Source organism: Pseudomonas sp. E45-MNA-CIBAN-0222 (assembly GCF_040310405.1).
Classification (GTDB): Bacteria; Pseudomonadota; Gammaproteobacteria; order Pseudomonadales; family Pseudomonadaceae; genus Stutzerimonas; species Stutzerimonas stutzeri_AC.
This window is the reverse complement of sequence record NZ_JBEOPU010000008.1, coordinates 1-56,790: the sequence shown is the minus strand read 5'-3', so window position 1 is coordinate 56,790 and position 56,790 is coordinate 1. Positions and strand designations below refer to the sequence as shown.

The window sequence follows — 56,790 nt, the reverse complement described above, 5'->3', positions numbered from 1 at the left end:
ACAGCCGATCACGAGTTCTGATCGTTGCTGATACGGACGCGGTGCCTACCGCGCCCGTATCAGACTCGCTGCATCCCCCGGCAGATTCATCGAACCTGCCGCCTTTGCGCAAATGCAAATCCCTCTTATTCAATTTCAATCAGCCTGCTAAGATTGCGCGGCTTAATTCACCGCCCCCTCACAGGTAATCTCGATGCGCCCGTTGTTTCGCCGCCTCTTCCCGTTGCTGGCCCTGATACTGGCCGCCTGTGGTAATGACGAAACACCTCGCTTCGAGCAACCCGAACCCGGCGAAGCGTTGTCGGGCGGCAGCACGACGGTGATGAAGTTCGATCACAACGCCTTCTCCATGCCCTCCGCGAACCTGCCGCCCACGCGCCGCCTCGATTTCAGCGTCGGCAACAGCTTTTTCCGCAATCCCTGGGTTATCGCCCCCTCCTCGACGATCGCCCGTGACGGCCTCGGCCCTCTGCTCAACACCAACGCCTGTCAGAACTGCCATATCAAGGACGGCCGCGGTCATCCGCCTGCTCCAGATGCGGCAAGCGCCGTATCGATGCTGGTGCGGCTGTCCATTCCGGCCCGTCCGGAGCATGCGGACGTCGTCCGTGAGCGAGGCATCGCCCCGGAGCCGACCTACGGCGGCCAGTTGCAGGACATGGCCATTCCCGGCGTAGCGCCCGAGGGCAAGGTACGACTTCGTTATTCGACCGAACGTGTGCAGTTTGCCGACGGCATGGAAGTGGAACTTCGCAAGCCCCGGATCGAGCTCAGCAACCTGGCCTACGGCGACATGCACCCGGACACCCAGATGTCGCTGCGCATCGCTCCCCAGATGATTGGCCTGGGCCTGCTCGAAGCCATTCCCGAGGAGGCGCTGTTGGCCAATGCCGACCCAGACGACCGCAACGGCGACGGCATTTCCGGCCGCCCGAACCGGGTTTTCGACCAGATCAGCCGACAAACCGTTATCGGTCGCTTCGGCTGGAAAGCTGGCCAGCCAAGCCTTAATCAGCAGAATGCCGATGCGTTCTTCAATGACATGGGCTTGTCCACCAGTCTGTTTACCGGCAGCAGCTGCACCGAACGCCAGACCGACTGTCTGGCGATGCCCAACGGGGGCGAGCCGGAAGTGAGCGACAACATCCTTGCCCAGGTGCTGTTCTACACCCGCAATCTCGGCGTGCCGGCACGGCGCAATGTCGGTGACCCGCAGGTGCTTGCCGGTAAGACGCTCTTCCACCGTGCCGGCTGTCAGAGCTGCCATGTGCCGCAATTCACCACTGCCGCGAACGCGGCAGAACCGGAGTTGGCCAATCAGGTCATTCGCCCCTACACCGACCTGCTGCTACATGACATGGGCGAGGGCCTGGCGGACCACCGATCAGAGTTCGAAGCCAGCGGTCGCGAGTGGCGCACCGCGCCCCTATGGGGCATCGGCCTGACCCAGACGGTCAGCGGGCACAGCCAGTTCCTACACGACGGCCGCGCCCGCAACCTGCTCGAAGCCATACTCTGGCATGGCGGCGAAGCTGAAAAGGCACGTCAGATCGTGCTGGGCTTCAATCAGGAAGAACGCGACGCGCTACTGAGCTTCCTCGAGTCGCTCTGAACGGCCACGCCATCCATCCATGCTTCCCGCTGGGGAAGTACTGCAAACCGACATTGCCGACGAGGACACCATGATCCGTTCGAACACCCTGCGCATCGCCAGCGGCAGTCTACTGACCGCGCTGCTGCTGAGCGCCTGCACTCCAGCCGATCCGCAAGCCGATACCAGCAAGGCCCTGGTCGACGGGGTACTGCTGCCAACCTACGTCCAGTGGGCGGAAACCGACCGCCGTCTGGCTGCAAGCGCCATTGGCTTCTGCGCGGACAATCAGACGCTGCCAGAAGCACGAGAAGCGTTCATCGATGCCCAGACCGCCTGGGCGGGCCTGCAGCCGCTGCTGATCGGGCCCATGGGCGAAGGCAATCTGGCTTGGCAGGTGCAATTCTGGCCGGACAAGAAGAACCTCGTGGCGCGCCAGGTGACTGCGCTGCTCAACGCGAAACCCGAGCTTACCCAGGCCGATCTGGACGGCGCCAGCGTCGTGGTGCAGGGCCTGAGCGCCTACGAGTACATTCTTTTCGACGGCAGCATCGACCTCAGCAAAGGCGCCACCAAGGAGCGCTATTGCCCGCTACTGACCGCCATCGGCGAGCACCAGCAAAAACTGTCAGCCAGCGTGCTGCAGCAGTGGCAGGACAAGGATGGCATGGCCGATCAACTGCGCAGTTTCCCCAACGAGCGTTACGCCGAACCAAGCGAGGCGATCGCCGAAGTGCTGCGCGTTCAGGTCACCGCCCTGGATGGTTTGAAGAAAAAACTTGGCGCACCGCTCGGCCGTCAGACCAAGGGGCACCCTCAGCCTTACCAGGCCGAAGGCTGGCGCAGCGACACGACCCTGGCCAGCATCGAAGCCGCAGTCAAAGGTGCTGAACACCTCTGGCTAGGTGCCGACAAGGACGGTCTGCGCAAGCTGCTCAGCACCGAGCAGGCCGATCTGGCCAAACGCATCGACGCCAGCTATGCCGAACTACTGCAACAGCTGGCAGGCATGAGCCAGCCGTTCGGCGAGATGCTCGCCAGTGTCGAGGGGCGCAAACAACTCGATGCGCTGTATCAGCGCATCGACCGCCTGCATCGCTTGCATCAACTGGATCTGTCCCGCGCGCTTGGCGTGCAGATCGGCTTTAACGCGCACGACGGAGACTGAGCATGAAGCGCCGCACCCTGCTAGGCCTGAGCGGCGCCATGCTCGCCGCAAGTGGCATCGCGGGCTGGACGTTGGCGCGGCACGGCGAGCAGCAGGTATTGCTGTCGGCGCGCAACGACAAAGACGGGCAGCACTACGCCGTCGGCTACCGGCTGGATGGCAGTCAGGTTTTCGCCACACCCGTCGCCGAGCGTTGCCATGATGTCTACCCGCACCCGTACCTGCCGCTGGCGGTGTTCGTCGGTCGTCGCCCGAGTCGCGAAAGCTATCTGGTCGACTCGCGCGACGGTCGCCTGCTGCAAGTCATGGCATCGCCGGCCGATCGCCACTTCTATGGCCACGGCGTCTTCCACAAGGATGGCGAGTGGTTCTACACCACCGAAAACGACACCGCCCATGCGGGCCGTGGCGTGCTCGGCGTCTATCGACTGGAAGACCGCCAGCTGGTGCGGGTTGGCGAGCATGCGACCCACGGTATCGGTCCGCACCAGCTGCTGTGGATGCCCGACAATGAAACCCTGGTGATCGCTAACGGCGGTATTCGCACCGAGGCTGACAGTCGCGAGATGATGAATCTCTCGGCCATGGAGCCAAGCCTGGTACTGCTGCGCCGCGACGGTTCGCTGGTCAGCAAGGAGCAGTTGCCCGAGCAGATGAACAGCGTCCGCCACCTCGCTGTAGGCGCCGACGGCACGATCGTCAGCGGCCAGCAGTATGAAGGTGACCCCATGGACCGCGTTCCGCTGCTGGCAATCAAGCGCCCGGGGCAGGCCTTCCAGCACTTTCCGGTAGGCGAGCCGCAGCGGCAGATCATGAACCAGTACACAGCGAGCCTCGCCATTCACGACGAATTGCGTCTACTCGCGGTGACGGCGCCGCGTGGAAACAAGGTGTTCTTCTGGGATCTGGACAGCACCGAACTACGCCAGGAGGCCCACCTGCCCGATTGTGCGGGTGTCGCCGCGGTCGCCGAAGGCTTCGTCGTCAGTTCCGGGCAAGGTCGCTGTCGATTGTTCGACTGCCGCGCAGAGCGCATTGCCAGCACACCGCTGGCGCTACCCGCGGGGCTCTGGGACAACCATTTGCGCATCGTCTAGCTAAAGAAAACCGTCACGCCGCCGATGCATCCAAAGCAACGGCAGGGATGCTCATTGACGTTTTTCTCACACGACGAGACCTCGCCATGCTCCAGAAATCCCTGCGCGCCCAGATTCTCGCGCTGATCGGTGGCAGCCTGCTGCTTACACTGCTCATCGCCCTCGCCTGCATTCGCATGCTCAGCGGCAACATTGATCACGTCCAGAAGCTGCTCGATGGCCCACTGGCCGAACTGCAACTGATCGACGAGGCCAACCTCGAGTTCAAGGTGCAGGTTCAGGAATGGAAGAACGTACTGCTGCGCGGCAAGCAACTCGATACTCGCGCCCGTTTCTGGGGCCAGTTCGAAGCTCAGGAAGCCAAGGTACAGAAGATCCTCGGCGACCTGCTCGTGCTGAGCGCGGACGATCCCACGCTGGCGGCTCAAATCGAACGTCTGCGTAACGAGCACCGCACCCTTGGGGTTGCCTACCGCAAGGGCCTGGACGACTACATCGCCTCCGGCGCCGACCCACTGGCCGGAGATGCCGCCGTAGCCGGGATAGACCGGGCGACCAGCGCGCAACTCAGCGAGCTGGTCAAACAGCTGCATGACGCCGCCGAGCAGCGCTCGGAGACCATTCGTACCGACGCCGAAACCACCGCGATGCTGGGCCCGATCATCATGATTCTGGCCGCAGTGCTGGTCGCATTGCTGAGCCTATGGCTGGTCAACCGACAGATCATCGAGCCGATCCGCAGCCTGATCGAGCACATTGCGCGCCTCAGCCAAGGCAAGTTTGCCGACCGTGTGGATGCCAATCGCGCGGACGAGCTGGGCCGCTTGGCCGTCGCCGCCAACGTGCTGCGCGATTTCCTCGCCGACACTTTCACCCGTCTGCAGCAGAGCACGTCCAATCTGGACAGCGCCAGCGGCGAACTGAATGCCATCGCCAGGCTGATGGCCGAAGGTACCCGTGAGCAGTTCTCGCGTACCGATCAGGTCGCCACCGCCATGCACGAGATGTCAGCGACCGCCCAGGAGGTCTCCCGCCATGCCGCCGAAGCGGCACAGGCCGCCGATGCTGCCGACCATTCAGCACAACAGGGCGAGGCCGTCATGCGGGCGACCATCGCCACCATCACTGACATGAGCGGTGAAATCGCCAACACGGCAGCCGTCATTCGCCGCCTTGAGGGCGACAGCGGGCGTATCGGCAAGGTTCTGGAAGTGATCCGCGGGATCGCCGACCAGACCAATCTGCTGGCGCTCAACGCGGCCATCGAAGCTGCACGCGCTGGCGATGCCGGCCGTGGCTTCGCCGTGGTGGCGGATGAAGTGCGCACGCTGGCGCAACGCACCGCAGAGTCCACAGCCGAGATTCACCAAATCATCGACACCGTGCAGACCGGCGCGAGCAATGCCGTACGTGCGATCGAGAACGGCCAGACGCGCAGCGAGCAAGGCGTCGGCCAGGTGACAGAGGCCGGTCAGATGCTGCAGCGCATCACCGAAGCGGTCGAGGCGATCCGCGATATGAACCGCCAGATCGCCACGGCCGCCGAAGAGCAGACCGCGGTCGCCGAAGACATCTCGCGCAATATCACCGAGATCACGTCGATTGCCACCGCCAACCAGCAGAACGTCGAGCGAACCGAGACCGCCAGCCAGAATCTTCACGACCTCTCGGCACAGCTCAGCGAGGTCACGCAGCGTTTGGCCGGCTGACGGTCAGCGGGGGCGGGCCGGCAAACTGCCGCCCGCCCCTGTGCTTCAGCGTTTTCTCCCCTCTCTGCCTCTTTACTTGCCGCCGATTCGGGGCTAAGTTCCTCGCTCTCCGGCTGCTCGCCAGGCGCCAGCAGGTTGCCGACTCCGGCAATGACCGGACCGTTCGAACGGCTGCCTCGATCATGGCAGTAGACAGCCGGCTCACATCTCCAAGGAAATCGGAAAATGTTGCGCCGCATGCTGTTCATGCTGGGCGCGGTGGTCGTCGTCGTTGCGATTCTTGCCGCGCTCAAATTCAACTCGATCTACCAGCAGATTCAGCAGTTCCAGGCACCCAAGCCTGCGATCGACGTCGAAACGGAGGTCGCCCGACGCTTGGACTGGCAAAGCCGCCTGCCGGCAATCGGCACGCTCAAGGCGTCGCAAGGTATCGACCTCAGTGTCGAGATCGCCGGGACGATCACCGACGTGCAGTTCCAGTCGGGCGAAAAGGTCAGCAAGGGCCAGGCCATCGTATTGCTGGACAGCGAGATGGAGCAGGCCAGCCTGGCCAGCGCCGAAGCCGATCTCAACCTGTCCCGGCTGGAGTTCCAGCGCGCACGGAGCCTGCTCGATCGCCAAGCCATTTCTCGCAGCGAGTACGACCGGCTCAACGCCGAATCGCAAAAGGCCGCGGCCAGTGTCGCTCAACTGCGAGCCAGCCTGGCTAAAAAGCGCGTGCTGGCGCCCTTCTCCGGCACCATCGGCATCCGTCAGGTGGATGTGGGCGACTACATCGCCGCCGGCACACCGATCGCCACGCTGCAGGACCTTTCCACCCTGTTCGTCGACTTCTACCTGGCAGAACAGCATGTCCCACTGCTAAAGCTCGGCCAGCGCGTGCAGCTGCGAGTTGCTGCGTACCCAGGCGAGCGCTTCGAAGGTGTGATCACTGCGTTGAATCCGAAGGTGGAAACCACCACCCGCAACGTGCAGGTACGCGCGGAGCTGGCCAACTCAGACGGGCGTTTACTGCCTGGCATGTTTGCTGACCTGCAGGTGTTGCTGCCGACCAAAACCGCGCAGGTGGTGGTGCCGGAAACCGCCATCACCTACACGCTGTATGGCAATTCGGTACTGCTGGTGACCGAAGGCACACCGCCCGAAGGCGTCAGCAGCGACGAGCCCTACCTGGTGGTCGAGCGCCGCTTCGTCACCACTGGCGAGCGCCGCGATGGCCTGACGGTTGTACTCGAAGGTCTCGAGGGCGGCGAACAGGTGATTACCGCCGGCCAGCTCAAGCTGGACAGCGGCACCCATGTCGCCATCGCCGACAGCCGTACGCTCCAGCTTGAAAGCGCTCAACAGCCGGCGACTGATTAAGAAGAGCCTACTACCCACGCAGCAGGCCCGACGCACCGCAGACTTCGACAAGGTTCCAGGGAATTCCCATGGCGTTCACCGATCCCTTCATCCGCCGGCCAGTGCTAGCCAGCGTCATCAGCCTGCTGATCGTGCTGCTCGGCATACAAGCCTTTTACAGCCTCGCCATTCGCCAGTACCCGCAGATGGAAAGCGCGCTGATCACGGTGACTACGGCATATCCAGGTGCCAACGCCGAAACCATCCAGGGCTACATCACCCAACCGCTGCAACAGAGTCTGGCGAGTGCCGAAGGCATGGACTACATGACCTCGGTGAGCCAGCAGAACGCCTCGGTGATATCCGTTTACGCGCGCATCGGGGCCGACACCGACCGCCTCTACACCGAGTTGCTCAGCCAGGCCAATTCGGTGAAGAACCAGCTGCCGCAGGATGCCGAAGACCCGGTGCTGAACAAGCAGGCCGCCGACTCCACCGCGCTGATGTACATCAGTTTCTACAGCGACCAGTTGAACAATCCGCAGATTACCGACTACCTGTCACGGGTAATCCAGCCCAAGCTGGCGACGCTCCCGGGAATGGCCGAAGCGGAAATCCTCGGCAATCAGGTGTTCGCCATGCGCCTCTGGCTGGACCCGGTGAAGCTGGCTGCGTACGGGGTTTCCGCCAGTGACGTGAACGAAGCGGTGCGCAAGTACAACTTTCTCTCCGCCGCGGGCGAAGTGAAGGGCCAGTACGTGGTCACCAGCATCAATGCTGACACCGAACTGAAGACGCCAGAGTCATTCGCCGCCATCCCGCTGCGCACGCAGGGCGACAGTCGCGTGCTGCTGGGCGATGTCGCTCGGGTGGAGATGGGCGCTGAAAGCTACAACTCGATCAGCTCGTTCGACGGTATTCCCTCGGTCTACATCGGCATCAAGGGCACGCCTAGTGCAAACCCGCTGGACGTGATCCGCGAAGTACGGGCGATCATGCCGCAGATCGAAGCTCAGCTGCCGCCGGGGCTCAAGGCGAGCATCGCCTACGACGCCACCGAGTTCATCCAGGCCTCCATCGACGAGGTGGTGAAAACACTGGCCGAGGCGGCCGTGATCGTCATCATCGTGGTGTTCCTCTTCCTCGGCTCGTTACGCACCGTGCTGATCCCGGTGGTGACCATTCCGCTGTCGATGATTGGCGTGCTGTTCTTCATGCAGGCGATGGGCTACTCGATCAATCTGCTGACGCTACTGGCCATGGTGCTGGCGATCGGCCTGGTGGTGGACGACGCCATCGTCGTGGTGGAAAACATCCACCGGCATATCGAGCAAGGCAAGTCACCGTTCCAGGCGGCCATCGACGGCGCACGGGAAATCGCCATGCCGGTGGTAACGATGACCATCACGCTCGCAGCTGTCTATGCGCCCATCGGCTTCCTGCAAGGGCTGACCGGGGCACTGTTTCAGGAGTTCGCCCTGACCCTGGCCGGGGCGGTACTGATCTCAGGCGTGGTGGCGCTGACGCTATCGCCGATGATGTGTTCGAAACTCTTGCGTCACGAAGAAAATCCGAGTGGCTTCGCCCATCGCCTGGACGAGCTGTTCGAGCGGCTCAAGCAGCGCTATCAACGTTCATTGCACGGCACGCTGAATACCCGGCCGGTGGTGCTGGTGTTCGCCGTGCTCGTGCTGGCGCTGATTCCCGCCCTGCTGATGTTCACCGAGAGCGAGCTGGCGCCAGAAGAGGACCAAGGCATCGTCTTCATGATGGCCAGCGCACCGAAAACCGCCAACCTGGACTACCTGAACGCCTACACCGATCAGTTTCTGGAAATCTTCCAGAGTTTCCCAGAGTACTACTCCTGGTTCCAGATCAACGGCTTCGATGGCGTACAGAGTGGCATCGGCGGCTTCCTGCTCAAACCCTGGGACGAACGCGACCGCTCGCAGATGGAGATCCTTCCAGAGGTCCAGGCCAAGCTCGATCGCCTGCCTGGCCTGCAGATCTTCGGCTTCAACCTGCCCTCCCTGCCGGGCACCGGTGAAGGTCTGCCGTTCCAGTTCGTCATCAACACCGCCAACGACTACGAGACGCTGCTGCAGGTGACCGAGCGCATCCGCAAGCGCGCCGAGGAATCAGGCAAGTTCGCCTTCCTCGACGTGGACCTGGCCTTCGACAAGCCGGAAATCGTGGTCGAGATCGACCGCGAAAAGGCCGCGCAGATGGGTGTGTCCATGGAAGATCTCGGCCTTACCCTGAGCACCCTGCTCGGCGAGGGCGAGATCAACCGCTTCACCATCGAAGGCCGCAGCTACAAGGTCATCGCCCAGGTCGAGCGCGCCTACCGCGACAACCCTGACTGGCTGAGCAACTATTACGTACGCAACGGACAAGGCGAGATGCTGCCGCTGTCGACACTGATCAAGGTACGCGACCGCGCGCGCCCCACCCAGCTCAAACAGTTTCAGCAGCTCAACGCCGCGACGATTCAGGGCTTCCCGATCGTCAGCATGGGCGAAGCCATCGAGACCATGCAGACCATAGCCCGCGAAGAGGCACCCGACGGTTTCAGCTTCGACTACGCCGGCGCTTCGCGGCAGTTCATCCAGGAAGGTAACGCGCTGTATCTGACCTTCGCCTTGGCACTGGCGGTGATCTTCCTGGTCCTGGCGGCGCAGTTCGAGAGCTTCCGCGATCCGCTGGTGATCCTGGTCACTGTGCCTCTTTCGGTGTGCGGTGCACTGGTGCCGCTATTCCTCGGCCTGTCGAGCATGAACATCTATACGCAGGTGGGATTGGTGACACTGATTGGGTTGATCAGCAAGCACGGCATCATGATCGTCGAGTTCGCCAATCAGCTGCGCCGCGAACAGGGCCTGAGTCGACGGGAAGCGGTGGAAGAAGCCGCGGCGATTCGCCTGCGGCCGGTACTGATGACAACTGCTGCCACGGTGTTCGGCATGGTGCCGCTGATCATTGCCAGCGGTGCCGGCGCAGTCAGCCGCTTCGACATTGGCCTGGTGATCGCGACCGGGATGTCGGTTGGGACCTTATTCACCCTGTTCGTGCTGCCGGCAGTCTACGACGTCCTGGCCCAGCCGGACCGGCCGGTTACCGACGCGGTCCCGGCAAGCGCAAGCTGACAGCTGCTCGAGCCGGGCAGCTCCCGGCTCAGCGGGCCGCTACACCTTGGGACAGGCCGTAAAGGAAGAGCAGCAGGTCCTGATCGGGGCGCACCACTTCATACCTGTTCCTGGCATTCGGCGGCAGCGCGCATAGCTCACGGATTTCACCGCCCTGCACCAGCCTAGCGTTAGGCTCATTCCAGGCCGCCACGCACAACGTGGTTACTCCGAGCGCACCTACCAGAAACAATCCTCGAGCAATTTCCAGCTTCATGGCGTAAGCCCTTGATTAAGCGAGTAGTTAACTGACCGTAGCCTAGTAAATTATTTCCTGTGGGCTTTTCGACGAACGGCGGCGCTATCACCCGCAGCTAAGCTGGTTGCCCTATCGGCAAAGCAAAAAAAACCCCGCACAAGGCGGGGTCTTTTTTTGCAGCTCGGGGGCCGGTAGGCTTACATCATGCCGCCCATGCCACCCATACCGCCCATGCCGCCCATATCCGGCATGCCGCCGGCAGCCTTGTCTTCAACCACTTCAGCGATCATCGCTTCGGTGGTGATCATCAGGCTGGCGATGGATGCTGCGGCCTGCAGAGCAGAACGAGTCACCTTGGCCGGATCGAGGATACCCATCTCGATCATGTCGCCGTACTCGTCGGTCGCAGCGTTGAAGCCGTAGTTGCCCGAACCCTGCTTGACCTTGTCGACCACGACGCTCGGCTCGCCACCGGCGTTGGAAACGATCTGACGCAGCGGAGCTTCGACTGCACGACGCAGCAGAGTGATACCGACGTTCTGGTCTTCGTTGTCGCCTTTGAGCTCGGAGATCGCCTGCAGAGCGCGTACCAGGGCAACGCCGCCGCCAGGAACCACGCCTTCTTCAACGGCTGCACGAGTAGCATGCAAGGCGTCTTCAACGCGGGCTTTCTTCTCTTTCATCTCGACTTCGGTGCCAGCGCCGACCTTGATCACCGCAACACCGCCAGCCAGCTTGGCCAGACGCTCTTGCAGCTTCTCTTTGTCGTAGTCGGACGTGGTGTCTTCGACCTGCTTGCGGATCTGCGCAACGCGGGCTTCGATGTCGGCTTGCTGACCAGCACCATCGATGATGGTGGTATTTTCCTTGTTCAGCACGACGCGCTTGGCGTTACCCAGGTGTTCCAGGGTAGCGGTTTCCAGGCTCAGGCCGACTTCTTCGGAAATCACGGTGCCGCCAGTAAGGATCGCGATGTCCTGCAGCATGGCCTTGCGGCGATCGCCGAAGCCAGGCGCCTTGACGGCCGCAACCTTGACGATACCGCGCATGTTGTTCACAACCAGGGTGGCCAGCGCTTCGCCTTCGACGTCTTCAGCCACGATCAGCAGCGGACGACCAGCCTTGGCGACAGCTTCCAGCACCGGCAGCATTTCACGGATGTTGGAGATTTTCTTGTCGACCAGCAGAATCAGCGGGCTGTCCAGCTCGGCGACCATGGTGTCCGGCTTGTTGATGAAGTAAGGGGACAGGTAGCCGCGGTCGAACTGCATGCCTTCTACGACGGACAGTTCGTTTTCCAGGCCCGAGCCCTCCTCAACGGTGATTACGCCTTCTTTACCGACCTTTTCCATGGCCTCGGCGATGATGGCGCCGATGGAGCTGTCGGAGTTGGCGGAGATGGTGCCTACCTGTGCGATGGCCTTGAAGTCAGCGCATGGCTTGGACTGGTTCTTCAGCTCTGCAACGATGGCGATGGTCGCCTTGTCGATGCCGCGCTTCAGATCCATCGGGTTCATACCGGCAGCGACGGCCTTCAGGCCTTCGTTGACGATCGACTGAGCCAGAACGGTGGCTGTGGTGGTGCCGTCACCTGCGTCGTCGTTGGCACGGGAGGCAACGTCCTTGACCAGCTGCGCGCCCATGTTCTCGAAACGATCTTTCAGCTCGATTTCCTTGGCAACGGAAACGCCATCCTTGGTGATGGTCGGAGCGCCAAAGCTCTTCTCGATGACGACGTTACGGCCTTTCGGGCCGAGGGTCGCTTTTACCGCGTCAGCCAGGACGTTGACGCCAACCAGCATCTTCTTGCGAGCGGAGTCGCCGAACTTAACTTCTTTAGCAGCCATGTTGAATCTTCCTCAAATTCTGTTGATGGAACGCGGTTCGCTCTTGAGCGAACGCAGATCAGGCTTCGACGACAGCGAGAATTTCGTTCTCGCTCATCACCAGCAGGTCTTCACCGTCAACCTTGACGGTATTGCTGCCGGAGTAAGGGCCGAATACGACTTTGTCACCGACCTTAACGGCCAGGGCGCGTACTTCGCCGTTGTCCAGAACGCGACCAGTGCCTACAGCGACGATTTCGCCACGGTTGGGTTTCTCGGCAGCGGAACCCGGCAGAACGATGCCGCCTGCGGTCTTGGTTTCTTCTTCGCTGCGACGAATCACGACGCGGTCATGCAGAGGACGAAGCTTCATTGTCGATCTCTCCTAGTAGAGTGGTTCCATGCCGATGACCTTTCATCGGCGGGTTGGCAAATCCGGCGGTGCCGGTTGCGGCCCGCAACGCGAGCCGCAGAAAACGGACTGTCGAGTACGACAGCGACCTTGCGGTGTCCGCTACATGCGGGCGTTCAAGAGCATTTCAAGGGGCGCGCATGAAATTTTCATGGCTGAAAACGAAAAACGGCATGCCGGATGGCATGCCGAAATCTCGGTTGGCGGCTTAGCGGTCGCGGTCATTACGCTCCCACTCGCCCTCTATAACGTTCGGTCGCTGCGGGTTGGAGCGAGCCTGCAGATCATCTGCGAATGCCCGCTGGCGGCGCACCCGCGCTTCGATCCGGCGATTGATCTGGCGGAACAGGAAGTTGCGCGTCGGCGGGAAGAGCACGATCAGCGCCAGCACATCGCTGATGAAGCCGGGAAGGAACAGCAAGCCGCCACCGATGGCCATCATCAGCCCCTGCAGCATTTCACGTTCGGGCAGCTCACCGCGGGCCAGACGCTCGCGTGCGCGCCAGGCGGTAGCGAAACCGGCTAGCCGCAGCAGCAGTATGCCGGCGATGCCACTTAGTACCAGCAGCATGATGGTCGCCAATGCGCCGATGGAGCCACCGACCTTGATCAGCACATAAAGCTCGGCCAGCGGGAACAACAGGAATAGCACAAAGAAGATTCGCATCGATGGTCCTTGACGGAAGATCAGCTTCCAGTCCTCTGTAGATGGCGGCGTAACGGTTGTAATTCAACCCGGATGGAAAACAGCCTGTAACCGAATTATGCGCAACGCGGCTGAAGCGAAGCTGAATCAGCCGCGCGCCATGGCAACCAGCGCCTGGCGCACTGCCATAGGTGTTGCGCATGGCTGTGGGAAAACCAGCCAATACAACGCCTGACCGATACGCAAATGGAAACCCTCGCTGTCGATGCCGGCCATCTGCGCTGGCGTACTCTGCGGCAGCCCGGCTTGTTCAACATAACGAGCCATAGCGGCGGCATGGTCATCATTCATATGTTCGACCATGCCCTCCTCCGCTTCCCCACTTTCGACCGCGAACGGATTGGCCAGTGCGACGTGGTCCAACCAGTGAATCGCGCCGAAGCCGCCGATATAGCGCCAGCGCACCGGCTCCAGCACCCAGAAGTGGAAGTCATGCGCGCGGTGGTAATCGCGCGACTCGGGGAAATAGCGGTAATAGCGTCGTGCCGCCGACTCGATTGAAGCGGGCTCGTCGAGCTGGCGGGCTTTGGCAAGCAGCGTGAGTCGACCGGCCGCCTGCACGTCCTCGGCGGCGCGTTCGCCGACCAGCAGCGAGCAGTGCCCATCGGCCTTGAGATTACGCGTGTGCTGGGCGATGCGGCTGATCAGGATCAGCGGCCAGCCGTTGGCGTCCAGGCAGTAAGGGACTACCGAGCCGAACGGAAAACCGGGCATGGCCAGGGAATGGGTGGAGAGCACGCCGCGGTATTCCTTGAGCAGGAGTTGTCGGGCATGCTTGCTGGCTTCGGCGCTCACCTGAGGCTCCTCGAGACGGGTCCGGGTCGATGGGCGCTCAGCATAACGGTTTCCCCGGCGGGCGTCGTTCCCGCAGCAGCACGACCACATGGAGATAGGCATGCAGCTTCAAGACAAAGTCATCATCGTCACTGGCGGCGGTCAGGGCCTTGGCCGGGCCATGGGCGAATACCTGGCGAGCAAGGGCGCGCGGCTGGCACTGGTGGACCTGAACCAGGAGCGGCTGGATGAAGCGGTAACGGCCTGCAAGGCGGCCGGCGGCGACGCCCGCGCCTACTTGTGCAATGTCGCCAACGAGGAACAGGTGAGCGACATGGTTGCGCGCGTCGCCGAGGACTTCGGCGGCCTGCATGGTCTGGTGAACAACGCCGGCATCCTGCGCGACGGCCTGCTGCTCAAGGTCAAGGACGGAGAGATCAGCAAGATGAGCCTGGCGCAGTGGCAGGCGGTGATCGATGTCAACCTGACCGGCGTGTTCCTGTGCACCCGCGAGGTCGCGGCGAAGATGGTCGAGCTGAAGAGCGAGGGCGCGATCATCAACATCTCCTCGATCTCCCGCGCCGGCAACATGGGCCAGACCAACTACTCGGCCGCCAAGGCCGGCGTGGCCTCCGCCACGGTGGTCTGGGCTAAGGAACTGGCGCGTTACGGCATCCGCGTCGCCGGCGTGGCCCCGGGGTTCATCGAAACGGAGATGGTTGCCAGCATGAAACCCGAAGCGCTGGAGAAAATGACTTCAGGCATTCCGCTCAAGCGTATGGGCAAGCCGGCCGAGATCGCCCATTCGGTGGCGTACATCTTCGAGAATGACTACTACACCGGGCGCATTCTCGAACTCGATGGCGGCCTGCGCCTCTGATCGCATCCCACGCGCAAAAAGAAAGGCAGCCATCGGCTGCCTTTCTTTATATGCACGCAGGCGGGAATTGCTTACCAACCCACCCCGAAACCGATGCTGTAGCGGGTTTCGTCGAGGTCATTGTCTGCGCCGCTGATGATGTCCTTCTGGGCTTTCATATTCAATGAGGCCCAGTCGGTCACCTTGTAGCGCAGGCCGATCTCGGCATCGAGCGCGTAGTCGGCAACATTTTCCAGCGGCTTACCGAGCTCTCCGGTGCTGAACAACTCGAACGTCTTACCCACAAGGTAGCGGTTGTAGTCCCACTTCATCGCGGCCAGGTAGAAGTTCTCCTTGTCACCATCGGCGAATTCATAGTCGCTGCGGTTGATCAACGCGGCCAGCGAGAACGCGCCCAGTTCGTTATCCCAGAACTGATAACCCGGACCGGTACCGATGGTGCGCTGGCGACGAACGTCCTCGATCTGGTCACGCTTGTAGCTGAGGCGCCCCTGCCAGAACCAGTGCTCGTCGAGGAAGCGGTCCAGCGCGTACTCGGCATCCCAGTTGTCGGTGACCGTCACACCGTCGCGGTACTCGCGGTTGTAATTACCCGTACCGTTGTGGCGCCACAGCCCGTGGCGGGCCTTGGTATCGAACGAGACGTCGTAGTCGTCGGTGTCGGTTTCAGCGCGCTTGTAATCCATCGCCACGTCGACGTTGCCCTTCCAGGTGAAGTCCTGGATCAGCGGTTTGGGATGGATGATCTGCGAAATGCTCGCCAGCTCCACGGTCCGCGGAGCGGCACCGTTGACCAGCGTGACCTTGCCATGTTCGGCAGCCTGCAGCGACTGAGCCACCTCGCCGGTCACATCATCGTGCTTGACCAGCAAGCGCTGATCGCTTTCCAAGGTAGCGATCTGGTTCCATTTCAGCGGAATCGAACCACCGTATTCAGTTTCGATAAGCAGCTTACCGCCGTCGAGCACACTGATCTTGCCAGTCAGGCGATCACCATTCTTCAGCCACACAGTGTCGGCGAACGATGGCAGGGCAACAGCGGTAAGGGTCGCGCAAAGCAGAGTTCTGGTGAGCATATTATGTGCTGGAGATCTGGTCGGAGGCGGTTGAAAGGCTGGCATTATCCCTATGCGTTCAGCTACAGCAAGCAAAGACCGCCGAATGGAGCATGAGTTCGATAGCAACCTGCCACCCACCCGCCCGGAAGCCCCGCATGACTGACGATTCGCCACTGTTGCCGCCTTCCGCCGACGCTGAAACTCGTCGAGCTGCCGTTTATCTGGTGATGTCGCAGATTCCGCCCGGCAAGGTTGTGAGCTACGGCGAACTGGCCGCCATGGCCGGACTGGGCCGCGCTGCTCGCTGGGTCGGCCGCTTGATGTCGCAGTTGCCCGATGAGACCAGCCTGCCCTGGCATCGAGTGATCGCCGCCGGCGGCAGGCTGAGCATCCCGGCGGGCACGGCCGCCGGCCATGAGCAGCGCATGCGTCTGCGCGCCGAGGGGCTAACCATCATCAACGACCGGGTGGACATGCGTCGGCACGGCTGGCATTCGACGGAGCACAGCGGTTAGAGTGCGCCCTTCGTCCAAACTGTACAGAACCTCGATGTATGTCCCGTGAAACCTGGCGCGATGCGCTAGCCGCCTACGCCAGTCCCGCCACGCTGGCCCTGCTGTTGCTGGGTTTCGCTGCCGGCCTTCCCGCTGTATTGGTGTTCTCCACGCTCTCGGTGTGGCTACGCGAGGCTGGCGTTTCCCGGGAAACCATTGGCTTTGCCAGCTGGATCAGCCTGGCGTACGCCTTCAAGTGGGTCTGGTCGCCGATGCTCGATCAATGGCGCCTGCCCTGGATCGGCGCGCTAGGGCGCAGGCGCTCCTGGCTGGTGCTGTCCCAGGCATTGATTGCCGTCGGCCTGATCGGCATGGCGCTATGCAACCCGCAGCACAACCTGACCTTGCTGATCGCACTAGCAGTGGTGGTGGCGTTCTCCTCGGCCACGCAAGACATCGCCATCGATGCGTATCGCCTGGAAATCGCCGAGGACAAACTGCAGGCAACCCTGGCCGCCAGCTACATGACCGGCTACCGAGTCGCCATGCTTTTAGCCAGTGCAGGTGCGCTATTCCTCGCCGAGTGGCTGGGCTCAAGCAGTGTCGATTACAACCAGGCCGCGTGGACCACCACCTACCTGGCCTTCGCCGTGCTGATCATCCCCGGCCTGATCACCAGCCTGGTGATTCGCGAACCGGACGCCGGCACACCACTGCCAAACGAGCCCTCTCGTTACAGTTTCAATCACCAGCTCGCCGCAGTCGGCTTGATGCTGGTTCTGCTCATCTCGGTGCCGGCGATGATCAACGCCATCATCGCCCAGGCATGGCCACGAGCGATGCTGTACGCGCTGTTCATTATCGGCACCGCTTCACCGGTGGGCCGTGCACTGCTGATTCCGGTTCGTCACATTTTCGGCCAAGCCAGGCAGCGGCAGCGCCCGTTGCGTTTCGACTTTGCTCATCAGGCAGTATCAGTGATCGTGCTGATCATCCTGATGGTATCTACCACCGGCATGTTCCAGTCCTACTGGGGCGGCTACTGGCCACGCGGCACCATGTATCTGTTGATCTGCTGGGGCTGCCTATCGGCGCCTGGGCGCATCCTGATGGGACCGGTGCTGACGCCGATCACCGACTTCATCGTCCGCTACCGCTGGCAGGCACTGCTGTTGCTCGGGTTGATCGCCACCTATCGGATGTCGGACACGGTAATGGGCGTAATGGCCAACGTGTTCTACATCGATCAGGGCTTCTCCAAGGACGAGATCGCCAGCGTCAGCAAGCTCTTCGGTCTGGTCATGACGTTGCTCGGCGCGGCATTTGGCGGGTTGCTGATCGTGCGTTTCAGCATTCTGCCGATTCTCTTCATCGGCGGCGTCGCATCGGCCGCAACCAATCTGATGTTCATGCTGCTGGTGGAAATGGGCGCGAACCTGCAGATGCTCATCGTCACCATTTCCTGCGACAACTTCAGTGGCGGATTGGCCTCGACAGCGTTCGTCGCCTACCTCTCCAGCCTGACCAATCTCAAGTTCTCTGCCACGCAATATGCGTTGCTCAGCTCGTTGATGCTGTTGCTGCCGCGCCTGCTCGGCGGCTATTCCGGTGTGATGGTAGAGAAGCTTGGCTACAGCGATTTCTTCCTGGTCACCGCGCTGCTCGGCATTCCTACCCTGGTGCTGATTGCATGGCAGTGGTCGCGAAGTCGTCAGCAGCCCGATGAATCGCAGAGTGAAGCCGCCTCGGAACGGTCCTGAAGAAACGACGAAGCCGGCAGATGCCGGCTTCGTTCTATCAGCACAACGCAAGTGCGTCAGCTCTGTACCAGATGCACCACTCGCTGCGGGAACGGGATACCGACGCCAGCGGCAGTCAGTCGCTCCTTGGCCTGTTCGGTGAAGCTGAAGGTCACCGGCCAGAAGTCGCCGGTCGCCACCCATACGCGCAGCGACAGATTCACCGAACTATCGCCAAGTCCAGTGACAAACACGACGGGCTCTGGCTCGCGCAGGACCCGCGGATCCTCGGCAATCTCCAGCAGGACTTGCCGTGCCAGCTTGATATCGCTGCTGTAGTCGATGCCGACATTGATATCCGCACGGCGCCGCGGCTCGCGGGAGAAGTTGGTGATATGCCCATTGGAGAGCGCTCCGTTGGGTACTACCACGGTCTTGTTATCCCCGGTCTTGAGCACGGTATGGAAAATCTGGATGGAATTGACCGTACCTGCGATTCCCTGCGCCTCAATCCACTCACCGACGCGAAACGGTCGGAACAGCAGAATCAGCACGCCACCGGCGAAGTTTGCCAGGCTGCCCTGCAAGGCCAGGCCGATCGCAAGACCAGCAGCACCGATCACCGCAATGAACGATGTGGTTTCCACACCGATCATCGACGCCACGCTGACCAGCAGCAGGACTTTGAGCACTACGCTGGCGAGGCTGCCGATAAAACCGTGCAGCGTTGGGTCCACCTGCCTGCGCTGCAACAGACTGCTGACCTTGCCGGTCAGGGTGTTGATCAGCCACCAGCCGAACAGGAAAGTCAGCAGCGCAAGCGTCACCTGCGCGCCATATTGCAGAACGACCGGCAGCCATGATTCGGAAAGACCGACCAGATAGTCGACGCTCAGGTCCATGGAGGTACTCCTTAGAGAAGGTGGTGCCCGCGGCGGCGGACACCGTTTGAAGCGAGGGATGAATGCGCGCCGAGGCGCGGAGGAAATCAGTCGCGGAAGTTGTTGAATTGCAGCGGCATGCCGAATTCGTGGCCACGCAACACGGCAATGGCTTCCTGCAGGTCGTCACGCTTCTTGCCGGTCACGCGTACCTGCTCACCCTGAATGGCAGCCTGGACCTTGAGCTTGGCGTCCTTGATGTGCGCAACGATCTTCTTCGCCAGCTCCTTTTCGATCCCTTCACGCAGCACTACTTCTTGCTTCGTGCTCTTGCCGGATGCATAGGCGTCCTTGATTTCCAGACACTGGATATCAATCTTGCGTTTGACCAGGCTCAACTTGAGAATCTCAAGCATCTGCTCCAATTGGAACTCGGCGTCCGCCGTCAGCTGCACGGTCAGATCCTTTTGCTCGAAGCTGCCTTTACCGCGAAGATCGTAACGACGATCCAGTTCCTTCATGGCGTTGTCGATCGCGTTGGTGACTTCGTGCTTGTCCAATTCGGACACCACGTCGAACGAGGGCATGGGATTCCTCCACTATGAAGCGCGACGGGCCGCATGAGCCGAGCGCGCGTGTCTTGACGGTTGAAAATGCGCGGTCATTATAACGATTCGACGTGTCAGCGCCCGCCCCCCTACGGCAAGTGACAGGACGTCCCCCTTCAATTGATTGAGCTTGTCATGCCCAACCCTCTCCTGAGCATCCTCGTAGTTGATGACGCCAAGTTTTCCAGCGTCATGATCGGTCGCGCGCTGAGCAAGGCGGGCTATCAGGATATCCGCTTCGCCAGCAGCGCCGCTGATGCGCTGGCGCAGCATGAACAGCGCCCCGCCCACGTCCTGCTCGCAGACTGGCTGATGCCGGAAATGGACGGTCTCGAACTCACCGGACTGATACGCCAACGCGACGCGGTGGGAGGCCATTACAGCTATGTCATTCTGCTAACCGGGCGCGACAGCGAGAATGCCCTCGGCCATGCGTTCGATCATGGCGTCGACGACTTCATCAGCAAATCAGCCATGAACGAACAGCTGTTGCCGCGGATTTTCGCTGCCGACCGTCTGTGCGGGTCCTTGCAGAAACTCAAGCAGGAAAATCACCAGCTGGCGGAAAATGTCGCCTGCCTTGAGCAACACAGCCTGCAGGACCCGTTGACCGGTCTGGGCAATGATCGCTACCTGCTCCAGCGGCTGGCCGCCAGCCTGCGGCAGATGGAAAACCGCGGCACGGCGTTGTATTACCTGCAGATTGGTCTGGCAGAAGCCGATACGCTACGCGAGCGCCATGGCGAAGCGGTGTACGCAGAAATCCTCTGTGCCATCGCCGCCCGCCTGCAACAGCTAGTGCGCCCGCTGGATGTGGTGTGCCGCATCAATGAGGCCCAGTTTGGCGTACTGGCACTGGTCGATGACCTCAAGGGATGCTCACCGAGCAGCTTCAAACGCCTTCACGAAGGCTTGAACCTGAGGGCGCTGAAGACCAGCGAAGGCTTCGTTTCGATAAAAGCGGGCATCAGCCTGATCAGTCTGGATACAGATGCTTTGCCAATCACACCGGAAGCAATCATCGAACGCGCCGCGTCACTGTTGCCAAGCGCCTACAGTACCGGTCGCATCGTGCCGCTGCGCCTGAAGCAATCGGCGTAGCAGTGAGCTGGCACATCCTGGGAGTAGGTGCCCTCGGCAGCCTGTGGGCGACCCGCCTGGCCCGAGCTGGCGTCCCGGTGCGGATCATTCTGCGGTCCTCACAGCGCCTCTCCGATTATCAGCGTGCCGGCGGTCTCACGCTGAGCGAAGCGGGCGAGTCCAGCCTGCATGCCATTCCGGCAGAGCTGCCCGAGGCGAGCACACCGATCCAGCGCCTGCTGGTCGCCTGCAAGGCCTACGATGCCGAGGCTGCGATTGCTCGATTGGCGCCACGCCTTGCCAACAACTGCGAGATCCTGCTGCTGCAGAATGGCCTGGGTAGTCAACAAGCCATCGCCGAGCGCTGGCCGCAGGCACGCTGCATTTTCGTGTCGAGTACCGAGGGCGCCTATCGCGAAGGCCCCCTGCAGGTGGTGTTCGCCGGGCGCGGCCAGAACTGGCTGGGCGATCCGAACGGCGGCAGCGCGCCGGTCTGGCTGGACGAGCTGGACCGGGCGGGTATTCCGCAAATCTGGAGCACCGACATCGTTGCACGGCTCTGGCGTAAGCTGGCGCTGAACTGCGCGATCAACCCGCTGACCGTGCTTCACGACTGTCGCAACGGCGATTTGCTGCAGTATCGCGAGCAGCTCGCGGCGCTTTGCCGAGAACTCGGCACACTGCTCGAAGCCAATGGCCAGGCGCCTGCAGCCACAGACCTGCAGGACGAAGTGCTGCGGGTGATCGAAGCCACCGCCGCCAACTACTCCTCCATGTATCAAGATGTTCGGCTCGGTCGGCGCACCGAAATCGCCTACCTGCTTGGCCATGCCTGCCGCAGCGCCGACGCACTCGGCGTGGCAGTGCCGCTGTTGCACGACCTGCATGATCGCTTGCGCAAACGCCTGAGCCTGCGCGGATTGCCCACAGACTGAGCCCCGGCTACCCTGCAGAAACCTCTGTTACGCCGTGCCCGCCAATGATCCTGCGTCAGCGCCTCGAAAACCTGCCTGTCGGCCGCAAGCTGTTGCTCGCCCTGCTCGTCCTGCTCGCCGCAGTGTTGCTGGTGTCCAATCTCACCTTTATCAGCGCTGCCTATTGGATTTCTCGGCAAAGCGTGGCGCCCCAGGCCATGCATACCCTTGGAGAGCTGTTCGCCACAGAAGAACTCAGCAGCCGAGCACTATCGTCGCCAGAGGCGGCCAGTGCCTTGCTCAAACGGCTGGAGGGCTACGCGCCGTTGCGGGCAGCGATGATCTACGACAGCGAAGGCAATAGCCTCGCGCAGCTGCAGCAAGGGGAGCGACTGCGCCTGCCCGAACAATTAAGCGAGGTTGCGCACTGGAGTGCCAGCGAGATCCGCGCCAACCTGCTGGTCCGGCTACCGCAACCCGACGGCAGCACCGGCCACCTGCTAATGGTCGCCAGCAGCGAGCTGCCTGGCGCCTTCTATACCGGAACGCTGACGGCGAGCCTGGCTATCCTCGTGGCCAGCCTGCTGCTTTGGGTCCTGGTCGCGCGGCAGATCCGCCAGCTCATCACCCGGCCGATTCGCGATCTGGAAGCGCTGTCGCGCCAGGTTACCCGCGAGGAGGACTACTCGCTGCGGGCCAAGCCCGGCAATCAGGACGAAATCGGCAGGCTGGCCGATGCCTTCAACACCATGTTGTCGCGTATGGAAGCCCGCGAACAACAGCTCAAGCGCGCCCGTGACGATGCCCAGGACGCCTTCGATCATGCCCAGGGGCTGGCCGAAGAAACACGTCACTCCAATCGCAAACTGGAGCTGGAGGTTCAGGTACGTAGCAAGATCGAGCAGAAGCTCACAGGTTTTCAGAAGTACCTCAACAGCATCATCGACTCGATGCCTTCTGCTCTGATCGCCCTAGACGAACAGCTCTATGTCACCCAGTGGAACCAGGAGGCCAGTGCACTCTCTGGTACGTCGTTGGACGACGCATTGAATCAGCCGGTCTTCGTCGCCTTCGAGCCGCTCAAACCATTCCTCGCCCAGATTCGACGCACCTCCGAGCAGCACGTGGTGGCGAAAATCGAGCGAGTAACCTGGCTACGCAACGACGAGCCACGCCACTATGCACTGACCTGCTATCCACTGACCGGTGCGGGCGGCCGCGGGGTGGTGATCCGTATCGACGACATCACCCAGCGGATCAACATGGAAGAAATGATGGTGCAATCAGAGAAGATGCTCTCGGTCGGCAGCCTGGCAGCCGGCATGGCCCACGAGATCAACAACCCCCTCGGCGCCATCCTGCACAACGCGCAGAACATCCGTCGCCGGCTTTCGCCGGAGCTGGAGCGTAACCGTGAAGCGGCCGAGGAAACCGGCGTGCGCCTTGAAGCAGTCAACCAGTATCTGCAGCGTCGTGAGATACCGCAGCTGCTGGACGGTATCCAGCAAGCCGGCTCGCGGGCGGCGAAGATCGTCAGCCACATGCTCAGTTTCAGTCGCATGAGCAATCGTCAGTTGGCCGATTGCCATCTGCCGGTGCTGATCGATCAGGCGCTGGAGATCGCTGGCAACGACTTCGCCCTGATGGAGGGATTCGATTTCAAGGCCATCGATATCGTCCGTGATTTCGACCCGCGAGTGGATCGTGTGCCCTGCATCGGTAACGAGTTGGAACAGGTGCTACTCAATCTGCTGAAAAACGCCGCCCAGGCAATTCATGCCCACCAAGGAGGCGATGCGGGACAGATCATTCTGCGCACACGCCTGAATCCGCCGTGGGCGGAAATCCAGGTAGAGGACAACGGCGGCGGGATTCCGGAGAATGTGCGCAAACGCATCTTCGAGCCGTTCTTCACCACCAAGGAAGTGGGTCAGGGAACCGGTCTGGGCCTTTCCGTCTCGTATTTCATCATCACCAACAATCATCAGGGTCAGATGGAAGTGCAGTGCCAACCCGGCCACGGCTCTACCTTCACCCTACGTCTACCGCTGAGCTCACCCAGCGAGCCGGCCACGGCCTGAACAAGGAATAGAAGCGCATGGGCAATCGACTGTCGAAGATCTACACCCGCACTGGCGATAGCGGCGAAACCGGACTCGGCGACGGCCGCCGGGTTGCCAAGGATCACCCCCGCGTGGAGGCCATGGGCGAGGTCGATACGCTCAACAGCCAGCTCGGCCTGCTGCTTGCCGAACTGGCTGAGGCGCAAGTGCAATGGCCTGCGCTCGATGAGCTGATCAGCGTGTTCGGGCCTTGCCAGCACCGCCTGTTCGATCTTGGCGGCGAGCTGGCCATGCCCGATTACCAGGCGCTGCAGGAAAGCGAGATCGAGCGCCTGGAGCAGGCCATCGACAACTGGAATCAGGAGCTGGGGCCGCTCAAGGAGTTCATTCTGCCGGGCGGTTCCAGGCTCATCGCCCTCGCCCACCTGTGCCGCAGCGTGACGCGCACTGCCGAGCGCCGCTGCCAGCAGCTCAATGCCAGCGAAACCGTGCGCCCGGTGCTGCTGGCCTATCTGAACCGGCTGTCCGACGCGCTGTTCGTCGCCGCCCGCCTGATTGCGCGGCGCCAGGGGTGTGGCGAGATCCTCTGGCAACCCGCCGCCGCGGCAGCCGGCGCGGATGACTGAGCACCGCGTGGATCAACAGGCGCGACGGCGCGACGGGCTGCATGCCGCTTGGGAAGCCTTCATCGTTCTGCTGGTCTGCGTGAACCTGGCGCTGATCCTGTTCGACAGCCTGTTCGCGCTGCAGCCGGTCAACACGGCGCTTGCCAACCTGCTGCCTCAACTGCACGAGCGCTATCAGCAAAGCATCCACGTAAACTTCCAGTACATCGACCTGGCCTTCGTCGCGGTCTTCATTCTCGACGTGCTGCTCGGCTGGACGGTCGCACTGTTCGAGCGCCGTTATGCGCGCTGGTACTACTACCCGTTCGCCCACTGGTATGACGTGCTCGGCTGCATTCCGCTGGCTGGCCTACGCTGGTTGCGGGTGCTGCGGGTTGGCAGCCTGCTGATCCGCCTGCAGCGTCTGGGCCTGATCGACATGCGCCGGTGGGCCGTCTATGGGCTGTTCAGCCGTTATTACTACCTGCTGATCGAAGAGCTTTCCGACCGGGTGATGGTGCGCCTGTTCGGCCGTCTGCAGCAGGAGATCGGCGCCAGCGATGACCTCTCCCGGCGTCTTCTGCAGGAGGTGGTCCGACCGCGCAAGCAGCGCGTGCTCAACGACCTGTCGCGGCGCCTGCAAGGCATGCTGGAAACCGGCTACCGCGACAATCGCGGCGCCATTGAAGGCTATGTCAGCCAGCTGATCCACCAGGCGCTGCAGGACAATCCGGAGATGCACAGCCTCAGAAGGCTGCCGCTCGGCAATCGACTGGCTGCGACGCTCGACGACGCGCTCAGCGATATCGCCGCACGCCTCCTGCAGGGCGCCGTCGAAGGCATGCGCGGGCCGCAGTTCCAGGCCCTGGCGGCCAATCTCGCTGACGAGTTCTTCGATGCCTGGGTCTATCAGGATGAACACACCGACCTGGCCCTGGAAGAACTGCTGGTCGATGTCATCGAGGTGCTCAAGCAGCAGGTGCTCGACCGACGCTGGAGTCGTTTCGTCGGACCGACGCCACCCGCTACGCCGCCCGATTGATCGGATCAGCTCGACCGCGCCGCGCCACGCCCGGGCTCCTCGCCCTCATCCACGCCCCGAAAGCCGGCTGCCGACTTTTCGTCGAGACGCGCACCGATGATCATCTCGGTCGCCCAGTTCACCAGAATCGAGGTGTAAGCCTCCTGACAGCGCTCGTTGCTCAACGCATGGTCGGCCCCATCGATGATGCGGTGAGTCAGTGAATGGGTGCTGTGAAAGGCGGCGCGATAACTCATGATCGTTTCGTGAGGAACGAAGGTATCGTGCTCGGACTCGACGATCAGCACATCACCGCGAAAGTCGGCACATGCGGCCAGCGCGCGATTCTCCTTCGGCAGCACACGCCTGCTTCGCAACTGGTTGAGCACGTCACGATCGAGCTGCCGCTTGGGTACTTGCCATTCATCGTCGAGGTACAGCGCCGGCACGCGCAGGGCCAGCCACTTCACCGGTCGTAGCGAAGTGAGGATAGCAGCGAGGTAGCCACCGTAGCTGGTGCCCACCACGGCGATTGCTGCTGGGTCGATATGCGGATGCTGGGCGAGCAGATCATAGGCCGCCAACAAGTCATCGAGATTCTGCTCGCGTGTCACCGTTTCCTGCTGTGCACGAGTCTGCGCGTGCCCACGCAGATCGAACGACAGACAAATACAGCCAAGCCCGGCAATGCCCCGTGCGCGGCTCAGATCGCGCTGCTGACTACCGCCCCAGCCGTGTACGAAGAGTACGCCCGGCATTTTCGCTGGCGGCGTGAGAAACGTGCCCGCGATGTGTTCATCGCCGACCAGTATGTCGACCATCTCGCTATGCGTTGCCATATTCCTCCACCATTACACACTTGGTGATAAAGCCAACGTCTGCGTCTTCGTCTCGATACAGCACGCTGGCGCCTGCCGGCACGTTCTGCTGTTGCCCGTAGAACTCGAGCGACGACGCCCGCACCGCCCGTGCTGGCGTTCCCAGCTTGAATACTTCCAGCGCGGCAATCTCCGCACTGCTAGCACCGCCGATACGCCAAGACTGCTCCAGCACGCCGGAGCGTGGCTGACCACGGCCATCGATACCCTGAGCGATGTCGTAATTGCGGCGTGAGGCAAAAAACTGCCGATAACAGCTCGATGCCGCTTCGTCATAGACCTGAGCCTGGCGGACCGCCAGGCGGGTCGTCTCTGGTAGATCCAGCGCCAGTAGCGCATCGAAATCACCGTCGACAATGACCAGATCCGAGCCGCCGTAGACTTCGTTACCCGCATTATCCTGAGTCAGGCGTTGTGTGCCGTAGTAACTAGCCAAGCGCCCGCCAACCCTTACCTGTCCGACGCTAAACGTCGTAACACGATCCAGATGCGCCTCCAGAACCAGGCCGTACTGAGCCAACTCCTTCTCGTCGAGGGCAAACAGGGCCTGGTCGAGGGAATCACTGTCATCGACGCGCTGCTGCCCGCGCCCACCGGTGGCGCGTACCGGCTTGATCCGCACCGGCCCCTCATTCAGCAAACGCCGCCCAGCGTCACGGGCATCCTCGATACTGAACGCGCTGTAGCCGGCCAATACACTACCCTTCACCTGCGTGCTGAAATCCCGTGACCAGCCAACCGGCGCGACCGCATCCGGACGCACCAGAGGATGAGTGATCGCCTTGGTTTCAACGAAGGCTTGCGGCACGACGCCACCAAAGAGATCGCCTTCCTCATTCAGGCCCAACTCCTGCGCTTCTCGCAGCCCGACCACGGTGCCCGACGGAACGATGTAGGGTTGGGCGTCATAGCGCCGCGTCGGATCGTACTCGCCCCCGTAATTCAACCCCAGCAAGGCAGCAAGGCGTTCGGCCAATGCTGCATGAACAACTTTCTCGTGCTGCGGCTCGCGTGGCCGATTGGGGTAGGTCAATACGACCCTGCGTGAACTCTGCGGCTTTTGCGCATTCATCATCTTTGTTGACGGCTCCATGGACTGCTCGACATGTACGCCCTGTGACCGGAAGTCAGGGTGGCGTTCGCGTTCACTTGGGAGGTAGCGCGGTAATCGGTAGACCGCGACCAGTGCGCAATGATCCTCGCCGATCCGGTGAACACCCCTTCCAGCCGTTGCGGCAGTCCGCCGCATAAAAACAAAAGGGGAGCAACCTCGCGGCTGCTCCCCTTCTTTATTGCGCTTCGATTCAGGCCGGCGCGGACGACCGGATCAGGTGATCGAAGGCGCTCAGCGAGGCCTTGGCGCCTTCACCCACGGCGATCACGATCTGCTTGTACGGCACCGTGGTCACGTCACCGGCGGCGAACACGCCCGGGATGCTGGTCTGGCCCTTGGCGTCGACGATGATCTCGCCGAAACGGGACAGCTCCAGGGTGCCCTTGAGCCATTCGCTGTTGGGCAGCAGGCCAATCTGCACGAAGATACCTTCCAGCTCGACCTCGTGCACCTCATCGTTGGTGCGGTCCTTGTAGACCAGGCCGGTGACCTTCTGGCCGTCGCCTTTGACCTCGGTGGTCTGCGCCATCTTGAGCACGCGAACATTGGGCAGGCTGTTGAGCTTGCGCTGCAGCACGGCGTCGGCACGCAGTTCTTCGCCGAACTCGAGCAGGGTCACGTGAGCCACGATGCCGGCCAGGTCGATGGCCGCTTCCACGCCGGAGTTACCGCCGCCGATCACCGCCACGCGCTTGCCCTTGAACAGCGGGCCGTCGCAGTGCGGGCAGTAGGCGACGCCACGGCCGCGGTATTCCTGCTCGCCGGGCACGTTCATTTCGCGCCAGCGGGCGCCTGTAGCCAGAATCAGGGTCTTGGCCTTGAGCTCGCCGCCGTTCTCGAACTGTACCCGGTGCAGACCGTCTTCTCCCGCCGGGATCAGCTGGCTGGCGCGCTGCAGGTTCATGATGTCGACCTCATACTCGCGCACATGCTCTTCCAGCGCGCGGGCAAGTTTCGGGCCTTCGGTTTCCTTCACCGAGATGAAGTTCTCGATGGCCATGGTGTCGAGCACCTGACCGCCGAAGCGCTCGGCTGCGACGCCGGTGCGGATGCCCTTGCGCGCGGCGTAGATCGCCGCTGCGGCGCCGGCCGGGCCACCACCGACCACCAGCACGTCGAAGGCATCCTTGGCCTTGAGCTTCTCGGCGTCACGGGCGCTTGAGCCGGTGTCGAGCTTGGCGAGGATCTCTTCCTCGCTCATGCGGCCCTGGGTGAACAGCTCGCCGTTGAGGTAGATGCTCGGCACGGACATGATCTGGCGGGCTTCGACCTCGTCCTGGAACAGAGCGCCGTCGATGGCCACGTGCTTGATGTTCGGATTGAGCACGGCCATCAGGTTCAGCGCCTGGACCACGTCCGGGCAGTTCTGGCAGGACAGCGAGAAGTAGGTTTCGAAGCGGTAGTCGCCATCCAGCGCCTTGATCTGCTCAATCACCTCCGGCGCGGTCTTCGACGGGTGACCGCCGACCTGCAGCAGGGCCAGCACCAGCGAGGTGAATTCGTGACCCATGGGGATGCCTGCAAAACGCAGGCTGATGTTGCCGCCGATGCGGTTGAGCGAGAACGACGGCTTGCGTGCATCGTCGCCGTCGGTCTTCAGAGTGATCTTGTCGCTGAGGCTGGCGATGTCCTGCAGCAGGCTCAGCATTTCCTGGGACTTCTCGCCGTCATCAAGGGACGCGACGATCTCGAAGGGCTGGGTGACCTTCTCCAGGTAGGCTTTCAACTGGGTCTTGAGATTGGTGTCCAACATGAGCAGCGGTACCCCGTACGGAAATCAGGAAATAAAACGCCCGGACGGTTCGCGTCCAGGCGTTGGGTTGCCAGAGGGCGGTGAACAGCCCTCCGGCACGCAGGGCAGATAGGCGAAAGCCTTAGATCTTGCCGACCAGGTCCAGCGAAGGAGCCAGGGTCTTCTCGCCCTCTTTCCACTTGGCCGGGCAGACTTCGCCCGGGTGAGCGGCGGTGTACTGAGCAGCCTTCAGCTTGCGCAGGGTCTCGGACACGTCACGAGCGATCTCGTTGGAGTGAATCTCGACGGTCTTGATCACGCCTTCCGGGTTGATCAGGAAGGTGCCGCGCAGCGCCAGACCTTCTTCTTCGATGTGCACACCGAAAGCGCGGGTCAGCTGGTGAGTCGGGTCGCCGATCAGCGGGAACTGCGCCTTGCCAACGGCAGGGGAAGTTTCGTGCCAGACCTTGTGCGAGAAATGGGTATCGGTGGTGACGATGTACACCTCGGTACCGGCCTTCTGGAACTCGGCGTAGCTGTTGGCAGCGTCTTCGATTTCAGTCGGGCAGTTGAAGGTGAAGGCAGCCGGCATGAAGATCAGCACGGACCACTTGCCCTTCAGGGATTCTTCGGTAACTTCGATGAACTTGCCATTGTGGAAGGCATTGACTTTGAAGGGTTGAACTTGAGTGTTGATCAGCGACATCTGCTAACTCCTTTAGGGGGTTCAGAAACTTAACGGGGCCTACGATAACGCAGTCAGCAGCATACCGTTAATTGATTAAGGGAATGACCGCGATTGCTTTCATCTATCGAAGACACATTTATCGGGTTTACAGCAGCATCGCCAGTGACCTGCATCAGCGCCAGCGGTTCAATCCGGCCAGAACGCTCGAATCGCAGCGACACCCTGCGCACCGGCCTGGCGTGCCGCGGACAGGTCGGATGCCTGAAGTCCGCCCAACAGGTAGGCCGGGCGGTCGAAGCCTAGCAGTAAATCCGCGACCTGCGGCCAGCCCAACGGTGAGGCATCCGGATGGCTGGCGGTCGCCAGCACTGGCGACAGCGTGACGAAATCTACTCCCAATACGGCCGCCAGCGCCAGCTCCTCGGCATCGTGACAGGACGCCGCCAACCAGCGGCTCGCCGCGATCGGTCGTTCCCGCCCAGCCTGCTCTCGCAGCTGTCCGGCGGTCAGATGCCAGCCAGCCCCGGGATAGTCGCACGCCCACTGTAGCGGGCCCTTGAGCATCAGTTGAGCCTGCCCCTCGCACAAAGCTAGCGCCCGCTCCGCCAACGCACGGTAGGCGGCAGGCGGTAGCGACGGCACACGCAGTTGGATCAGCCGTATGCCGTCATCCAGTGCTCGCGCGAGTCCTTCGAGCAACCGTTGTGGGGCGATGCCATCCGGCGTTATCAGGTAGCGGTGCGGCAAGCGCGCAGCCGCGACGATCGGCTGATTCGCAGCCGGGAAGCTGTAGTTCGTCAGCTGATCCGCCGTCACCCACATCAGCGGCTGGCCTTCCGCCCCGTGGGGTTCACCGGTAAACGCCTGCACCTCCCAGACATCGAGCAGCACTTGCTTGTCCGGATAATCGTGGCGCACCTGGATCAACGGCTGCGCCGCGGTAACGACGATGCCCAGCTCCTCCAGCAACTCACGCGCCAGCGCCGCCTCGACGCGCTCATCCGCCTCGACCTTGCCGCCGGGAAATTCCCACAATCCTCCCTGGTGTTTGTCGAGCGGACGCTTTGCGATAAGCACGCGCGCGTCGGCACCACGAATGACGGCTGCGGCTACATGGATTCGTTTCACTTTCGCACTTCCTGCAGGGCGCTCTGATGCCAGCGCTGAAAAGCCGGCCACTGATGGATAGTCTCGACGTAGCTCGCTGCAACCGCCGGCAGTGCCACTCGATAGCTTCGCAGGCGGGAAGCCACCGGGGCATAGAACGCATCAGTGATGCCTGGTTGGCCAAATAGATAATCACCGCTCTGGCCAAAGCGCTCGCGGCAATCGCTCCAGATAGCGCAGATTCGCTCGACGTCTGCCCGCACTGCCTCGGGTAGCTCGGGCAAGGCCTGATCACGCGCCATATCCATCGGCAGATGACTGCGCAGCGCCTGAAAGCCACTGTGCATCTCCGCGCAGATACTTCGCGCCAATGCGCGCGCATAGCGCTCGCGTGGCCAGAGGTGTGCATTGGGGAAATGCTCGGCCAGGTATTCGGCGATTGCCAACGAATCCCACACCGGGCCGTCCTCGGTTAGCAGTACCGGCACCTTGCCGGTCGGCGAGTAAGCCAGCAGCCGGGCTCGGCTGTCCGGCCGATAGAGCGAGACCGGAACCTGCGCGCACGCAGCGCCGGACAGTTCTACTGCCAGGGCGGCGCGCAGCGACCAGGATGAGTAGTTCTTGTCGCCGATTACCAATTGCAGAGCCATGACCGATGCACCTCGAGTTGCCTTCGGAAGAGTCAGCGGACGTTAAAGCGCGGCAAGCGGAAATGGCAATTCCCGTTGCACATGGGGCCATGCGCAACGGCAATAGCTAAGGGCAGGGTTCGATCAGGTCCGGTACTCGGCGTTGATCTTCACGTACTCGTGGGACAGATCGGTGGTCCAGATGGTCTCGCTGCAATCTCCACGTCCGAGCTCGATACGGATGGTGATTTCCTCACGGGCCATTACTGCCGCGCCCTGCTCTTCCGCGTAGCTGGGCGAGCGCCCGCCCTGGCTGGCGATGCAGACCTCGCCGAGGAACACATCGATCTTGCTCACGTCCAGGTCTCGCACGCCGGCATAGCCGACCGCAGCGAGAATGCGGCCCCAGTTCGGGTCGGAGGCGAACAGCGCTGTCTTGATCAGCGGCGAATGCGCGACGGCGTAGGCCACGTCCAGGCACTCCTGATGATTGCCGCCACCGTTGACCTGCACCGTGACGAACTTGGTCGCACCTTCGCCGTCGCGGACGATGGCCTGAGCCACTTCCATGAACACTTCCAGCACCGCCTGCTTGAGCTTGCCGAACAGCTCGCCGGCAGCTTCGGTGATCTCCGGCAGCGCCGCCTGGCCGGTGGCGATCAGCATGCAGCAATCGTTGGTGGAGGTGTCACCATCGATGGTGATGCGGTTGAACGACTTGTTTGCCGCATCGCGTACCAGATCCTGCAACACGCTGCCGGCCACCTTGGCATCGGTGGCGATATAGCCAAGCATGGTCGCCATGTTCGGCCGAATCATGCCGGCACCCTTGCTGATACCGGTGACGGTCACCGTCACGCCGTCGTGCTGGAACTGACGGCTGGCACCCTTGGGCAGCGTATCGGTGGTCATGATGCCGGTCGCGGCCTCTGCCCAATGATCAGGCGACAGATCATCGAGCGCAGCCTGCAGCGCCGATTCGATCTTCTGCACCGGCAGCGGCTCGCCGATCACGCCAGTCGAGAAAGGTAGCACGGCCGTCTCGTCGCTTCCGGTTATGGCCGCAAGGGCCGCGCAGGTGTGGCGGGCGTCGGCCAGACCTTGCGGCCCGGTTCCGGCATTGGCATTACCGGTGTTAGTCAGCAGGTAACGCACCGGTCCGTGCATACGCTCGCGCGTGACGAGCACGGGGGCGGCGCAGAAGGCGTTGGTGGTGGTCACCCCAGCGACACGGGAGCCCTCGGCACAGCGCATGATCACTACGTCCTTACGCCCCGGTCGCTTGATTCCGGCCGAAGCAATGCCGAGTTCGAAACCGGGTACCGGGTGCAGGGTAGGTAAAGGACCAAGACCGACAGCCATGGATGCGCTCCTTCAGAACAATGGATGGCCAACAGGCCGAGAAAGGGTTTGCGACAAAAACGCCGCGAGCGGCAGAAGCCGGTCGCGGCGCGGAATCAACAGGCGAGGTCGGACTTACTGAACCTGCCCGTGACAATGCTTGTACTTCTTGCCCGATCCGCACGGGCAAGGCTCGTTGCGACCGATCTTCGGCTCGGTACGCACCGACGCCACGGCGACGTCTGGCTGGCCCTCGACTTCTGCGGGCTCCTCCTCCGGCTGATCCAGCGCGGACACCTCGGCATGCTGGAACTGCATGCGCTTGGCCAGTTCTTCGGCTTCGTGGCGCAGGCGGGCTTCCTCTTCGGCCGGGTCTTCGCGACGCACCTGGACATGAGACAGCACACGGATACTGTCACGCTTGATCGATTCGAGCAGATCCTGGAACAACGTGAAGGACTCACGCTTGTATTCCTGCTTCGGATTCTTCTGCGCGTAGCCGCGCAGGTGGATGCCGTGACGCAGGTGATCCATCGTCGAAAGATGGTCTTTCCACAGATCATCCAGCACGCGCAACACGATCTGCTTCTCGAAGGAGCGCAGCGCCTCAGCGCCGGCCATGTCCTCTTTCTCGTTGTAAGCGTCGAGCAGCGCCTGGAGAATCTTTTCGCGCAGCGTTTCCTCGTAGAGCTTCTCGTCTTCGTCCAGCCACTGCTGGATCGGCAGGCGAGTGCCGAAGTCGCTGTATAGCACCGCTTCCAGGCCCGGGATATCCCACTGCTCCGGCAGCGACTGCGGCGGGATGTGCGCGCTGATCGCGGCGTCCAGCGCTTCCTGGCGGAATTCGGCGATGGTCTGGCCGATTTCATCGGCGGCCAGCAGGCTGTTGCGCATGTGGTAGATCACCTTGCGCTGTTCGTTGGCCACATCGTCATACTCGAGCAGCTGCTTGCGCATGTCGAAGTTGCGCCCCTCGACCTTGCGCTGCGCTTTCTCGATGGCATTGGTAACCATGCGGTGCTCGATGGCCTCGCCTGACTCCATGCCCAGCGCCTTCATGAAGTTCTTCACCCGATCGGAGGCAAAGATACGCATCAGGCTGTCTTCCAGCGACAGATAGAAACGGCTGGAGCCTGGGTCACCCTGGCGACCGGCGCGACCACGCAGCTGGTTGTCGATACGGCGCGACTCGTGGCGCTCGGATGCGATTACGTGCAGGCCACCTGCTTCGAGCACCTGCTGGTGACGCTTCTGCCAATCCGCCTTGATCTGCGCAATCTGCTCTTCGGTCGCGTTCTCTAGCGCCGCAACTTCCACTTCCCAGTTGCCGCCCAGAAGAATGTCGGTACCACGGCCGGCCATGTTGGTGGCAATGGTCACCGCACCCGGCCGACCGGCCTGGGCAATGATCTCGGCTTCCTTGTCGTGGTGCTTGGCGTTTAGCACCTTGTGCTCGAAACCTTCTGCTTCCAGCAGACGCGACACGTACTCGGATGACTCGATGGTTGCCGTACCCACCAGCACCGGGCGGCCTTGATTACGGCATTCCTTGATGTCAGCGATGATCGCAGCGAATTTCTCTTCCTGGGTCAGATAGACCAGGTCATTGAAGTCCTTGCGCGCCAGCGGCTTGTTGGTCGGGATGACCACGACTGGCAGGCTGTAGATCTGCTGAAATTCGAAGGCTTCGGTGTCGGCGGTACCGGTCATGCCGGCCAGCTTCTTGTACAGACGGAAATAGTTCTGGAAGGTGGTAGACGCCAGAGTCTGACTCTCAGGCTGGATCTGCAGCCCTTCCTTCGCTTCGATGGCCTGGTGCAGGCCTTCCGAAAGGCGACGGCCCGGCATGGTCCGGCCGGTGTGTTCGTCGATCAGCAGCACCTGGTTGTTCTGCACGATGTATTCGACGTTGCGATGGAACAGCTTGTGAGCGCGCAGGCCGGAATACACATGGGTCAGCAGACCGAGGTTGTGCGCCGAATAGAGGCTCTCGCCCTCGGCCAGCAAACCGGCCTGGGTCAGCAGCTCCTCGATGTATTGGTGACCCTGTTCATTCAGCTCGACCTGACGGGTTTTCTCATCGATGGAGAAATGCCCTTCCTGAGTAACGACGCCCTCCTCTTCCTCGATGTGCTGGGTCAGGCGTGGGATGAGCAGGTTGATCTGCTGGTAGAGCTTGGAGCTGTCTTCGGCTTGGCCGGAAATGATCAGCGGTGTGCGCGCTTCGTCGATCAGAATGGAGTCGACTTCGTCGATCACGGCAAAGTTGAGTTCGCGCTGGTTCTTTTCCTGCAGGCTGAAAGCCATGTTGTCGCGCAGATAATCGAAGCCGAACTCGTTGTTGGTGCCGTAGGTGATATCGGACGCGTAGGCAGCACGCTTTTCTTCCGGCGGCTGGAACGGAGTAACGATGCCGACCGAAAGGCCGAGAAATTCGTACAACGGGCGCATCCAGTTGGCGTCACGACGAGCCAGATAGTCGTTGACCGTAACTACGTGCACACCCTTGCCGGCCAGTGCATTGAGGTACACCGCCAAGGTAGCCACCAGGGTCTTGCCTTCACCGGTACGCATCTCGGCGATGCGACCTTCATGCAGGGTCATGCCACCAATCAACTGGACATCGAAGTGACGCATGCCCATGACGCGCTTGCCGGCTTCGCGGCAAACGGCAAACGCTTCGGGGAGGATCTGATCGAGGGTTTCGCCTTTCTCGAGACGGGCCTTGAACTCTTCGGTCTTGCTGCGCAGTTGCTCGTCGGAGAGCGACAACATCTGCTCTTCGAGTGCATTGACGGACTGAACCGCCTTGAGCATGCGTTTGACCTCACGCTCATTCTTGCTTCCAAAGAGTTTCTTCAATAAAGGCGCAAACATATCGACAAAGACTTCCATGCTGGGGATGGAGGCACGTCCGCGGAGTCACGGCTGCGTGCAAAAGGGCCATTCTACTCGGAAACGGCAGTGAGGAAAGGTGCCTGACTGCGCAGCGCCATGACGCAACGGACGCGCTACCGGGTACCTGTATATTCGCAGCTGGCAGGCGATAAACCCTCTAGGCTGGGCATTTGCGCAGCACGCCAAAGCCGGAGGCGGCAGGATATTCCCCGAACCGGCTTCTGCTACCATTCACGCTTCTACCAAGCATCTCGGACCATCATGGCCTTTCGCCCGTCGCCGGCTCGTGCTCCTGCCTCATTGTTGCGCGAAGCGAAGCCGCTCAGAGCTTTGTTCGGCGAAGCGCTTCGGCTCGATCGTCTGCAACAGTTGCTGGAGAGCCAGTTGCAGCCCGCAGCTCGCGAGCACTGCCGCGTGGCATCCTGGCGCGAAGGTTGTCTGCTGCTTATCGTCACTGACGGCCACTGGGCGACACGGCTGCGCTATCAGCAGCGGCGTCTGCAACGTCAACTGGAAGTGCTCGAAGAGTTCGCCGGCCTGACGCGTATCCAGTTCAAGGTACAGCCACCGCCCCCGCCCAGGCACACGCCGGCGCGTACGCAACCGCTTTCGAGCAACGCCGCCGACAGCATTCAGGCGGCAGCTGATGGCATCCGCGACCCCAAGCTTCGCGCTGCACTGGAACGTCTGGCCAGCCGCAGCAAAGTGGACGACTGACATCCTGCGACAAATGCTTGCCACATCGTTGTTGCCCGGGGTCCGCCGCCACGGGTTAGCATGCCCCCATTGCAACGGAGGACGTCCATGCTGCCCAACCACCTGATCGTCGGTACTCGACCATGCTGATTGGCGCTCTGCTCATCCTGACCTGGCTGGTACTGCTGATCCGCTATCCATTCAGGGCCGTACCCATTTCACTGGGTGCCGTGCTCGGCCTTGCCTTGGTCGCTGGCTGGGTACTCTGGCAGGAGCATCGCGAAGAGCAGTTGCTCGCTCGTATCGAAATTCAGCTGACTCACGACCCTCGTCGCTGCGCTGGCGGGCAGCCGCTGCATGTGCGCCTGCACAATCACACCGACAAGAAATTGCAGAGCCTGCAGTGGGAAGTCGCCGCCTATGCGCCGGGCTCGCGCACCAACCTGGCGCGACGCGCCTACGATGCACCGGACTACCAGGGGGCAGGTGGTCTGCAGCCCGGCGCAAGCTGGGAATCCTGCCTGCCGCTACCGCTGCTGCGCGCCGGTTACCGCGCCGCCACACTGGAGTTTCGGGCCGAGCGCGTGCAAGGCCGATTCAAGAACTGACGAAACTCCGCTTCCTGCGCAGACTTTCAATCTTTGCCGCAGCCGCTTATGCTGTACAAATAAACAGTATCAATCTGCCAATGACCGAGGTGGTAAATGGCCGTCGAAGTGGTGTACCGCAGCAGTCGGGACCTGGAGCGTTTGTTCATGGATAAAGCCGAAGCCGATCGTCACGACAAGATGCTTGAGCTGGCAGAGGCGCTAGCTGCGGTGCTGCAGCAAGCGTCGCCGTCGCTGAGCGAACAGCAAGCCGAAGACATCGGCATCTACATGGCCAGGCACCGCGAGTTGTTTGCCAAGGCATTCAAGAGCAGCCCCGATGTTCTGGCGGAGCTGACTGCGCAGGCATGAAATGAGATGGCAGGTATGCCCGCGACATTTTTGCGGCAGTCAAGCCGCTGCGCCCGGGAAACTTGTCATCGCCTTGCCTGGTCCATTGCTGGCAACCCCTCACACAGGTATCCAGGCATGACGAGTCCATTTCAGAAGATCAGTGATGTGTTTCGTCCGCGCTACAACGTCAACTTCAGCATCGAGAAGCCTGATGGCAGCATTCTGCTGACATTGACGGGCTCGGAAGGCGTTGCAGTGAAGCGCTACATCAGTGCCGACCAATGGCGCGATCAACAGCAATTGCAGCGACTCATCACCAGCCTGCAAGTCAGTCTGGCCATCGAGCGCGGCGAGCAGTTGCCACAACGGATGTCCCACGGGGGCTTGCAACCCGCAACAGTGTAATGTCATCAACCTGACTGCCTGCAGGTTGCGCCGCTCTGCCCCGAAACTTACCCAACAAAAACAAGAATCCATCTTCGTCTGACAGCCGCCAGGCTTGCAGCGAACCGTCGCGCCTGAACTTTGCTGTTTCAGGCGCGACGATGAATGATCCCTTGGATGACTGCTTGTTCTCAGAGCCAGGCCAGCGCTTTGGCCTTCGCCACCGCCTGAGTACGGCGCGCGACACCCAGCTTCGTGTTGATCCTGCGCGCATGGGTCTTCACGGTATGTAGGGATATGAACAGCTGTTCGGCAATCTCCTGGTTCGAGCACCCCTGGGCAATCAGCCGCAACACCGTCAGTTCGCGGTTGCTGAGCACCGTTTCATCCGCTGCCGGGAGCGTCATTTCCGGCTCACGCTCGTAGCTCAGCAGCCGCTGCCGAAGTGATTCACCCTTCGCTGCGGGTAGCACTCGCGCCAGCCATTGCGGCTGCCGATACTGTAGTTCGTACAAGGGCTTGACCAGATGCTGACGCGCGGCCTCGCTGAGCGCCAAACGCAGCTCCAGCTCCGCCTCGGCGACCTGGCCATCGGCCTGTAACGCTTCCGCCAGACTGAAACGACACTCGCATGCGAGCCCCAGACGCTGGGCAAGCAGGTTCTGCTCGATCTGCTCACGCAAGGCTGTGATCGCTCGTGCTGGCTGTCCCTCGAGCACATCGATGACCGCCAGATAGCGCCGCACCCGAGGCAACAGCTCGTAGAATCCGGACGGCGACAGGTAACCCCGTCCTTCATACAGTTCCAGTACCTGATACAGCGCACCACGCGCCTTGCGCAGCTCGCCCTGATGCAGCCAGGCCACTCCGTTTATCAGCGGCAGGATGCCGCGGAATCTCGCCTCAGGTACATGTCGCCACTGAGACAGGCGCTCGGCGTCCCGCAGCCAGTGATAGGCGCAGGCAAACTCGTGACTGCGCGCGGCAAGCTCGGCAAGCCCGACATAACCGAAGAAACAGTAGGAATCACCGCAGGTTTCGGTCTCCGCCTTACCGAGCTGATATGCCTCCTGCGCCGGCTCGTCGAGCCCCTGGTAAGCCAGTAGATGCCCCTGCAGCAGTTGCAACCTGCCGATGAGAGGGCTGCGCCGGACGGAGTCACGCAACGCCTGGAGTGTCTCGTTGAGCACGCCGACCGCACGCTCGAACTCACCGGTGAGCTCAAGCAACTGGATTCGATCGACGCTGAGCATCACTTCGTAGAGCACGCTACCTTTTAGCCGTGCGAGTTTCATGCCTTCGCTGTTGTATTGCTGGGCAAGCTCGAGCTCACCTTCAGCCATCGCTTGCTGCGTAAGCACCTGATAACAGAGCACGCGCTGCGCCCAGGCGTGATCGGACAGTACCTCGAGCGCCTGCAGGCAGTTCTGGCGTGCCTCGGGCTCACCGCGCAGGCGGGCCAGAAACCCCCGAAGGGCCTGCCACTGAGCCAATAACTGGGCTTGCCGGCGCGCATCGGGTTGGGGGAAGAACTTGGCCAGCTCGGCCAGACAGTCATCCACTTCATCAAGTCGCGCCGAAATGATCAGCGCCCAGCCCTGCAAAACGATCAGGCGCGTGGTGCTGGCGAACAGGTCCTGTGGCAGCTCGCTTCGCCATTTCAGAAAGCGCGATACGTTATCGCCGATCAGCAACTGTTCCTGTCCGTAACGCTGCAGGTAGTTGGCAGCGACCTCAGGCTGGCCGGCCCATAATGCATGCTCTACCGCCTCGCGCATCTCGCCGCGACTGGCGAACCACTGACAGGCACGCAGATGGGCCTGGGTCGGCGCGGTCGTTTCTGCGGAGCGCTGCAGCATCAGCGCCAGCGGCTTCCACAGGCGAAACCACTCACCGCAGTTATCGATCTGCCGAATGAAGAGCTGGAGCGTCTTGAGGATATCGAGGATTTCGCGACCAACACCGTCGAGCACATGGTCGCAAAGCTCTGCCGAGAAACGCGGCATACGCGCCAGTGCCAGCATGGCCCGCCGCACTTCATCGCTCAGTCCAGCCATGACCTCACGCTGGACGTAATCACGCAGCAATGGCGTCCCGGCAACCAGACGCTCACGCAGCGCCTGCTCATCGGCGTGGAGCAACATCAGACAGACTCCAGCCGGCCACCCCTCCATCACATGATGCAATTGCTGAAAAGTCTCGGACGAGAGCGTCAGACGATGGACGCTCAGGAGTTGCTCGAGCTCTTCGGCGGTGAACGCCAGCGCTTCCGCCTCCAGCTCCAGAAGGTGCCCTTGCAGCAGGAGCCGTGGAAGCTTCCACGCTGGCTGGCGGCGACTGGATACCCACCAACTGATTTGTGCCGGCCCCATGTCCAACAACATATCAATGCAAGCATCGAGTTCCGGGCTGTAATCACGCGGGTAGTCGTCGAGCATGATCCACAGCGGCTGCCGGACTTGTCGCAGCAGCGCCAGCATGTCGTTCTCGGAACGATCATCCTTGCCCGTCCGCTCCCCCAACGCATCGCTCAACTGGCCGTAAAGCGCCTGAACCGTACATGCCCGCCCGCCGAGATCCAGCCACACCAGGCGTGTGCCCGGAGGCACCAAGCGCGCGCACTCGCTCATCAGCACGGTCTTGCCAAACCCGGCTGGGGCGCAGATCAGGCGCAGACGGCAATCGGTATCGAGCAGCGCACGAACCAGCCTGGGCCGGTCGATATGCAGCGGCGGCAGCCGAGGAATGGATGCGAGTTGCTCTACGGCACCTGCCTCTGCACTGAGCGCATCAGGAATGAAGCGTACGGACATGGCAAAGGTTCTCTTGTTCGAATCAGTCCATTGAAACACAGCGCGGTCTGTGCCAGGCATCGCGCTCGGTCGTTACCACGGGCAGCCGAAACGCCAGCCTTGTCGTTGCACACGTCGCATATTGGGCCCAGTGTTCCAGCAATGCGATCGTCCTGACCTCGGGCACCGAATGGAAATTATCATCCACTGGTTCGCCGCAAAAAAAAAGGCGGCCACCTGGCCGCCTTATTCACAGGTTAAATGTCAGTCGATCAGCGCACCCCTGCGTTACGCAGGGCAGCCGGCGTGAAGTCCCGAGCGGAGGCACGATAGCCGTATTCGTGCGGCTTCTCCTCGTTACTCATGCCGATCGCGATGTAGCGGCCGGAGATGATGTCGTAGAGCGCCTCGAACGCGTAAGCCGGCACCTTGTGCTGGTAGTACTGCAGCGAGTGGGCCTCGCCTACACGCCAAAGCTGACCACGACCGTCGTACAGCTCCGACTGGACGATGGTCCAGCTATCCTCGTCGACGAAGAAACGGCGCTTGGCGTAGATGTTGCGCTCGCCACTCTTGAGCGTGGCTTCAATCTCCCAGACGCGGTGTAGCTCGTAACGCGCCAGATCCTGATTGACGTGGCCAGCCTTGATGACGTCGTCGTACTTCAGTTCGCTGGAAGCGATTTCATAGCTGTTGTACGGGATGTACAGCTCTTTCTTGCCGATCAACTTCCAGTCGTAGCGATCAGGTGCGCCGCTGAACATATCGAAGTTATCCGTGGTGCGCATACCGTCCGAAGCGGTACCCGGCCCGTCGTATGCAACTTGCGGCGCGCGGCGTACCCGACGCTGGCCAGCGTTGTAGATCCAGGCCTGACGGGGCTCCTTAACCTGATCCAGCGAGTCGTGCACCAGCAGGACGTTCCCTGCCAGGCGAGACGGCGCAGTCACCCGCTGTTTGAAGAAAAGCAGCGCGTTCTTGGCGCGCTCGGGATCCAGATCCGTCATACCCAGCGGGAACGCCACTTCGTCCTCGAAGTGAACCATGGTGTAGCTACCGTTGGTTTGCGGGGTAGCCTGGACGATATTGCGACGGACGTTGCCACCGCGATAGCGGGTGATATGGTTCCACACCACTTCCAGACCATTCTTCGGAATCGGGAATGCGTAATAACGGCTGTCGGTGAAGTTGGCGATACCGTTGCCGCCCTCGACGAGTTCGGTATTCACAGCACTCTTCTTCGCAGCCTCATAGATCTCATCCGGCACGGCGACCGTACGATGGGTAGGGAATACACGAATCTTGTAGGTTTCGGGATAGCGCTTGAACATGGCCATCTGACCCGCGGTCAGCTTGTCCTTGTACTCTTCGGCATTCTGCGCGGTGATGACGAACTTGGGCTGCTCGTCCTTGAAGGGGTTGGTCAGGTGCCCATTCTTGAGCGGGGCGGCGTCGGTCTTGAGACCACCGGTCCACTCAGGGATGCTGCCGTCGGCGTTACCGGCTTTTTCTGCGCCCAGCGGCGTCAGCGATGTACCGAGCTTGGCGGCTTCTTCTGGGGAAACGGCAGCCATCACACTGCTCGCGAGCAGGGAGAAGGCCAAGACACTCAATAGCTTTCCTGTTTTTTTCATACGATTCCAGTTCCTCTTGATCTTGTTATAGGCCGGAGGCCCATGCCTGTCGCTGATGTCCGGCCGATCATCCTCATCGGCCGGACACTCGGCTGGTCTCCTTAGAAGTTCACGCCCACGCTGAACGCGAGGAAGTCGCGGTCAACCAGCGTGTTGTAGTCGCCGCCGAAGAAATCGGTGTAGGACAGGCTGGCGGTGTACATATTCTGGTACTCGGCATCCAGACCAATGCTGACCGCCTTGGAGCCTTCGTTGAACAGACCGTTGGGGCCGTAGCCGTCGACGTCGTGGGAGAAGGACAGGTTGGGCTTGAGGTTGATGCCGGCGAAGACGTTGTCGTAGTCCGCGATGCCACGCAGGCGGTAGCCCCAGGAGTTGGCGGTGACGAAACCGTGGCGGCCGTAGCGGGCCAAAGCGGCTGGATCATCCGGGGTGCCGTAGATAGGATCACGCCCATAGCGCAGTTCGCTGGTGCTCTCGAGACCGCCGACATGCGTGTAGCCGACCTCGCCCACCACGGTCACCCTACCAGCGCCCAGTACTTGATCGAAGAAGTGAGTGAATGTGGTCTGCAACTGGGTGATTTCCTTGCGGTTGTAGCCGCGATTTTCTGCACCGAAAGTACTTTCAATGGGAGAGGTTCCCGGCGCAAGGGGATTAAGCAAAGCCCGAGTGAGGTCTTGAGTATTCAGCTGAACCGGTGCATTGGGTCGATAGCTGATCTCACCAAACCACGCGGTGCCAGTGGGCAATGTCGTAGAGAAGCTAAGGCCGTAAAGCTGGATATCTTCGGGGTACTCAAGGTAATAGCGGCCGTTGCCAAGCATGACGCTCTGCGCCAAACCAGAGCCAGCACCAGGCACGAGCCCATTAGCTGTACCGATAATGCCAGGCAGCTGCGCTGCGGTAGCCAAGCCAGCAGATCGCGTACTGACGTTTGGCGTCCGACTGTGGTAATTCATGAAATACGCACCATACTCGGTGGCATCACCCAACCAGCGCAATGCAAGACCGAACTGCCCCGAATCACGTGCATCCCGGTCGCCAGCTCGCGGCAAAACCACACCCTCAGGAGTGACTTCGAACCCCTGCCCGAACGCAGCAGCGACGGGTTGAAGAGGAGCGATTGCCGGGCTGCCCACGTGGTAGTTGGCATCACAACCATCCTGAACGACATCTACAGCGAAGAAAGTACCGCAATTATCGGCAACGGTCTGATCCCACTCGAGTTGATAGAACGCCTCCATGCTCAACCGGTCGGTCAGGCTCTGCGAGATGTAGAACATATTGACCGGAATCAGCCCCTCTTTGATCTCAGCACCCGGCCGGCGGAATGCTGCAGCGTCCAAGGGATTGATGGAGTTTATGCTGTTACCGATAAAGGTACTTTCGCCCCAGCTCACTACCTGCTTCCCAAGACGGACGGTCCCGGGCAGATCACCAACGGAATAATTGTGATAGACGAACGCGTCCAGAATTTGCGCGCCGGATGATTGAGCGGCTTCTTTCCGGTTGCTGTCGCTGATGTCCTTGAAAAGACGACTCTCATCCTTCAGCTCGAAGTCATACCAATACTTGCCGCGAACGAAGGCACCGCTATCGCGATAACGAAGCTCGAGATCGTGCACACCCTTGAAAATCTTGGAGAAGGTCTCGCCCTTCTTGAAGTTCAGACGACCATCGTCGCCGGTCTGGGTAAAGCCGGTACCGCCGTTGTTGATGCCGACCAGATCCCTGTCCCTGTCCGCCATGGACCAGCTGGCACCGATGGACATCGCCGAGTCGAATTGCCCTTCGATCTCGCCGATATTGAAGCTCACGGCGTAAGCCGGGGCGGCAGTGCCCAGCGCTACGGCGAGAGCTAGGGACTTCGGCTGGAAGATTCCTTGCCTTGTTGTTTTTGTCATGAGGCGCTCCTGATTGGTTCGAAGTGCGTAAACCCTACCCAGACGTAGAAGGAGGGTTAAGCGCACTAAGGTTTGATTTAGCTTGTAATCCTTTAGTATGAATAGCCTTTCCAGCATTGGCTTTCAGCGTGATTTCGTTCAGCCATGCGTATTTAAGGATGTTCTGAGCTTAGCCGTGAACGCTAGAAGCGCAAAGCCCGCCGCAGAGCCTTTCGTGCGGTTGAAATGAAGAAATGTCGGCTGGCTATCCGAAAGTAGTATTCACCATGCCGATAAGCAGCCCAATCCATCTGGATCAAGGCAGCCGGCATTGTGAAACACCAAACGCAGCCAGCGCGAGAACGAGCGGATCAGGCGCGGACACGCCACCGCTGCGTTACTTTAGGAAGCGCATATGGGGCCAATCGAAACGTAACTGCCGCAGCTCCCAGATCGCAGCGCGCATGACTGCCGCCAGGTCGGCGAATCGTCGCGGCCGTGTGGCTGCGCACTCATTGCGGGCGCGCATGACAATGAGCTCCGCCGAGACGCTTACATGCCCTTTACGGCGTAGATACCAGGGGCGTTGCGCCAGTAGCCCTTGTAGTCCATGCCGTAACCAAAAATGTAGCGGTCGATACAGCTGAGGCCAACATAATCGGCTTTGAGATCCGGGCGGGCCTTACGCTGATGATCCTTGTCGATCAGCACCGCTGTATGCACCGCGGCGGCGCCCGCGTGGCGACAAAAATCGATGATCGCACCCAGGGTGTGTCCTTCATCCAGGATGTCATCAATGATCAGCACGTCGCGATCGATGAAGGAGATTTCCGGCTTGGCTTTCCAGAAGAGCTCACCGCCACTGGTTTCATTGCGATAACGAGTGGCATGCAGGTAGGACAGTTCGAGCGGGAAGTTCAGCTTAGGGACGAGCTTGCCGGAAAAGATCAGGCCGCCATTCATGACGCAGAAGACCACAGGATTGCGGTCGGCCAGCTCGCCGTTGATCGTATCGGCGACCTGGCTGATTGCAGCTTCTACCTGTTCTTCGGTGTACAGGCAGTCAGCCTCGGCCATGACTTGGCGGATATGTGCGAGATCGACGGACATGATGCGATTCCCCTCAGAAAGATGAGTGTTAGAGCGCCAACTGAACCTGGCAACTCGCGCGGTTGAATCGCCGTATCCTGAACAGCGAAAACCTGACCGAACAGCCCACTTTCAGCCGTCCGCGAAAGGGCGGGGAAGATACCCACCCTCGCCGCGCGCAGCAAGTCTGCCGGCCGGATGACACGCGAATAGCCGCTGCCCCGGCGATGCTTTAATCTAAGCCGGTTTATTTGCCCGCCGGAGGCCATAATGCCCATTCGAGAGATCCGCCACCCGCTGATCCGCCACAAGCTCGGTCTGATGCGCCGTGCAGACATCAGCACCAAGAATTTCCGCGAACTGGCGCAGGAAGTGGGATCGATCCTCACTTATGAAGCGACCTCGGACCTGCCGCTGGAACACTACAGCATCGATGGCTGGTGCGGCCCCGTTCAGGTGGAAAAGATCTCCGGCAAGAAGATTACCGTAGTACCGATTCTGCGTGCCGGCATCGGCATGCTCGATGGCGTGCTCAGCCTGATTCCCGGCGCCAAGGTCAGCGCGGTCGGCATTGCCCGCAACGAAGACACGCTGCAGGCGCAGACCTATCTGGAAAGGTTGGTCCCGGAAATCGAACAGCGCCTGGCGATCATCATCGATCCAATGCTTGCCACCGGCGGCTCGATGGTCGCCACCATCGACATGCTGAAAAAGGCCGGCTGCAAGGAGATTCGCGCGCTGGTCCTGGTTGCCGCACCGGAAGGCATCGCCGCCGTGGAGAGCGCGCACCCTGATGTGCTGATCTTCACCGCCTCCATCGATCAGCGCCTGGATGAGCATGGCTACATCGTTCCGGGCCTGGGCGATGCCGGTGACAAGATTTTCGGCACCAAGCAGAAGGACATCTGAGCATGTCGCATCCCGAGGAGCCGGTAGGCCGGCAGGTACTGGCCGGCGCGCAGATGCTGTTCGTCGCCTTCGGCGCACTGGTGCTGATGCCGCTGATCACCGGCATGGACCCCAACGTGGCGCTGTTCACTGCCGGTCTCGGCACGCTTCTGTTCCAGCTGGTCACCAAGCGTCAAGTGCCAGTATTCCTTGCATCGAGCTTCGCCTTCATCGCCCCGATCATCGCCGCCAAGGGTGAGTTCGGGCTGCCGGCCGTAATGGGTGGCGTGGTGGCGGCCGGGCTGGTGTACATGGTGCTGGGCTTCGCCGTGCGCCTGAAAGGACCGGGCTTCATCGACCGCTTGCTGCCGCCGGTGGTCATCGCTCCGGTGATCATTTCCATCGGCCTGGCGCTGTCGCCGGTGGCTGTGAACATGGCCATGGGCAAGGCCGGCGACGGCAGCGCTCAACTCATCACGTACCACACGGCGATGTTCATCTCCATGCCGGCGCTGATCACCACGCTGCTGGTAGCGGTATTGGGCAAGGGGCTGTTCCGTCTGGTGCCGATTCTCGCCGGCGTCGCGGTGGGCTACGGCCTGTCCTTTGCCTTCGGCGTGGTCGACACCAGCGGCATCGCCGCGGCGCCCTGGCTGGCGATGCCCAACTTCATCACACCGGAGTTCAACATCGGCGCCATTCTGTTCATGGTCCCCGTAGCCCTGGCTCCGGCGATCGAGCATATCGGCGGCGTGGTCGCCATCGGCAGCGTGACCGGCAACAACTATGTGAGGAAGCCGGGCCTGCATCGCACGCTCCTGGGTGACGGCGTGGCGACGTCCGCGGCCGGCCTGTTCGGTGGGCCGCCGAACACGACCTACGCCGAAGTGACGGGCGCGGTGATGCTGACCAGGAACTACAACCCGAAGATCATGACCTGGGCGGCGATATTCGCCATCGCGCTGGCCTTCATCGGCAAGTTCGGCGCCGGCTTGCTGAGCATTCCGGTACCGGTCATGGGCGGCATTCTCTGCCTGCTGTTCGGCTCGATCGCGGTGGTCGGCCTGAGCACGCTGATCCGCCATCAGGTCGACCTGTCCGAAGCACGCAACCTGATCATCGTCTCGGTGACGCTGGTGTTCGGCATCGGCGGCATGGCGATCGGCTACGGCGAGTTCACCCTGTCCGGCATCTCGCTGTGCGCGATCATCGCGCTTCTGCTCAACCTGGTGCTGCCCGGCGGCAAGGGGTGGCGCAACAAGCAGCTGAGCGAAGAGCTGTAAAAGCGTGACACCGGCTTTGCTGGTGCCACCACTCGGCGCCCTGAGTGGGCGCCCGGTCGAGCGTATCGACTAGACTGGCGCGATGAACGATTCGACCATTCCCCACCAACAACTCGAAGATACCAGCGTGAGCTGCGCCACCTGCGCCGCCTGCTGCTGTCGACTCGAAGTGTTGCTGTTCAGCGATACCGGCGTTCCGCAGCGCTATATCGACACTGACAGCTGGGGCGGCGAAGTCATGCTGCGCCTGGAGGATGGCTGGTGCGCGGCGCTTGATCGGGACAGCATGCGCTGCACGATCTACGAAAACCGGCCATTGATCTGCAGGGAGTTCGAACTGGGATCAGAGGATTGCCACGAAGAGCGCAAGGGCAGCGCCACGGCATATGGCTGAACGCTATTGGCAGTGCAGGGCTGGCGAAACGCCCTGCAGCACCTAGAGAAAACTCGCTTAGAACGCCATGCGGTAATGCAGGGCGTAGCTTTCGACACCATCGTTCGGCTTCTTGATGCCGGCGTTGGAATAGTGGATTGCGCGCACGCCCACTTCGTGGCCACCGGCGAAGCGCAGGCCCGCACCGATCCGATCCTCGAACTGGAAAGACGAACCGAGACCGTTGCCCTCGACCTCGGTGTTCTCGAATGCCGCGACACCGATGCCTGCCTCGACATAAGGTTTCACCGATTCACCAGCGAACTCGTAGACGAAGACCGGGGCCAGCGAGATGCTGTGATTGCTCGACGATTCGTCGCCCTCCCAGTAGGTATAACCGGCATCCCAGTAGCCGGTCAGTCGGCCCACGCTGGTCTGGAACCAGCTGGTACCGAAATCGAATTGCGCACCCAGGCGATAGGTCATGGTCGACTCGTCCGTCTGGCCGACCGCAACGGTAAAGTCTACGGCGTGGGCAGCCGCCATCGAACCTACAGAGAGTGCCGCCACTGCAGCCAGGGAGAACAGTTTTTTCATGAGAACTTCCTTATCAAACACTGCGTTTGTTTGGTTTTTTGGTGCCAGCATATTTGAGAAACCCCGCTGCGCTTGGAGTTCCTATCGGGGAAAAAACTCGACTTTCGCGTTTTCGCCCCAAAGTATAGGCAACACGCTGGCCATTCGCCGCGGATCGCCGCTGCAATAGAAACGCTCGGAGGCCACCCCGCTGGCGAGTAGATGGCGCTCTGCCAGCAGATCGCGCAAGTGTCGCGCGACGGCTGCCCCAGTATCAATCAGGCGGACGTTTCCAGGCAGTAGCTCGCTGAGCAGCGGCCTTATAAAGGGGTAATGCGTGCAACCCAGAATCAGCGTGTCGCAGCCTTGTGCCAGCAGCGGCCCGACCCACGCCATCAGCATGGCGCGCGTTCCGGCACTGTTCAGATCGCCTGCCTCGATGCGCTCGACCAAGCCGGGGCACGGCTGAGTGATCACCCGTACATCTGCGGCAAAGCGATCAAGCAACGCGGCAAAGCGGGCGCTCTTCAGCGTTCCGGTGGTCGCCAGCACGCCGACGACGCCACTCCGCGTGGCCTGGGCGGCAGGCTTGACGGCAGGCTCCATGGCGATGATCGGCAATTGCGGATACAGCTCGCGCAATTCGGTGACGCCAGCGGCGGTCGCAGTATTGCAGGCCACCACCAGCGCCTTCGCGCCCTTCTCGACAAAAAAGGCCGCAATGACACGGCAGCGCTCACGGATGTATTCCGGGCTCTTTTCGCCATAGGGGACATGGGCGCTGTCGGCGAGATAGAGCAGCGACTCATGCGGCAGGCGCTGCCGGATCTCACGCAGCACCGAGAGCCCGCCTACTCCGGAGTCGAAGACGCCGACCGGTGCGGCGCAGTCAGCCATGGCTTGCGCCACACACCGCACAATGTGGATCGCGCTTGACCCGCAACTCACGGAAGCGACTGGACAGCGCATCGATCAGCAGCAGTCGACCAATCAGCGGCTCGCCGAAGCCAACCAGCAGCTTGAGCGCTTCCAACGCCTGCAGGCTGCCAACCATGCCCACCAGCGGCCCCACTACACCGGCTTCGCTGCAGGTCAGCTCGGCTTCGCTACCGTGCCCATAGAGGCAGTGGTAGCAGGGGCTCGTTTCGACTCGCGGATCGAACACCGAAAGCTGCCCCTCAAGACGGATCGCCGCGCCGCTGACCAGCGGCTTTTTCGCTTTCACGCATGCGGCGCTCACCGCTTCGCGAATGCCGAAGTTGTCCGTGCAATCGAGCACCAGATCGACCCGCTCCACTGCCGCATCCAGGGAATCGGCGTCCAACCCGCTGCGATACGGCACCAGCTGTACATGGGGGTTCAGCGCCCCCAGCCGGGCCATGGCCGAGTCGACCTTGTGCAGGCCAAGCGAGGGTGTGTCGTGAGCGATCTGCCGCTGCAGATTGGTCAGATCCAACGCATCGAAGTCGGCCAGGTGCAGCTCACCGACACCAGCGGCCGCCAGATAGAGCGCTACCGGCGAGCCCAACCCGCCAAGCCCGACGATCAGCACGCGACTCTGTTTGAGGCGCAACTGGCCGTCGATATCGACCTGCTTGAGCAGGATCTGCCGGCTGTAGCGCAGCAGCTCTTCGTCACTCAGCATCCAAGCACCTCACAAAACGCAATCATGGCAGGCGGCCAAGGCTGATGCGCTCATGCCCACCCAGATCGAGCCGGCTTTGCACATCCTCGAAACCGTGGGAAAGCAAAAGCATGCGCACCGCCTCAGCCTGATCGTAACCGTGCTCCAGCAGCAACCAGCCACCCGACTGCAGATGCGCCGCCGCCTGGGCGATGATCGTGCGGATGTCGTCCAGGCCATCCGCACCCGCGATCAGCGCACTCTGCGGCTCGAAGCGGACATCGCCCTGCAGCAGGTGCGGGTCGCTGGCCGGAATATAGGGTGGATTGCTGACGATCATCTGGAACCTCTCGCCGTTCAGACCGGCAAACCAGTCGCTCAGGGTGAACGCAGCGTTGTGCAGTCCGAGCCGCAGCCGGTTGCGCTCAGCCAGCCTCACGGCGGCCTCGATACGGTCCACACCGCAGACCTGCCACGCCGGCCGCTCGGTCGCCAGAGCCAGCGCAATCGCGCCGGTGCCGGTGCCCAGATCGAGCACCCGGGCCGGTGCAGCGGGGAGCAGCTGCAGCGCGGTCTCCACCAGCAGCTCGGTGTCAGGCCGGGGGATCAGCGTATCCGCTGCCACTTCAAGTTCCAGACTCCAGAAGCCCTGGCGCCCGAGAATATAGGCGACCGGTTCACCCTGACGCCTCCGTGCGAGATCAGCAGCAAAGCGCTCGGCACACTCTGCCGGCACCTCGCGCTCCGACCAGGTGCGCAGATAGCTGGTCGACTTGTTCAGGGCGGCCGCGAGCAGCCATTCGGCATCCAGCCTGGCGCTCGGCGAGTCCGGCAGATCGGCACTTTGCAGCAGGGACTCGATGGTTGGCATGAGGTGCTCTTAGCGCGGTGCGCAGCGAAAAGGATCAGTCGCCCAGCGCCGCCAGCTGGTCGGCCTGGTATTCCTGCAACAGCGGCTCGATGACCTGCTCCACGGCGCCGCCGATCACTTCGTTGAGCGAATACAGCGTCAGGTTGACGCGATGGTCGGTGACCCGGCCTTGGGGGAAATTGTAGGTACGGATACGTTCGGAGCGATCCCCGGAGCCGACCAGCAACTTGCGCGTCTCGGAGATTTCCTTGTGCGCCGCGGCGTCCTGGCGGTCCTGCAGCTTGGCGGCGAGCCAGGCCATGGCCTTGGCGCGGTTCTTGTGCTGCGAACGCTCTTCCTGACACTCGACCACAATGCCAGTGGGCAGGTGCGTGATACGAATCGCAGAGTCGGTCTTGTTGACGTGCTGACCGCCGGCGCCGGAGGAGCGATAGGTGTCGATACGCAGCTCGGCCGGATTGATCTCCACCGCCGCCTGCTCATCCGGCTCCGGTAACACCGCCACGGTGCAGGCGGAGGTGTGAATGCGTCCCTGGGACTCGGTCTCCGGCACGCGCTGCACGCGGTGCGCGCCGGATTCGAACTTGAGCTTGGCGTAGACGTTGTCGCCCTCGACGCGGGAAATCACTTCCTTGTAGCCGCCGTGCTCGCCCTCACTCTCGGAGAGGATCTCGACTCGCCAGCCTTGCTTCTCGGCATAGCGCGAATACATGCGGAACAGATCGCCGGCAAAGATCGCCGCCTCGTCGCCGCCGGTGCCGGCGCGGATCTCGAGGAACACGTTGCGCCCGTCGTTGGGGTCCTTGGGCAGCAGCATGCGCTGCAGGTTGGCTTCAAGCGTCTCAAGCTGGGCCTTGGCTTCGGCAACCTCCTCCTCGGCCATCTCGCGCATGTCGGGATCACTGTCCTTGAGCAGCGCCTGAGCGCCCTCGAGATCCTGCTGAACCTTGCACAGCTGCCGATAGGCGACGATCACCGGCTCGACTTCGGCGTACTCGCGGGAATAGGCGCGAAAACGGCTTTGATCGCTGATGACTTCGGCGTCGCCGAGCAGTGCGGTGAGTTCTTCGAAACGGTCCTTCAGGATGTCCAGCTTGTTCAGCAGCGAAGCTTTCATGGTTTTTCCGTGCCCTCGTGCAGGGCGAAGAGTTCCTGGGCCATGCTCAGCGCCTCGACGCGGCCCTCAGCGGAGAGTTTCTTCAGTTGCACGCTGGGTGCATGCAGCAGTTTGTTGGTCAGGCCACGGGCGAGCTGAACGAGAACCTCCTCGGCGCTGCCCCCATTGGCCAGCAGACGCTGAGCCTTGCTCAGCTCGTCGTCGCGAATGCGCTCGGCGTGCTGCCGGTAGGCCTTGAGCACGTCCACCGCGGCCAGTTCGCGCAGACGCTGCATGAAGTCCTCGGTGCCGGCCGCGACCAACTCCTCGGCGGCCTGGGCCGCGCCCTGGCGACTCTTGAGGTTCTCCGCAACCACCTCATGCAGATCGTCGACCGTGTACAGATAGACGTCGTCCAGCTCGCCGACCTGCGATTCGATGTCCCGCGGCACGGCGATATCGACCATGAACATCGGCTTGTGCTTGCGTCGCTTCAGCGCCTGTTCGACCGCGCCCTTGCCGAGAATCGGCAGCTGGCTGGCGGTGGAGCTGATGACGATGTCGCTGTTGTGCAACTCGTCCGGGATATCGGCAAGCAGGATCGCCTGCGCCCCTAGCTCGGCGGCCAGCGCGCTGGCCCGCTCGAGGGTGCGGTTGGCGACCACGATCTTCTTCACGCCCTGCTCGTGCAGATGGCGCGCGACCAGGGTGATGGTCTCACCGGCGCCGATCAGCAGGGCCTGGCTGCGTTGCAGATTGCTGAAGATCTGCCGCGCCAGACTGACCGCGGCAAACGCCACCGAAACCGGGTTCTCGCCGATGGCGGTGTCGGTGCGCACGGTCTTCGCGGTGCTGAAGGTGGCCTGAAACAACCGGCCAAGCAGAGGCCCGACGCTGCCGGCCTCACGGGCGACCGCATAGGCCGACTTCATCTGCCCGAGAATCTGCGGTTCGCCCAGCACCAGCGAGTCGAGCCCGGAGGCAACACGCATCATGTGGCGCACGGCCTGATCGTCGACATGCACATAGGCGCATGCCTTGAGCTCGTCGAGGCTGAGACGGTGATAATTCGCCAGCCAGGCGAGCACGGCATCGGCCTCGACCTGATCCTGTTGCAGATACAGCTCGCTGCGATTGCAGGTCGAGAGGATCGCCGCTTCGCGGGTCGGAGTGACGCGGCACAGTTGCCGCAAGGCCTCGACCATCTGGTCGGGCGTGAAGGCTACGCGCTCGCGGACGTCCACCGAAGCGGTCTTGTGATTAATGCCAAGCGCGAGGAAAGCCATGCAGAATCGCTGATTCGATAACAGAGCGCGCAATTCTCCTACTTCGTCAGATGGAGAACAACCATTGCCCTCGATTGTCGGATTCGATTGGTACTGCCAATCAGCTACCGAACCGGCCTGCGCGCCTCCCAGGGCCCATGGGCTTGACCTGCGGCTTGTGTCATCATGCCGCGACCGCACACCAGCCGTACATTTCCCCTATGAAAAAACTCGCCGCACTTGCCGCCCTGCTGTTCATCGGCGGCTGCCAGACCTTCACGCAGCAAGCCCCCGAAAGCAGTCCGCCGGTCGAGGACGCTGCCCAGGAGAGCTCCGCCAGCGACGCGGCAGAGTACGGCTCATTCAGTCGCCAATCCCTCTATGCACTTCTGGTCGCAGAGCTTGCCGGCCAGCGCAACCGCTTCGACATTGCCCTGGGCAATTACGTACAGCAGGCGCATGCGACACAGGACGCCGGCGTCGCCGAACGCGGCTTCCGCATCGCCGAATACCTAGGCGCCGATCAGGCAGCGCTGGATACTGCCCTGATCTGGGCACGCAACGCGCCGGAGAGTCTCGATGCACAGCGCGCCGCCGCAGTGCAGCTGGCACGCGCCGGCCGCTATGAAGAATCCTTGGAGTTCATGGAAAAGGTCCTGCAGGGTCAGGGCGACACACATTTCGATTTCCTCGCCCTTTCAGCCTCGGAAACCGATCCTGACACGCGCGCCGGTCTGCTGCAGAGCTTCGACAAGCTGCTGCTCAAGCACCCGAACAACCCGCAACTGTCCTTCGGCAAGGCCGTTCTGCTACAGCAGGATGATCGCAGCGAGGAGGCGCTGGCCCTTCTGCAGGAGCAGCCGGACAAGCAGCGCCAGATCCCATCGATCCTGCTCGAAGCGCGCCTGCTGCACAGCCTGCAGCGCAGCGACCAAGCCCTGCCGCTGCTGGAGAAAAGCCTTCGTCAGCACCCCGAAGACAAACGCCTGCGCCTGACCTACGCGCGCCTGCTGGTCGAGCAGGAACGTCTGGAAGACGCCATGGGCGAGTTCGCCACACTGGTCCAGCAACATCCTGCCGACGATGACCTGCGCTTCTCCATGGCGCTGGTGTGCATGGAGGCAGAAGCCTGGCGCGAAGCCACCGTTTACCTGGAAGAGCTGATCGAGCGCGGGAGTCATCTCGACGCCGCTCATTTCAATCTTGGCCGCGCTTATCAAGCCATGGACAAAAAAACCAAGGCCCTGGAGGCCCTCGCCGAGGTTGGCCCCGGCAATGAATTTCTACCGGCGAAACTGCTACAGAGTCAGCTGCTCTACTCCAGCAAACGCGATCAGGAAGCCTCTGCGGTGCTTGCCGATGCCCGCCAGCAGCAGCCTGACTATGCCATCCAGTTGTACCTGATCGAGATTGAGGCGCTCGCCGAGCACAGTCGAACCGAACAGGCCTGGCAACTGGTAGAGCAGGCACTTGCCGAGTATCCCGATGATCTCAACCTGCTCTACACCCGCGCCATGCTTGCGGAGAAGCGCGGCGATCTGGGCCAACTGGAGCGCGACCTGCGCTTCATCATCGAGCGCGAGCCTGACAACGCCATGGCACTCAATGCGCTGGGCTACACGTTGGCCGACCGCACCAGCCGTCATGACGAAGCACTGCAGCTGATCGAGCAGGCTTACCAACTCAACCCCGATGATCCTGCGATCCTCGACAGCCTTGGCTGGATCAACTTCCGCCTGGGCAAGCTTGCCGAGGCGGAAGTTCTGCTGCGCAAAGCGCTGCAGCGCTTCCCCGACCACGAAGTCGCCGCACATCTAGGCGAAGTGCTATGGACAAAGGGTGAACGCAGCGAGGCCCGCGCGGTCTGGTCGAAGGCACTCAAACTACAGCCGGACAGCCCGATCTTGCTCGAGACGATCAAGCGGCTGACCGGATCGGAGAAGCTCTGACCCATGTCACTGTTGAAAAACCTCCTTGCTCCCTGCCTGGCCCTCCTGCTTGCTGGCTGTGCCGCCCTGGGCCCACACGAATCGGTTGAAGGCCCCGGCAATGCCGGGGCCTGGAAGGAGCACCGTAGCCATGTAGCAACGCTTGATGGCTGGCAGATCAGCGGCAAGATCGGCATTCGCGCACCACAGGAATCCGGCAGCGGCACGCTGTTCTGGCTGCAACGCCAAGACTACTTTGACATCCGCCTGTCCGGCCCCCTAGGCCGCGGCGCCACGCGACTAACCGGCCGACCGGATGCCGTGTCGCTGGAAGTTGCCGGTCAGGGTCGCTTCGAAGCGGAGTCCCCCGAAGCGTTGGTCGAAGCTCAGCTCGGCTGGCAGTTGCCGGTCTCCCACCTGCTCTGGTGGGTGCGCGGGCTGCCAGCACCGGACAGCCGCAGTCGCTTGAGCCTAGACAGTGAGAGCCGCCTGGCGCGTCTTGAGCAGGACGGCTGGCAGGTCGAGTATCTGGCCTATGCCGAACACAACGGTTTCGTCCTGCCCGAGCGCATCCGGCTACAAGGGCACGATCTGCAGATCACCCTGGTGATCAAGGACTGGCAACCCCGCCAGCTGGGCCGTTGAATGCTGACGCTACCAGCGCCCGCCAAACTCAATCTGATGCTGCACATAGTCGGGCGCCGCGCCGACGGTTACCACGAGTTGCAGACGCTATTCCAGTTTCTCGACCATGGTGACGAACTCAGCTTCAGCCCGCGTGAAGACGGCGAAATCCGCCTGCATACCGAGCTGCCGGGGGTCGATCACGACAGCAACCTGATCGTCCGCGCAGCGCGCCTGCTGCAGCATGAGAGCGGTTGTCCGCAAGGTGCCGACATTTATCTGCTCAAGCGGCTGCCCATGGGCGGTGGTATTGGCGGTGGCAGCTCCGACGCGGCGACCGCCCTGCTCGGCCTGAACCACCTGTGGCAGCTGCATCTGGAGGAAGACCAGCTGGCCGAGCTAGGGCTAACCCTGGGCGCCGATGTCCCGGTATTCGTTCGCGGCCGGGCGGCCTTTGCCGAGGGGGTTGGCGAGCGTCTGCAACCGGTCGAATTACCCGAACCGTGGTTCCTCGTAATCGCGCCGCAAGTCTCTGTTAGTACAGCGGAAATATTTGCCGACCCAGAGTTGACACGTAATACCCCGGCCATTACAGTTCGCAGCCTTCTTGCAGGGGGCGGTCATAATGACTGTCAGCCGATCGTCGAGAAGCGTTATCCAGAAGTTCGTAACGCTTTGAGCTTGTTGAACAAATTCGTTCCGGCAAGCATGACTGGCACTGGAGCTTGTGTGTTTGGGAGCTTCCCAAACGAAGGCGAGGCTGATAAAGTCCGCCGCCAACTTCCAGACACTTTGCCAAGTTTCGTGGCCCGCGGTCGTAACGTTTCGATGTTGCACCGATGCCTTGAAAAACTGGCGCAGGAAGTAAGTGCGTAGCACACAGGTTGTACGATACAGGGGCGTCGCCAAGCGGTAAGGCACCAGGTTTTGATCCTGGCATGCGTTGGTTCGAATCCAGCCGCCCCTGCCATAACCTCCTAAGGTTCGTATGATCGAAGGCGCACTGGATACATAGAAGTTGACCCTACAGGGGCGTCGCCAAGCGGTAAGGCACCAGGTTTTGATCCTGGCATGCGTTGGTTCGAATCCAGCCGCCCCTGCC

At 61.7% G+C, this 56,790-nt stretch carries 51 protein-coding genes and 2 tRNA genes (1 of these 53 only partly in view); 27 read left to right on the top strand and 26 right to left on the bottom strand.

Annotated features, from left to right (window positions below):
• The 7 genes from AAEZ08_RS13495 to AAEZ08_RS13465 all read left to right on the top strand — a co-directional run.
• Positions 1-21: the end of an imelysin family protein gene (locus AAEZ08_RS13495; protein ID WP_500124510.1), read on the top strand. Its footprint begins 1,314 nt before the window's first position; only the last 21 of its 1,335 coding nucleotides appear in the window; the start codon falls outside the window, past its left edge; the stop codon is at positions 19-21.
• 172 nt (positions 22-193) lie between these two features.
• Positions 194-1,612, top strand: coding sequence for a di-heme oxidoreductase family protein (locus AAEZ08_RS13490; protein ID WP_181067122.1), 1,419 nt, complete (start codon positions 194-196; stop codon positions 1,610-1,612).
• Between the two features lie 70 nt (positions 1,613-1,682).
• A complete protein-coding gene (locus AAEZ08_RS13485) occupies positions 1,683-2,759 on the top strand; it encodes an imelysin family protein (protein WP_102820292.1) in 1,077 nt (358 codons plus the stop codon).
• A gap of 2 nt (positions 2,760-2,761) precedes the next feature.
• Entirely contained in the window at positions 2,762-3,856 is a 1,095-nt protein-coding gene (locus tag AAEZ08_RS13480; RefSeq protein ID WP_483031755.1) for a DUF1513 domain-containing protein, read from the top strand.
• Between the two features lie 86 nt (positions 3,857-3,942).
• Positions 3,943-5,565, top strand: coding sequence for a methyl-accepting chemotaxis protein (locus AAEZ08_RS13475; protein ID WP_500124507.1), 1,623 nt, complete (start codon positions 3,943-3,945; stop codon positions 5,563-5,565).
• Between the two features lie 225 nt (positions 5,566-5,790).
• Positions 5,791-6,927, top strand: coding sequence for an efflux RND transporter periplasmic adaptor subunit (locus AAEZ08_RS13470; protein ID WP_500124505.1), 1,137 nt, complete (start codon positions 5,791-5,793; stop codon positions 6,925-6,927).
• A gap of 68 nt (positions 6,928-6,995) precedes the next feature.
• Positions 6,996-10,052 carry a multidrug efflux RND transporter permease subunit gene (locus AAEZ08_RS13465; RefSeq protein ID WP_500124503.1) on the top strand — a complete coding sequence of 1,019 codons (3,057 nt, stop codon included), beginning with the start codon at positions 6,996-6,998 and terminating at the stop codon, positions 10,050-10,052.
• Between the two features lie 28 nt (positions 10,053-10,080).
• Here the strand turns inward: AAEZ08_RS13465 and AAEZ08_RS13460 are convergent, their stop codons facing one another.
• From AAEZ08_RS13460 to AAEZ08_RS13440, 5 genes are all read right to left on the bottom strand, one after another.
• Positions 10,081-10,308 (bottom strand): hypothetical protein, encoded by a 228-nt coding sequence (locus AAEZ08_RS13460; RefSeq protein ID WP_102820266.1) that lies wholly within the window; start codon positions 10,306-10,308, stop codon positions 10,081-10,083.
• Positions 10,309-10,487: 179 nt separating this feature from the next.
• On the bottom strand, positions 10,488-12,137 hold the full coding sequence (groL, locus tag AAEZ08_RS13455; protein WP_102820267.1) for a chaperonin GroEL: 1,650 nt from the start codon (positions 12,135-12,137) through the stop codon (positions 10,488-10,490).
• Positions 12,138-12,195: 58 nt separating this feature from the next.
• Entirely contained in the window at positions 12,196-12,489 is a 294-nt protein-coding gene (locus tag AAEZ08_RS13450) for a co-chaperone GroES (protein ID WP_003284227.1), read from the bottom strand.
• Positions 12,490-12,736: 247 nt separating this feature from the next.
• Positions 12,737-13,195 carry an FxsA family protein gene (locus AAEZ08_RS13445; protein WP_500124500.1) on the bottom strand — a complete coding sequence of 153 codons (459 nt, stop codon included), beginning with the start codon at positions 13,193-13,195 and terminating at the stop codon, positions 12,737-12,739.
• Positions 13,196-13,321: 126 nt separating this feature from the next.
• Positions 13,322-14,029 (bottom strand): HugZ family pyridoxamine 5'-phosphate oxidase, encoded by a 708-nt coding sequence (locus tag AAEZ08_RS13440; RefSeq protein WP_482693952.1) that lies wholly within the window; start codon positions 14,027-14,029, stop codon positions 13,322-13,324.
• Positions 14,030-14,129: 100 nt separating this feature from the next.
• Here AAEZ08_RS13440 and AAEZ08_RS13435 point away from each other — a divergent pair, with 100 nt between their 5' ends.
• Positions 14,130-14,888, top strand: coding sequence for an SDR family oxidoreductase (locus AAEZ08_RS13435; RefSeq protein WP_427703281.1), 759 nt, complete (start codon positions 14,130-14,132; stop codon positions 14,886-14,888).
• Between the two features lie 71 nt (positions 14,889-14,959).
• Here AAEZ08_RS13435 and AAEZ08_RS13430 read toward each other — a convergent pair whose 3' ends face one another.
• On the bottom strand, positions 14,960-15,964 hold the full coding sequence (locus tag AAEZ08_RS13430) for a DUF481 domain-containing protein (RefSeq protein WP_102820270.1): 1,005 nt from the start codon (positions 15,962-15,964) through the stop codon (positions 14,960-14,962).
• Positions 15,965-16,101: 137 nt separating this feature from the next.
• On the opposite strand from AAEZ08_RS13430, the gene AAEZ08_RS13425 reads away from it, so the two are divergent.
• Both AAEZ08_RS13425 and AAEZ08_RS13420 read left to right on the top strand, forming a co-directional pair.
• Positions 16,102-16,461 carry an MGMT family protein gene (locus tag AAEZ08_RS13425; RefSeq protein ID WP_003284233.1) on the top strand — a complete coding sequence of 120 codons (360 nt, stop codon included), beginning with the start codon at positions 16,102-16,104 and terminating at the stop codon, positions 16,459-16,461.
• A 38-nt stretch (positions 16,462-16,499) separates the two neighbouring features.
• Positions 16,500-18,200, top strand: a complete 1,701-nt coding sequence (locus AAEZ08_RS13420; protein WP_003284234.1) for an AmpG family muropeptide MFS transporter — start codon at positions 16,500-16,502, stop codon at positions 18,198-18,200.
• A gap of 56 nt (positions 18,201-18,256) precedes the next feature.
• On the opposite strand, the gene AAEZ08_RS13415 is transcribed toward AAEZ08_RS13420, so the two are convergent.
• Both AAEZ08_RS13415 and AAEZ08_RS13410 read right to left on the bottom strand, forming a co-directional pair.
• A complete protein-coding gene (locus AAEZ08_RS13415) occupies positions 18,257-19,081 on the bottom strand; it encodes a mechanosensitive ion channel family protein (RefSeq protein WP_003284235.1) in 825 nt (274 codons plus the stop codon).
• A gap of 86 nt (positions 19,082-19,167) precedes the next feature.
• Positions 19,168-19,647 (bottom strand): YajQ family cyclic di-GMP-binding protein, encoded by a 480-nt coding sequence (locus tag AAEZ08_RS13410; protein WP_003284237.1) that lies wholly within the window; start codon positions 19,645-19,647, stop codon positions 19,168-19,170.
• Positions 19,648-19,803: 156 nt separating this feature from the next.
• Here AAEZ08_RS13410 and AAEZ08_RS13405 point away from each other — a divergent pair, with 156 nt between their 5' ends.
• From AAEZ08_RS13405 to AAEZ08_RS13385, 5 genes are read left to right on the top strand one after another with little or no spacing between them, the layout of a single operon-like run.
• The gene (locus AAEZ08_RS13405; protein WP_058065184.1) at positions 19,804-20,769 is read left to right on the top strand and encodes a GGDEF domain-containing response regulator; all 966 of its coding nucleotides are present in this window, start codon (positions 19,804-19,806) and stop codon (positions 20,767-20,769) included.
• Positions 20,770-20,771: 2 nt separating this feature from the next.
• Positions 20,772-21,683, top strand: coding sequence for a putative 2-dehydropantoate 2-reductase (locus AAEZ08_RS13400; RefSeq protein WP_500124495.1), 912 nt, complete (start codon positions 20,772-20,774; stop codon positions 21,681-21,683).
• Positions 21,684-21,727: 44 nt separating this feature from the next.
• Positions 21,728-23,743 carry a sensor histidine kinase gene (locus tag AAEZ08_RS13395; RefSeq protein WP_003284240.1) on the top strand — a complete coding sequence of 672 codons (2,016 nt, stop codon included), beginning with the start codon at positions 21,728-21,730 and terminating at the stop codon, positions 23,741-23,743.
• 17 nt (positions 23,744-23,760) lie between these two features.
• Positions 23,761-24,351: a cob(I)yrinic acid a,c-diamide adenosyltransferase gene (locus AAEZ08_RS13390; protein ID WP_500124493.1), complete on the top strand. Its 591-nt coding sequence runs from the start codon at positions 23,761-23,763 to the stop codon at positions 24,349-24,351.
• Entirely contained in the window at positions 24,344-25,372 is a 1,029-nt protein-coding gene (locus AAEZ08_RS13385; protein ID WP_500124491.1) for an ion transporter, read from the top strand. Before AAEZ08_RS13390 ends, AAEZ08_RS13385 begins: the two co-directional genes overlap by 8 nt.
• A gap of 5 nt (positions 25,373-25,377) precedes the next feature.
• Here AAEZ08_RS13385 and AAEZ08_RS13380 read toward each other — a convergent pair whose 3' ends face one another.
• The 8 genes from AAEZ08_RS13380 to secA form a co-directional block, all read right to left on the bottom strand.
• Positions 25,378-26,190 (bottom strand): alpha/beta hydrolase family protein, encoded by an 813-nt coding sequence (locus tag AAEZ08_RS13380; protein WP_500124489.1) that lies wholly within the window; start codon positions 26,188-26,190, stop codon positions 25,378-25,380.
• Positions 26,177-27,304 (bottom strand): DUF3182 family protein, encoded by a 1,128-nt coding sequence (locus AAEZ08_RS13375; RefSeq protein WP_500124590.1) that lies wholly within the window; start codon positions 27,302-27,304, stop codon positions 26,177-26,179. The genes AAEZ08_RS13380 and AAEZ08_RS13375 overlap by 14 nt, the downstream gene beginning before the upstream one ends.
• 229 nt (positions 27,305-27,533) lie before the next feature.
• Positions 27,534-29,096 carry an alkyl hydroperoxide reductase subunit F gene (gene ahpF / locus AAEZ08_RS13370; protein ID WP_500124487.1) on the bottom strand — a complete coding sequence of 521 codons (1,563 nt, stop codon included), beginning with the start codon at positions 29,094-29,096 and terminating at the stop codon, positions 27,534-27,536.
• Positions 29,097-29,217: 121 nt separating this feature from the next.
• The gene (gene ahpC / locus AAEZ08_RS13365) at positions 29,218-29,781 is read right to left on the bottom strand and encodes an alkyl hydroperoxide reductase subunit C (RefSeq protein ID WP_003284760.1); all 564 of its coding nucleotides are present in this window, start codon (positions 29,779-29,781) and stop codon (positions 29,218-29,220) included.
• Between the two features lie 168 nt (positions 29,782-29,949).
• Entirely contained in the window at positions 29,950-30,891 is a 942-nt protein-coding gene (locus AAEZ08_RS13360) for a Nudix family hydrolase (RefSeq protein ID WP_003284762.1), read from the bottom strand.
• Positions 30,888-31,520, bottom strand: coding sequence for a glutathione S-transferase family protein (locus AAEZ08_RS13355; protein ID WP_011914251.1), 633 nt, complete (start codon positions 31,518-31,520; stop codon positions 30,888-30,890). The genes AAEZ08_RS13360 and AAEZ08_RS13355 overlap by 4 nt, the downstream gene beginning before the upstream one ends.
• Before the next feature lie 123 nt (positions 31,521-31,643).
• Positions 31,644-32,861 carry a bifunctional glutamate N-acetyltransferase/amino-acid acetyltransferase ArgJ gene (argJ, locus tag AAEZ08_RS13350; RefSeq protein WP_427703682.1) on the bottom strand — a complete coding sequence of 406 codons (1,218 nt, stop codon included), beginning with the start codon at positions 32,859-32,861 and terminating at the stop codon, positions 31,644-31,646.
• Between the two features lie 114 nt (positions 32,862-32,975).
• Complete coding sequence (gene secA, locus AAEZ08_RS13345; RefSeq protein WP_041755677.1) at positions 32,976-35,717, bottom strand: preprotein translocase subunit SecA; 2,742 nt, start codon at positions 35,715-35,717, stop codon at positions 32,976-32,978.
• A gap of 282 nt (positions 35,718-35,999) precedes the next feature.
• On the opposite strand from secA, the gene AAEZ08_RS13340 reads away from it, so the two are divergent.
• From AAEZ08_RS13340 to AAEZ08_RS13325, 4 genes are all read left to right on the top strand, one after another.
• Positions 36,000-36,455 (top strand): DciA family protein, encoded by a 456-nt coding sequence (locus tag AAEZ08_RS13340; RefSeq protein ID WP_023444086.1) that lies wholly within the window; start codon positions 36,000-36,002, stop codon positions 36,453-36,455.
• 122 nt (positions 36,456-36,577) lie between these two features.
• Positions 36,578-37,042: a hypothetical protein gene (locus AAEZ08_RS13335; protein ID WP_014819356.1), complete on the top strand. Its 465-nt coding sequence runs from the start codon at positions 36,578-36,580 to the stop codon at positions 37,040-37,042.
• A gap of 96 nt (positions 37,043-37,138) precedes the next feature.
• Positions 37,139-37,393 (top strand): YebG family protein, encoded by a 255-nt coding sequence (locus tag AAEZ08_RS13330; RefSeq protein ID WP_041016221.1) that lies wholly within the window; start codon positions 37,139-37,141, stop codon positions 37,391-37,393.
• A gap of 117 nt (positions 37,394-37,510) precedes the next feature.
• Entirely contained in the window at positions 37,511-37,780 is a 270-nt protein-coding gene (locus tag AAEZ08_RS13325) for a DUF3509 domain-containing protein (RefSeq protein ID WP_041016220.1), read from the top strand.
• 170 nt (positions 37,781-37,950) lie between these two features.
• Here the strand turns inward: AAEZ08_RS13325 and AAEZ08_RS13320 are convergent, their stop codons facing one another.
• The 4 genes from AAEZ08_RS13320 to AAEZ08_RS13305 form a co-directional block, all read right to left on the bottom strand.
• On the bottom strand, positions 37,951-40,572 hold the full coding sequence (locus tag AAEZ08_RS13320; RefSeq protein WP_041016219.1) for a LuxR C-terminal-related transcriptional regulator: 2,622 nt from the start codon (positions 40,570-40,572) through the stop codon (positions 37,951-37,953).
• 251 nt (positions 40,573-40,823) lie between these two features.
• The gene (locus AAEZ08_RS13315; RefSeq protein WP_500124482.1) at positions 40,824-42,185 is read right to left on the bottom strand and encodes a DUF1329 domain-containing protein; all 1,362 of its coding nucleotides are present in this window, start codon (positions 42,183-42,185) and stop codon (positions 40,824-40,826) included.
• A gap of 101 nt (positions 42,186-42,286) precedes the next feature.
• Positions 42,287-44,092 carry a DUF1302 domain-containing protein gene (locus tag AAEZ08_RS13310; protein ID WP_500124480.1) on the bottom strand — a complete coding sequence of 602 codons (1,806 nt, stop codon included), beginning with the start codon at positions 44,090-44,092 and terminating at the stop codon, positions 42,287-42,289.
• A gap of 531 nt (positions 44,093-44,623) precedes the next feature.
• Complete coding sequence (locus AAEZ08_RS13305) at positions 44,624-45,181, bottom strand: hypoxanthine-guanine phosphoribosyltransferase (protein WP_090522261.1); 558 nt, start codon at positions 45,179-45,181, stop codon at positions 44,624-44,626.
• 249 nt (positions 45,182-45,430) lie between these two features.
• Between AAEZ08_RS13305 and upp the strand changes: the two genes are divergently transcribed.
• From upp to AAEZ08_RS13290, 3 genes are all read left to right on the top strand, one after another.
• Positions 45,431-46,069, top strand: a complete 639-nt coding sequence (gene upp, locus AAEZ08_RS13300; protein WP_090522262.1) for a uracil phosphoribosyltransferase — start codon at positions 45,431-45,433, stop codon at positions 46,067-46,069.
• Between the two features lie 2 nt (positions 46,070-46,071).
• Positions 46,072-47,331, top strand: coding sequence for a uracil-xanthine permease family protein (locus tag AAEZ08_RS13295; RefSeq protein WP_090522263.1), 1,260 nt, complete (start codon positions 46,072-46,074; stop codon positions 47,329-47,331).
• 82 nt (positions 47,332-47,413) lie between these two features.
• Positions 47,414-47,725 (top strand): YkgJ family cysteine cluster protein, encoded by a 312-nt coding sequence (locus AAEZ08_RS13290; protein WP_003284787.1) that lies wholly within the window; start codon positions 47,414-47,416, stop codon positions 47,723-47,725.
• Between the two features lie 57 nt (positions 47,726-47,782).
• Here AAEZ08_RS13290 and AAEZ08_RS13285 read toward each other — a convergent pair whose 3' ends face one another.
• The 6 genes from AAEZ08_RS13285 to hemA all read right to left on the bottom strand — a co-directional run bounded on the left by AAEZ08_RS13285 (position 47,783) and on the right by hemA (position 53,157).
• Entirely contained in the window at positions 47,783-48,301 is a 519-nt protein-coding gene (locus tag AAEZ08_RS13285; RefSeq protein WP_014819350.1) for an acyloxyacyl hydrolase, read from the bottom strand.
• An 81-nt stretch (positions 48,302-48,382) separates the two neighbouring features.
• Positions 48,383-49,177 carry a glutamate racemase gene (gene murI, locus AAEZ08_RS13280; protein WP_090522264.1) on the bottom strand — a complete coding sequence of 265 codons (795 nt, stop codon included), beginning with the start codon at positions 49,175-49,177 and terminating at the stop codon, positions 48,383-48,385.
• Positions 49,170-49,925 (bottom strand): molybdopterin-synthase adenylyltransferase MoeB, encoded by a 756-nt coding sequence (locus AAEZ08_RS13275; protein ID WP_014819348.1) that lies wholly within the window; start codon positions 49,923-49,925, stop codon positions 49,170-49,172. Before AAEZ08_RS13275 ends, murI begins: the two co-directional genes overlap by 8 nt.
• A 22-nt stretch (positions 49,926-49,947) precedes the next feature.
• Positions 49,948-50,775, bottom strand: coding sequence for a peptide chain release factor N(5)-glutamine methyltransferase (gene prmC / locus AAEZ08_RS13270; protein WP_090522265.1), 828 nt, complete (start codon positions 50,773-50,775; stop codon positions 49,948-49,950).
• Between the two features lie 34 nt (positions 50,776-50,809).
• On the bottom strand, positions 50,810-51,892 hold the full coding sequence (gene prfA, locus AAEZ08_RS13265) for a peptide chain release factor 1 (protein ID WP_090522266.1): 1,083 nt from the start codon (positions 51,890-51,892) through the stop codon (positions 50,810-50,812).
• Positions 51,889-53,157 (bottom strand): glutamyl-tRNA reductase, encoded by a 1,269-nt coding sequence (gene hemA, locus AAEZ08_RS13260; protein WP_014819346.1) that lies wholly within the window; start codon positions 53,155-53,157, stop codon positions 51,889-51,891. The genes prfA and hemA overlap by 4 nt, the downstream gene beginning before the upstream one ends.
• 200 nt (positions 53,158-53,357) lie before the next feature.
• Between hemA and AAEZ08_RS13255 the strand changes: the two genes are divergently transcribed.
• The 5 genes from AAEZ08_RS13255 to AAEZ08_RS13235 all read left to right on the top strand — a co-directional run bounded on the left by AAEZ08_RS13255 (position 53,358) and on the right by AAEZ08_RS13235 (position 56,788).
• A complete protein-coding gene (locus AAEZ08_RS13255) occupies positions 53,358-55,085 on the top strand; it encodes a tetratricopeptide repeat protein (protein ID WP_500124473.1) in 1,728 nt (575 codons plus the stop codon).
• Positions 55,086-55,088: 3 nt separating this feature from the next.
• The gene (gene lolB, locus AAEZ08_RS13250; protein ID WP_427703689.1) at positions 55,089-55,709 is read left to right on the top strand and encodes a lipoprotein insertase outer membrane protein LolB; all 621 of its coding nucleotides are present in this window, start codon (positions 55,089-55,091) and stop codon (positions 55,707-55,709) included.
• Positions 55,710-56,564: a 4-(cytidine 5'-diphospho)-2-C-methyl-D-erythritol kinase gene (gene ispE / locus AAEZ08_RS13245; RefSeq protein WP_500124471.1), complete on the top strand. Its 855-nt coding sequence runs from the start codon at positions 55,710-55,712 to the stop codon at positions 56,562-56,564. It abuts the gene before it with no gap.
• A gap of 19 nt (positions 56,565-56,583) precedes the next feature.
• Positions 56,584-56,658: transfer RNA gene (locus AAEZ08_RS13240), tRNA-Gln, on the top strand.
• A gap of 58 nt (positions 56,659-56,716) precedes the next feature.
• Positions 56,717-56,788: transfer RNA gene (locus AAEZ08_RS13235), tRNA-Gln, on the top strand.
• Positions 56,789-56,790 lie beyond the last annotated feature (2 nt).

Bases quoted from the DNA above. Each gene is read 5' to 3' on its own strand.
- upp (WP_090522262.1), top strand. From the start codon at position 45,431: ATGCCCATTCGAGAGATCCGCCACCCGCTGATCCGCCACAAGCTCGGT.
- secA (WP_041755677.1), bottom strand. From the start codon at position 35,717: ATGTTTGCGCCTTTATTGAAGAAACTCTTTGGAAGCAAGAATGAGCGT.
- AAEZ08_RS13460 (WP_102820266.1), bottom strand. From the start codon at position 10,308: ATGAAGCTGGAAATTGCTCGAGGATTGTTTCTGGTAGGTGCGCTCGGA.
- AAEZ08_RS13330 (WP_041016221.1), top strand. From the start codon at position 37,139: ATGGCCGTCGAAGTGGTGTACCGCAGCAGTCGGGACCTGGAGCGTTTG.
- hemA (WP_014819346.1), bottom strand. From the start codon at position 53,157: ATGGCTTTCCTCGCGCTTGGCATTAATCACAAGACCGCTTCGGTGGAC.
- AAEZ08_RS13450 (WP_003284227.1), bottom strand. From the start codon at position 12,489: ATGAAGCTTCGTCCTCTGCATGACCGCGTCGTGATTCGTCGCAGCGAA.
- prfA (WP_090522266.1), bottom strand. From the start codon at position 51,892: ATGAAAGCTTCGCTGCTGAACAAGCTGGACATCCTGAAGGACCGTTTC.
- AAEZ08_RS13285 (WP_014819350.1), bottom strand. From the start codon at position 48,301: ATGAAAAAACTGTTCTCCCTGGCTGCAGTGGCGGCACTCTCTGTAGGT.
- AAEZ08_RS13275 (WP_014819348.1), bottom strand. From the start codon at position 49,925: ATGCTGAGTGACGAAGAGCTGCTGCGCTACAGCCGGCAGATCCTGCTC.
- ispE (WP_500124471.1), top strand. From the start codon at position 55,710: ATGCTGACGCTACCAGCGCCCGCCAAACTCAATCTGATGCTGCACATA.
- AAEZ08_RS13335 (WP_014819356.1), top strand. From the start codon at position 36,578: ATGCTGATTGGCGCTCTGCTCATCCTGACCTGGCTGGTACTGCTGATC.
- AAEZ08_RS13435 (WP_427703281.1), top strand. From the start codon at position 14,130: ATGCAGCTTCAAGACAAAGTCATCATCGTCACTGGCGGCGGTCAGGGC.
- AAEZ08_RS13480 (WP_483031755.1), top strand. From the start codon at position 2,762: ATGAAGCGCCGCACCCTGCTAGGCCTGAGCGGCGCCATGCTCGCCGCA.
- AAEZ08_RS13305 (WP_090522261.1), bottom strand. From the start codon at position 45,181: ATGTCCGTCGATCTCGCACATATCCGCCAAGTCATGGCCGAGGCTGAC.
- AAEZ08_RS13320 (WP_041016219.1), bottom strand. From the start codon at position 40,572: ATGTCCGTACGCTTCATTCCTGATGCGCTCAGTGCAGAGGCAGGTGCC.
- AAEZ08_RS13475 (WP_500124507.1), top strand. From the start codon at position 3,943: ATGCTCCAGAAATCCCTGCGCGCCCAGATTCTCGCGCTGATCGGTGGC.
- AAEZ08_RS13415 (WP_003284235.1), bottom strand. From the start codon at position 19,081: ATGGACCTGAGCGTCGACTATCTGGTCGGTCTTTCCGAATCATGGCTG.
- AAEZ08_RS13355 (WP_011914251.1), bottom strand. From the start codon at position 31,520: ATGGCTCTGCAATTGGTAATCGGCGACAAGAACTACTCATCCTGGTCG.
- AAEZ08_RS13290 (WP_003284787.1), top strand. From the start codon at position 47,414: ATGAACGATTCGACCATTCCCCACCAACAACTCGAAGATACCAGCGTG.
- AAEZ08_RS13295 (WP_090522263.1), top strand. From the start codon at position 46,072: ATGTCGCATCCCGAGGAGCCGGTAGGCCGGCAGGTACTGGCCGGCGCG.
- AAEZ08_RS13465 (WP_500124503.1), top strand. From the start codon at position 6,996: ATGGCGTTCACCGATCCCTTCATCCGCCGGCCAGTGCTAGCCAGCGTC.
- AAEZ08_RS13395 (WP_003284240.1), top strand. From the start codon at position 21,728: ATGATCCTGCGTCAGCGCCTCGAAAACCTGCCTGTCGGCCGCAAGCTG.
- ahpF (WP_500124487.1), bottom strand. From the start codon at position 29,096: ATGTTGGACACCAATCTCAAGACCCAGTTGAAAGCCTACCTGGAGAAG.
- AAEZ08_RS13310 (WP_500124480.1), bottom strand. From the start codon at position 44,092: ATGACAAAAACAACAAGGCAAGGAATCTTCCAGCCGAAGTCCCTAGCT.
- AAEZ08_RS13425 (WP_003284233.1), top strand. From the start codon at position 16,102: ATGACTGACGATTCGCCACTGTTGCCGCCTTCCGCCGACGCTGAAACT.
- AAEZ08_RS13445 (WP_500124500.1), bottom strand. From the start codon at position 13,195: ATGCGAATCTTCTTTGTGCTATTCCTGTTGTTCCCGCTGGCCGAGCTT.
- AAEZ08_RS13430 (WP_102820270.1), bottom strand. From the start codon at position 15,964: ATGCTCACCAGAACTCTGCTTTGCGCGACCCTTACCGCTGTTGCCCTG.
- AAEZ08_RS13385 (WP_500124491.1), top strand. From the start codon at position 24,344: ATGACTGAGCACCGCGTGGATCAACAGGCGCGACGGCGCGACGGGCTG.
- AAEZ08_RS13490 (WP_181067122.1), top strand. From the start codon at position 194: ATGCGCCCGTTGTTTCGCCGCCTCTTCCCGTTGCTGGCCCTGATACTG.
- AAEZ08_RS13340 (WP_023444086.1), top strand. From the start codon at position 36,000: ATGGCCTTTCGCCCGTCGCCGGCTCGTGCTCCTGCCTCATTGTTGCGC.
- AAEZ08_RS13315 (WP_500124482.1), bottom strand. From the start codon at position 42,185: ATGAAAAAAACAGGAAAGCTATTGAGTGTCTTGGCCTTCTCCCTGCTC.
- groL (WP_102820267.1), bottom strand. From the start codon at position 12,137: ATGGCTGCTAAAGAAGTTAAGTTCGGCGACTCCGCTCGCAAGAAGATG.
- prmC (WP_090522265.1), bottom strand. From the start codon at position 50,775: ATGCCAACCATCGAGTCCCTGCTGCAAAGTGCCGATCTGCCGGACTCG.
- AAEZ08_RS13485 (WP_102820292.1), top strand. From the start codon at position 1,683: ATGATCCGTTCGAACACCCTGCGCATCGCCAGCGGCAGTCTACTGACC.
- AAEZ08_RS13380 (WP_500124489.1), bottom strand. From the start codon at position 26,190: ATGGCAACGCATAGCGAGATGGTCGACATACTGGTCGGCGATGAACAC.
- AAEZ08_RS13255 (WP_500124473.1), top strand. From the start codon at position 53,358: ATGAAAAAACTCGCCGCACTTGCCGCCCTGCTGTTCATCGGCGGCTGC.
- AAEZ08_RS13405 (WP_058065184.1), top strand. From the start codon at position 19,804: ATGCCCAACCCTCTCCTGAGCATCCTCGTAGTTGATGACGCCAAGTTT.
- AAEZ08_RS13375 (WP_500124590.1), bottom strand. From the start codon at position 27,304: ATGATGAATGCGCAAAAGCCGCAGAGTTCACGCAGGGTCGTATTGACC.
- murI (WP_090522264.1), bottom strand. From the start codon at position 49,177: ATGGCTGACTGCGCCGCACCGGTCGGCGTCTTCGACTCCGGAGTAGGC.
- AAEZ08_RS13420 (WP_003284234.1), top strand. From the start codon at position 16,500: ATGTCCCGTGAAACCTGGCGCGATGCGCTAGCCGCCTACGCCAGTCCC.
- AAEZ08_RS13325 (WP_041016220.1), top strand. From the start codon at position 37,511: ATGACGAGTCCATTTCAGAAGATCAGTGATGTGTTTCGTCCGCGCTAC.
- lolB (WP_427703689.1), top strand. From the start codon at position 55,089: ATGTCACTGTTGAAAAACCTCCTTGCTCCCTGCCTGGCCCTCCTGCTT.
- AAEZ08_RS13390 (WP_500124493.1), top strand. From the start codon at position 23,761: ATGGGCAATCGACTGTCGAAGATCTACACCCGCACTGGCGATAGCGGC.
- ahpC (WP_003284760.1), bottom strand. From the start codon at position 29,781: ATGTCGCTGATCAACACTCAAGTTCAACCCTTCAAAGTCAATGCCTTC.
- AAEZ08_RS13470 (WP_500124505.1), top strand. From the start codon at position 5,791: ATGTTGCGCCGCATGCTGTTCATGCTGGGCGCGGTGGTCGTCGTCGTT.
- AAEZ08_RS13410 (WP_003284237.1), bottom strand. From the start codon at position 19,647: ATGCCCTCGTTCGACGTGGTGTCCGAATTGGACAAGCACGAAGTCACC.
- argJ (WP_427703682.1), bottom strand. From the start codon at position 32,861: ATGGCTGTCGGTCTTGGTCCTTTACCTACCCTGCACCCGGTACCCGGT.